Source organism: Rhizobium sp. Root274 (genome assembly GCF_001429245.1).
Taxonomy (GTDB): domain Bacteria; phylum Pseudomonadota; class Alphaproteobacteria; order Rhizobiales; family Rhizobiaceae; genus Allorhizobium.
The window spans coordinates 105128-162798 of record NZ_LMJE01000001.1 but is presented as its reverse complement, the minus strand read 5'-3'; the positions used below and the strand labels follow the sequence as shown (position 1 = coordinate 162798).

The window sequence follows — 57671 nt, the reverse complement described above, 5'->3', positions numbered from 1 at the left end:
GAGGCGCCGGAGACGGTGACCGTCTGGCTGCTCGTTCTGCTGACGCCGATCAATGCGGGTCTGGCTGCGGCCTCCGGCTTTGCCGTGCCGGAAGGCCTGGCACTCTGGCTGTTGCTTGCCGCCGGTCTGCTGACGGCCATTGGCCAGTACCTCCTGACGCTCGCCTACAACGCCGCCGATGCCGCCTATGTTCAGCCCTTCGATGATTTGAAGCTGCCGCTCAACGTCTTTGCCGGCTGGCTGGTCTTCGGTTACGCCCCGAGCGGTTATCTCTGGCTCGGCGCGTTGCTCATTCTCGGCGCTTCACTGTTTCTGATGCTTCGGGAAGCAAGGCGCGAGACAGCTCCGGGCTGAAGCGGATGATTGTCATGTGCCTGTAATCCGGGTGACGCAAAAGCCTCCTGTTCCATTCTTCGGCAACAGGAGGTTCCCCCATGACATCAGGTCTTACACGCGCGGCCGTAACTGCCGCACTTCTGGCATCGGTCGCCATGCCGGCCGTAGCCGAGCAGGTCTTCAACCGCATCGCGGCCTTCCCGGTCGCCAGCAATCTTCCGTCCGACAAGGACAAGCTGTCGACGACCTCCGCTGAAATCGTGACGGCGACGGAAGACGGCAACACACTCATCTATTCCGACAGCCCGCTGGGCGCGATCGGCTTCGTCGACATCACGGATGCCAAGGCCCCGAAGGCTGCCGGCGCGCTGATGATAGGTGGTGAGCCTACGTCAGTTGCCGTTGCTGGTGCCAAGGTCCTCGCCGGCGTCAACACCTCCGAAAACAAGGCCAATCCCTCGGGCAAGCTTGTTGTCGTCGATATCGCGACCAAGGCAATCGAGACGAGCTGCGATCTCGGCGGCCAGCCCGACTCGGTTGCCGTCTCCAATGACAAGAGCTTCGTGGCCGTTGCGATCGAAAACGAGCGCGACGAAGACGTCAATGACGGCGACCTGCCGCAGATGCCCGCCGGTGACCTGGTCATCGCATCGCTGAAGGACGGTGTTGTCGATTGCGCCACGATCAAGCACGTCGCCCTGACAGGCCTTTCCGAAATCGCCCCCGAAGATCCGGAGCCGGAATTCGTCGCGATCAACAGCCTCGGCGAGATCGCCGTGACGCTGCAGGAAAACAACCACATCGCCATCGTCGACGGCAAGACCGGCGAACTGAAGGCGCATTTCTCCGCCGGCAAGGTGGATCTGGCAGGCATCGACACGAAGTCCGATGGCGCCTTGAAGTTTACCGGCAGCAAGGAAGGCGTGGCTCGCGAGCCGGATGCGGTGAAGTGGTTGGACGACAACCGCATCGTCATCGCCAACGAAGGCGACTGGAAGGGCGGCTCGCGCAGCTTCACCATCTTCGACAAGACCGGCAAGGAAATTTACGAGTCCGGTCCGTCGCTCGAACTCGCCATTGCCCAGATCGGCCATTTCCCCGACAAACGCGCAAAATCCAAGGGCGTCGAACTCGAAGGTTTGGAAGCCGCAACCTTCGGCGACCAGAAATATTTCTTCGTGCTCTCCGAGCGTGGCTCGATCGCCGCCGTCTACAAGGACACGGGCGCCGATCCGGAACTCGTTCAGCTGCTGCCGTCGGGCATTTCGCCTGAGGGCGCCGTTGCCATCCCGGGCCGCAATCTGCTTGCCACCGCCAATGAGCTCGATCTCGGCGAAGACGGCGGCGTGCGTTCGCATGTGATGCTCTATCAACTGGCGGAAGGCATGCCCGCCTATCCAATGCTCCGCTCGGACATCGTCGACGGCGCGCCGATCGGCTGGGGTGCGCTCTCGGGTCTCGTCGGCGATGCCGAAAAGGTCGGCCAGCTTTACGCCGTCAACGACAGCTTCTATTCGGCCCAGCCGACGATCTTCACAGTCAACGCCAGCCAAAAGCCGGCGGTCATCACCAAGGCCCTACCGGTCACCCGTGGCGGTCAGGCTGCCCAGAAGCTCGACATCGAAGGCATCACGCTGGACGGCAAGGGCGGCTTCTGGCTCGCCTCCGAAGGCGATCCGGCCAAGCTCGTCGGCCATGGCATCTACAATGTCGACGACAAGGGTGAGATCAAGGCCGAGATCGGCTTCCCGGTCGAACTCTTGGCCGGCCAGACCCGCTTCGGCCTGGAAGGCATCACCAGCGTCGGCACCGGCGACGACATGACGCTTTGGATGGCGGTGCAGCGCGAATGGGGTGACGACGACAAAGGGCTTGTCAAGCTCCTGTCCTACAACCCGAAGTCCAAGGAATGGGGCGCCGTGCACTATCCGCTGGAAAAGGCTGGTGAAGGCTGGGTCGGCCTTTCCGAAATCTCTGCCCATGACGGCAAACTCTATATCGTCGAGCGCGACAACCAGGTTGGCGACAATGCCAAGCTGAAGAAGCTCTATTCGGTCGATATCGCCGACCTGAAGCCGGCCAAGATCGGCGAAGCGCTGCCTGTCATCACCAAGCACGAAGTGCATGATTTCCTGCCCGACCTGAAGGCTGCAACCAACGGCTATGTCGTCGACAAGCTCGAAGGCTTCACTTTCGACGCGAGCGGCAAGGCCTTTGCGGTCACCGACAATGACGGCGTGGATGACTCCTCCGGCGAAACCCTGTTCTGGGAAGTGAACCTGCAAGGCACCAACTGATCGTCAGATCATAGCAGTGAACGAGAGAGGCCGGGTGATCGCTCACCCGGCCTCTTTTCGTTTGAGACAGTTTCTCCGTGCCGCTTACCAGCGGTGATGCACATGCGGTGCAATCAGTCGGTCATAGGTATCCTTGGCTGCCGCCATCACATCCGCCGAGATCGCCGGAAGATCGGAGGCGGCGGCATTGGCCTTGGCCTGCTCGCCATTGCGGGCGCCGGGTATCACCACCGTAACGGCCTCGTGCATCAGGATCCAGCGCAGCGCGAACTGCGCCATGGAAGCCCCTTCCGGCACCAGCTTGCGGATCTCCTCGACGGCTGCGAGTCCTGTTTCGAACGGCACGCCCGCGAAGGTCTCGCCGACATCAAAAGCCTCGCCATTGCGGTTGAAGTTGCGATGGTCCTCGGCCGCAAACTGGGTCGCAGCCGTGATCTTGCCCGAGAGCAGACCGCTCGCGAGCGGTACACGAGCGATGACCGCCACGTTGCGGCGCTTGGCTTCCTGGAAGAACAGGCCTGCGGCGCGCTGGCGGAACATGTTGAAGATGATCTGCACCGACGTGACTCCCGGATATTCGATCGCCTTCAGGGCTTCCTCGACTTTTTCGACCGACACGCCGTAATGCTTGATTTTTCCGGCCTTGCGGATCTCTTCGAGCCCCTCGAACATCTCCGGGCGGTAATAGACTTCGGTCGGCGGGCAGTGCAGCTGCACGAGATCGAGCGTCTCGACGCCGAGGTTCTGCAGCGAGCGGTCGATGAAGCCCTCGACATTCGCCTTGGTATAGCCATCGGCAACATGCGGATTGAGCCGGCGCCCGGCCTTTGTCGCCACCATCGGACGTGCGCCGCCGCGTGCCTTCAAGACGTCGGCGATGATCTTCTCCGAGCGCCCGTCGCCATAGACGTCGGCGGTGTCGACGAAGGTCATGCCGGCGTCCAGTGCGGCATTGAGCGCGGCCCGGCCATCAGCCTCTGAAACCTCGCCCCAGGAACCACCGATCTGCCAGGCGCCGAAGCCGATATCGCTGACGGTGAATTCCGTGCGGCCGAAGGAATGCTGTCTCATGTAAAAGTCTCTCCCGTGATTGTGCCTGTGAGCTAGCAATTGGGGCAGGGGGTGGCAAGCTTCAACAGGGCTTTGTGATCCAAATCCGGATACTGCGCGAAGTGGTGAGGAGAAACCAGACAAATCTTCCATGCCCAAAATGATCCGCAAAAGCGAACTGCCCGCCAAGACCTGCCCCGCCTGCAACCGGCCATTTACCTGGCGCAAGAAATGGGAGCGGGATTGGGACCGGGTCGTCTATTGTTCCGAGCGGTGCCGGCGTGTGGGCAAGTCCCAGGTTTCTCCCGCCTCCTGACCATGGCGGGAAGAGACCAGAACGTTGAACAGGAGCACGCATGACCCATCATGACGAACCGGGAAACGGCCGTCTGGCGCTCTACGCTCTGCCGGCCCTGCCGCTCGCCGCGATCGCGCTGCCCTTCTATATCGTGGTGCCCAGTTTCTATGCCGACAATTTCGGCATTTCGCTCGCCGCAATCGGTGCCCTGTTGCTGGCAATCCGGATGGTCGACGCCGTCACCGACCCGCTCTTCGGTTGGCTCTCCGACCGCGTGCGCTCGCGCTATGGCCGCCGCCGCTTCTTCTTTGCGATGTCGATCCCGCTGACTGCCTTTTCGGCGTTCATGCTGTTTTGGCCACCCTCTGATGCGGGTATCCTGTACCTCGCTTTGTGGGGAACGGCGCTCTCACTCGGTGCCACCTGGTCTCTTTTGCCCTACACCGCCTGGGGAGCGGAGCTCGCCACCGGCTATCAGGCGCGGGTGCGCCTGTCGGGATGGCGTGAGAGCGCCACGCTGATCGGCTCGCTGCTGGCGATCACGCTGCCCTTTCTCGGTGGGTTGAACTCGGCAACCGGTTTCCACGGCCTTGCCTGGCTGGCCGTTTTCATCGCCATCGTGCTGCCGATTGCCGCGATAATTGCCGTGACCATGGTGCCGGAACCCTCAGACCTGTCGACGCGGCGCCTGTCCCTGAGAGAGGGAGCGGCCCATCTCCGCCGCAACGGACCCTTTCTGCGTCTGGTCTCCGCCTTCCTCCTCAACAGTTTTGCCAATGCCGTGCCGGCCTCGCTCTTCATCTACTTCGTTGGCAAGTGTCTGGGTGCACCGGAGCTGCAAGGTCCTTTGCTATTTACCTATTTTCTGTGCGCTGTGGCCGGCGTACCGATTGCCGTTGCGATGGCCCGCCGGTTTGGCAAGCACCGAGCATGGTGCCTTGCCATGCTCGCAGCCTGCGCCATCTTTTCCGTCGCCGGCTTCCTCGGGGAAGGTGATGTCATCCCCTTCACAGCGGTCTGCGTGGCGACCGGTCTGTTGCTGGGCTTCGATCTCACTCTGCCGCCGGCCATTCAGGCCGATGTGGTGGATAACGACACGGTTGCGTCCGGCGAGCAGCGGTCCGGCCTTTACTTCGCCGCCTGGAGTTTCGTCACGAAGTTTTCCGTCGCGCTCTCGGCCGGCATTGTCTTTCCGCTGCTCGATCTTGCAGGCTTCAGCGGTGATCAGGGCGTTATCCAGACGCCTCAGGCGATCGAGGCCCTGGGCATGCTCTACGCCTTCCTGCCGATCCTGCCAAAGCTCGCCGCTATCGCCATCATGTGGAATTTCTCGCTCGATGAAGCGGAGCACAAGAGACTGCGGGAAAACCTCTCCGCACCAGCCTGATTCCTGCGCGCATTTTCTTTGACTGTCGCCGCTGCCAAGGGTAGTTCCCTCTCTGCAGCAGCGGCAGGTTTTCCCTGCCTGTGCAAGTTTATCTCCGTGCCCGGCGAACCGGGCGCCCGCTCGGCGGTTCGTCATCTTCGTGTCGCATCCGATGTTCCATGTGGGAACCGGGAAGGGGCGGCTTGATGAGTGACGCTAGAACGATAGGTGTTGAATGCGCATTGTAATGATTGGTTCGGGCTATGTTGGCCTGGTCTCGGGAGCCTGCCTGGCGGATTTTGGCCATCAGGTGATCTGCGTGGACAAGTCCGCAGACAAGATCGAGGCACTGGAACGGGGCGAAGTCCCGATATTCGAGCCTGGCCTCGATGCCATCATTGCCCATAACCGGCAGGCCGGACGTCTGAGCTTCTCGCTGGATCTCGCACAGCCGGTCGCCGATGCCGATGTCGTCTTCATCGCGGTCGGCACGCCCTCGCGCCGTGGCGATGGCCATGCGGACCTCTCATATGTCTATGCCGCTGCCCGCGAGATCGCAGCTGCCGTCACTGGCTTCACCGTGGTCGTCACCAAGTCCACCGTGCCCGTCGGCACGGGCGACGAGATCGAGCGCATCTTCCGGGAAGAGTTTCCGGAAAAGGACATCAAAGTCGTTTCCAATCCGGAATTCCTGCGCGAAGGCGCTGCAATCTCCGACTTCAAGCGCCCTGATCGGATCGTCATCGGTTCGGAAGACGAACGCGCCATCGACATCATGCGCGAAGTGTATCGCCCCCTTTATCTGAACGAAGCGCCGCTCTATTTCTGCGAACGCCGCACGTCCGAACTGATCAAATACGCGGCCAACGCCTTCCTGGCGATGAAGATCACCTTCATCAACGAGATTGCCGACCTCTGCGAGCAGATCGGCGCCGACGTGCAGAAGGTTGCCAAGGGCATCGGCATGGACAAGCGCATCGGCGACAAGTTCCTCCATGCCGGCCCCGGCTATGGTGGCTCCTGCTTCCCGAAGGACACGCTGGCGCTGGTCAAGACCGCCCAAGATTTCGACAGCCCCTTGCGTTTGATCGAGACGACGGTTGCCATCAACGACAATCGCAAGCGCGCCATGGGCCGCAAGGTGATCGCCGCCTGTGGTGGTTCCGTCCGCGGCAAAAAGATCGCTGTGCTCGGGCTCACCTTCAAGCCGAACACCGACGACATGCGCGACGCGCCTTCGATCACGATCGTGCAGGCGCTCCTCGATGGCGGTGCCGACGTGCATGTGTTCGATCCCGAAGGCATGGAAGCAGCCCGGTCAATGCTGGGGCCCGTCGTCTATGGCAAGAACCCCTACGAGGTCGCAGCCGGTGCCGAGGCCGTGGTTGTCGTCACCGAATGGGACGAGTTCCGGGCGCTGGACTTCCGCCGCCTGAAAACGGAGATGAAGGTGCCGGTCATCGTCGACCTGCGCAATATCTACAAGTCGGAAGAAATGGCGAAATATGGCTTTGCCCATTTCCCCGTCGGCAAGCGGAAGGCGAAGGCCTGACATGCGCTATTTCATCACCGGCACGGCCGGCTTCATCGGCTTCCATCTGGCCCGTCGCCTTCTGGCGGAGGGCCACGAGGTTGTAGGCTTCGACGGCGTGACGCCCTACTACAACGTCAAGCTCAAGCACATGCGCCATGCAGCCCTTGCGCAATATCCGGCTTTCACGCCCGTGATCGCCATGCTCGAGGATCGGGCAGCCCTTGAAGGGGCGGTTGCCAAGGCCAATCCCGAGATCATCGTCCATCTCGCGGCCCAGGCCGGCGTTCGCTACAGCATCGAGAATCCGCAATCCTACCTGAGCTCCAATGTTCAGGGTTCGTGGAACATCATCGATCTGGCCGAGCGCCACAAGGTGAAGCACCTGATGCTGGCCTCGACCTCATCAATCTATGGCGCGAGCCCGACGGTGCCGTTCCACGAGACCGACCGCACCGATGAGCCGCTCACCATATATGCGGCGACCAAGAAGTCGATGGAACTGATCGCCCATAGCCACGCCCATCTCCACAAGACCCCGACGACCGCCTTCCGCTTCTTCACGGTCTACGGCCCCTGGGGCCGTCCGGACATGGCGCTGTTCAAGTTCGTCGACAGGATCCTCAACGATCAGCCGATCGAGATCTATGGCCAGGGCCAGATGAGCCGCGACTTCACTTATGTTGAAGATCTGGTGGAGGCGATCATCCGCCTGTCACATGTGGCCCCGGACGAATCCAATCGTGTGGCGGATGACCGCGTCGAAACCCTGTCGCGCCAGGCACCGTTCCGCGTCGTTAACATCGGCGGCGGTCAGCCGGAAAACCTGCTCGATTTCGTCGACATCGTCGAAAAGGCGATCGGCCGCCCGGCCAAACGCCAGATGTTGCCGATGCAGCAGGGCGATGTGCCGCGCACCTTTGCGAGCCCAGCGCTGATGCAGGCGCTGACAGGCTACACGCCGTCGACACGGCTTGAAGAAGGCGTCAGGGCTTTCGTCGAGTGGTATCTTGAGGCGCGCGCCGAGCTGGCGTGAATTCCGGTGATATCGCCAAGGGGCAGCTTCTCGGAGAGGCTGCCGCCTTGACTTGGCATCGGTTCAGGGCTGTCTTGCATGCAGATTGCGCACGAGCGGCGCCGATGAGCAAGCAGACGGGATGATGGCATGAGCGAAGAAAACGACGGCGGCCCGTCCACCGACAAAACGACGGGCGAGGGACCGCGCACCCGTGGCTCCGGCACGGAAAGTGTCTACCAGGCGCTACGCCACGAAATTCTGTCGATGGAGCGGGCGCCCGGCAGTCCGCTCGACGAGACCCGCCTTTCCGAGCGATTTGGCATGTCCCGCACCCCGATCCGCGAGGCCCTGCTGCGGCTGACCTCGGATGGCCTCGTCACCACGCTCCCGAATCGCAACACGATCGTCGCGACGATCGATTTTTCCAGCCTGCCGACCTATTTCGAGGCGCTCTGCCTGATGTACCGCGTCACGACGCGCGGGGCGGCGCTCCGGCAAGGGGACGCCTGGATGCAGGTCATCACGGAGCGCCAGCGGGACTTCGCGGCAGCAGTCGAGGCGCAGAACGCTTTCGCCATGATCGAGGCGAACCGCGACTTTCACGTCGCCATCGCCGAGCGTGCGGGCAATGCCTATTATACCGGCTTCTTCACCCGGCTGCTCGACGAGGGCCGGCGTATCCTGAGGCTTTACTACTCCACCTTCGACGACCGTCTGCCGAAGCGTTACGTGGAGGAACACGAGGCGATGATTGCGGCCATCCGCGCCGGCGATGCCGAGGAGGCCGATCGCCTGGCGATCGCCCATGGCGAACAGATCGTCCGGCAGATCCAGGACTATGTCGCCCGCGATTTTACCAAGGCGACCGCCATCACCGGCCTCTGAGCGCCTCTGGTCGCGCGCCGGCCAGTCCCCATCCTGAACCGGCCGAAGGCCCGGTTTCGTGCATGCCATCCAAGGACAAGACATGACCATCAGAACCCGCCCACCCGTAATCTCCGATGCCGAGCGCCAGCAGCGGCTTGCCGCTCTCCGCAAGGCCATGACCGAGGCGAACGTCTCGGCTGTGCTTCTCGGCTCCACGGAGAGCCTGCGCTATTTCACCGGCCTCGTCTGGCACCAGAGCGAGCGCCTGGTCGGCGCCGTCGTGCTGGCCGACCGGCTGGTCTACATCGTGCCTGGTTTCGAGCAGAGCCGGGTTGAAACGCTGCCGCGGCTGGAGGGGGAGATCGCCATCTGGCAGGAGGATGAAGATAGTGCTGCCGTGGTTTCAGCGCTGCTTCCGCAGGGTGGAAAGCTCGCCCTCGACGATGCCCTGCCGCTTTTCGTTTATCACGCGCTCACCCGCGTGATCGGGGCAGAGCGCCTTGTGCACGGCACGCGCCTTGTACGCGACCTCAGGCTCTGCAAATCGCCGGCAGAGATTGCGATCATCCAATACGCCATGGATCTCACCCTCGAAGTCCATCGCCGCGCCCATGCCTTCATCCGCCCGGGCATTGCCGCATCGGAGGTCGTGCGTTTTATCGATGCCGAGCATCGGGCGCTGGGAGCCCCGGCCGGATCGAGCTTTTGCATCGTTTCCTTCGGGGTTGCCACGTCGCTTCCGCATGGCGCCGAGGGCGAACAGCATTATACGCCGGGCGACGTGATCCTTGTTGATACCGGCTGCCGCATCGACGGCTATCATTCCGATCTCACCCGCACCTATGTGCTTGACGAGCCGACGCCGGATTTCGCTCGCCACTGGGCCATCGAACGTCAGGCCCAGCAGGCGGTCTTCGAGGCTGCCAAACTTGGTGCCACCTGCGGCAGCCTCGACGATGCCGCACGTGCCGAAATTGGCCGCCATGGTCTTGGGCCGGATTACCAGCTGCCCGGTTTGCCCCATCGCGCCGGCCACGGTCTCGGTCTCGAAATTCACGAGGAACCCTACATCGTCCGCGCCAACCAGACCTTGCTCAAGCCCGGCATGTGTTTTTCCAACGAGCCGATGATCGTCTTCCCCGATCGCTACGGCATCCGCCTGGAGGATCATATCCACATGACGGAGGAGGGGCCGCAGTGGTTTACCCAGCCGGCGCGGGGGCCAGCGGACCCCTTCGCCTGAGCCGGCACTATCTCTCAAAGACCAGCGCGGTTGCACCTGATTGGCGCTGGTGAAACACGGCTCTTGCGCCTTGTCGACAATTTGTATATTAAAAATGCACCCACTCAAGAGGAGCTTCCCATGACCACCGGCTGGCACGGCGTATTCCCCGCCGCAACGACTCAATTCCATGAAGACCTGTCCGTCGATATTGACGCGACGCAGCGCGTGCTCGATGCCCTCGTCAACGACGGCGTCAACGGCCTGATCGTCATGGGCACCTGCGGCGAAAACAACTCGCTCGACCCGGAAGAAAAGCGCACGATCCTGAAGGCTGCCGTGGAAGTCGTGAACGGCCGCGTACCGGTTGTGACGGGCGTCTCCGAATTCGACACCCGCCGCGCCGCAGCCTATGCCCGCGATGCGGAAAACATTGGCGCCGATGGTCTGATGGTCCTTCCGGCCATGGTCTATGTGCCCAAGCCCCATGAACTCGTCGCCCATTTCAAGACGGTTGCCGAAGCAACCGGCCTGCCGATCATGCTCTACAACAACCCGCCGGCCTACCGCGTCAACATCGGCTCGGAAGTGCTCCAGGCGCTCGACGGCGTGAAGAACATCAAGGCCGTCAAGGAAAGCGCGCCCGATCCGCGCCGCTTCACTGACCTGCTCAACGCCTTCGGTGATCGCTACGACATCTTTGCAGGTCTCGACGATGTGGCCCTCGAAGGCCTGATGCTCGGCGCCAAGGGCTGGGTCTCCGGCCTCACCAGCGCCTTCCCGGCCGAATCGGTGGCGCTCGTCGCTGCTGCCGACCGTGGCGATTGGATGGAAGCGCGCCGCATCTATCGCTGGTTCATGCCGCTCCTGCATCTCGATGCCGAACATGACCTCGTTCAGTCGATCAAGCTCTCCGAACAGATCATGGGCCGCGGCTCCGAACGCGTCCGCATGCCCCGCATGCCGCTCGAAGGTGCGCGCCGCGCCGAGGTGACCGCCATGGTCGAGAAGGCCGCAGCGACCCGTCCGATCGGCGGCAAGTAAGCCTTTCGTCGTCACGAATGAGATTTGGCCCGCGCCCCTCCGGTCGCGGGCCTTTTCGTGTGCGAACGAAGGGGGAGGGCGGACCATAATAACCACGTCCTAACCCATCCCCGCGTCTCTCGAACTTTTATAGGGGCAACCGTAATTGGTGGCTTGCTATTCCGTTGAATGTTAACCGAAGCCTTGCCATTGCGAGGCACTCTTTCCATTCCTGCGATTTTTCGGAAGCATCCTGATGAAGACCCGTTCCCCTTGGCGCGCGCGCCTGCGCTACGAGTTCGACAAGAGCATGGCTGGCGGTGCAATTGCGCTGATCGGCTGGCTGAGCCTTATTTCTCTCGTCGTCATTATCCTCGCTGCCCTGTTCCTCGCCATCACCGGCATTGCGCCCGAAGGTGGAGAACCCGTGGGTTTCATCGAGGGCGCCTGGGAATCGCTGATGCGCACGATGGATGCGGGCACCATGGGCGGCGACATGGGCTGGTCCTTCCGCACCGTTTCCCTTGTCGTCACGCTCGCCGGCATCTTCGTCTTCTCCGCCTTGATCGGTGTCATCAGCTCGGGCCTGGAAAACAAGCTCGACGAATTGCGCAAGGGCCGCTCCCGCGTGCTCGAAAGCGATCACACCATCATCCTCAACTGGTCGTCCTCGATCTTCGACGTCATTTCGGAACTGGTGATCGCCAATCAGAGCCGCAAGCGCCCGCGAATCGTCATCATGGCGAACAAGGACAAGGTCGAGATGGAAGACGAGATCGCGACCAAGGTGGGGGACTTGAAGAACACCAAGATCATCTGCCGCAGCGGCGATCCGACCGATCTCTACGACCTCGCCATCGTCAATCCCCATGCCTCGCGCTCGATCATCGTTCTTTCGCCGGAAGACGAGGACCCCGATTCGCAGGTGATCAAATCGGTTCTGGCCCTGGTCAACGACCCCGGCCGCCGATCTGAGCCTTACAAGATTGCAGCTGAAATCCGCGAGGCGCAGAACACCGAGGTCGCCCGCATCGTCGGTGGCAAGGAAATGCAGCTCGTCCTCGCCGACGACCTGATCTCGCGCATCGTCGTCCACACCAGCCGCCAGTCGGGCCTGTCCGCTGTCTACACGGAGCTGCTCGATTTTGACGGCTGCGAGATCTATACGCTTCCCCAGCCGCAGCTGGAGGGCAAGCCCTTCGGCACCGCCGTCATGTCCTACGAGACGAGCACGCTGATCGGCGTCTGTGACGTCGAGGGGCGGATCCACCTCAACCCTTCACCGAATCGCGTCATTGCGGCCGGTGAACGCCTCGTCATCATCGCCGAAGACGATGCCTCCATCCAGACTTCGTCAGGCGCCCCGCAATTCGCCCAGTCTGCCATCCGCCCGCCCGTCCGGCATGATCTTCAGCCGGAACGAACGCTGGTGCTGGGCTGGAACCGCCGGGGCCCCCTGATTGCGACCGAGCTTGGCCGCTACGTGGCGCCAGGATCGGTGCTGACGATCGCGGCCAATACACTGGAATTCGAGACGGACATCGCGGCGTTGACGCTGCCCAACGACAACATGACCGTCCAGCACCGGGTAATCGACACCAGCAGCAAGACCGCGCTGGAGGCACTGGATATCCCGTCCTACGACCACGTGCTGGTGTTGGGCTATAGCGATCACATGGCCACGCAGTCGGCCGACACGCGCACGCTGATCACGCTGCTGCACTTACGCAAGATCGCCGAAAGCGCCGGCCTGCATATCAACGTGGTGAGCGAGATGACCGATGTCCGCAATCGTGAGCTGGCCGAGGTGACGAGAGCCGATGATTTCGTCGTCAGCAACAAGCTGGTGAGCTTGATGCTCGCCCAGGCCTCGGAAAACGAGTTCATGGCGGCGATCTTCGATGAACTTCTCGATGTCGAAGGTTCGGAGATCTACATGCGCCCAATGAGTGACTATGTAGATATTTCGCAGCCGGTGAACTTCTACACAGTCGCGCTCGCCGCCCTCCGCCGCGGTGAAATCGCAATCGGTCACCGCCGCCAACGCGCCGGAGACGCGGATCACCGCAACCTCGGCGGGGTCACCGTCAATCCGAATCGCTCGGAGCTGATGGCATATACTGCGGATGATATGGTGATTGTGCTGGCGCAGGACTGACGCCAAACGCAGTATGACGTACTCGACGGGCGGAACCGAAAGGCTCTGCCCGTTTTTCGTTCTGAAGGCTCCCGGCCATCGAGCGTCGGATAGTCACGAGCACTGTGCCAACACACAGCGTGACCCGATCAAAGTGAGTGAAGGAAAATGGTGGGCGATGAGAGACTCGAACTCCCGACATCCTCGGTGTAAACGAGGCGCTCTACCAACTGAGCTAATCGCCCGTGCGCTGACCGGATCATGTCCGCCGCGTCGGTGGCCGTGATCTATGCGGATCGCAGAATTTCCGCAAGAGTTTTTCTCGGAATTTTTTGTTTTTTTGCGAAGGCCCGTGCATTGGCGTGTGGAAAACGTTTGAGAATCCCGCAAATGCGCCTGCGGCGTGGTGTCGCGAGAAGAGGGGAGGCGAGGAGGGGTCTTGAGGGGCCGGGGATAAATTTCGGCCGGTCATGGTTTTGTCTTGAAACCTGCTTGACACCTCCAGATGAACCCCGTAGAGAGCCGCTCAACGACAGGGCAAGCCCGGTCGCCGGGGTTCACTTGATCCCCTTTTTGGAAATGCGCGGGTGTAGCTCAGTTGGTTAGAGTGCCGGCCTGTCACGCCGGAGGTCGCGGGTTCGAGCCCCGTCACTCGCGCCATTCCAAGAATATCAAGTCAAGGCCGTGTCTTAACGGTCGCTGTGGGTGATGCCCACGACAATGCGCGGGTGTAGCTCAGTCGGTTAGAGTGCCGGCCTGTCACGCCGGAGGTCGCGGGTTCGAGCCCCGTCACTCGCGCCACTTTCTAACCGAAAAACTGTCGATACCCACTGTCTTTGTGCACCGCGATGCGGATTGCACGCGACAGGCTTTTTACCCGCTGGTAAGGTGCCCTTCGGTATCGAGTGAAAAGGCTTCCGCTGGACTTGCGCTGGCTGTCCGCCTGCGCTAACCACGGCTCGTTGCAACTCTCTTTCGGCTTGTCGGCTCCGCCCTAAATGCTTCGTGGCATTAGAGACAAGCAGGGTGATATGATGACTGAACTGCTCAGTTCCTACCTTCCGATCGCCATCTTTATCGGTATTTCCCTCGTCATCGGCATCGCGCTTCTCGTGGCGCCTTTCGCCGTGGCCTACAAGGCGCCCGATTCGGAGAAGCTGTCGGCCTATGAGTGCGGCTTCAACGCGTTTGACGATGCGCGCATGAAGTTCGACATCCGCTTCTACCTGGTGTCGATTCTCTTCATCATCTTCGACCTCGAAGTCGCCTTCCTGTTCCCCTGGGCAGTGTCCTTCAGTGCTGTTGGCTGGTTCGGCTTCTGGTCGATGATGGTTTTCCTTGGTGTTCTCACCATTGGCTTTATCTATGAATGGAAGAAGGGGGCGCTCGAATGGGAGTGATCCAGTCCGACGCCACGATGGTGGCTCCGCAGGCCAAGGGCATCATTGACCCCAATACGGGCAAGCCCATCGGCAGCGATGACCGTTTCTTCGGCGAGATCAACAATGAGCTCGCCGACAAGGGTTTTCTCGTCACCTCGACCGACGAGCTGATCAACTGGGCTCGCACCGGTTCGCTGATGTGGATGACCTTTGGTCTGGCCTGCTGCGCCGTTGAGATGATGCAGCTGTCCATGCCGCGTTACGACGCCGAGCGTTTTGGTTTTGCGCCGCGCGCAAGCCCGCGTCAGTCCGACGTGATGATCGTTGCCGGTACGCTGACCAACAAGATGGCCCCCGCGCTCCGTAAGGTCTACGACCAGATGCCCGAGCCGCGTTACGTCATCTCGATGGGCTCCTGTGCCAATGGCGGCGGCTACTATCACTATTCCTATTCCGTCGTGCGCGGTTGCGACCGCGTCGTGCCGGTCGACATCTATGTGCCGGGCTGTCCCCCCACGGCAGAAGCGCTGCTTTACGGCGTGCTCCTGCTGCAGAAGAAGATCCGGCGTACCGGAACGATCGAGCGGTAAGGCGAAGGGACTGATAACATGAGTGAAGCCCTGAACGAGCTGGCATCCTACCTCGCAGAGGTGCGTGGTGCCCTCATCGCTTCAAGCGAGATCCGCTTCGGCGAACTGACGCTGACGGCGAAGTCCGAGAACCTGATCCCGCTCCTGACCTTCCTGCGCGACGACGTCCAGTGCGGCTTCGTCAACCTGATCGACATCTGCGGGGCAGACTATCCGAAGCGCGAAGACCGCTTCGACGTGGTCTATCACCTGCTGTCGCCGCGTCAGAACCTGCGCATCCGCATCAAGGTCGCAACCGGCGAGTTCAAGCCGGTGCCGTCCGCCTGCCCGGTATTCCCGGGCGCCGACTGGTTCGAGCGCGAAACCTGGGACATGTACGGCATCCTGTTTACCGATCACCCGGACCTGCGCCGCATCCTGACGGACTACGGTTTCGAAGGGCATCCGCTGCGCAAGGATTTCCCGACAACCGGTTTCGTCGAGGTTCGCTACGACGACTCGGCCAAGCGCGTCGTCTACGAGCCTGTCGAACTTAAGCAGGAATTCCGCAGCTTCGACTTCCTCTCGCCTTGGGAAGGCACGGACTACGTGCTGCCCGGCGATGAAAAAGCGGCCAAGTGAGCGGAAGGGCAGGGACCATGAACGAACACAACGTCCGCAACTTCAACATCAACTTCGGCCCGCAGCATCCGGCGGCGCACGGCGTTCTTCGTCTCGTGCTCGAACTTGACGGTGAAATCGTCGAGCGCGTCGATCCGCATATCGGCCTGCTGCATCGTGGGACCGAGAAGCTGATCGAGACCAAGACCTATCTGCAGGCGCTGCCCTATTTCGATCGTCTCGACTATGTCGCGCCGATGAATCAGGAGCATGCCTATTCGCTGGCCGTCGAGAAGCTGCTCGACATCCAGGTCCCGATCCGAGGCCAGCTGATCCGCGTTCTCTACTCGGAAATCGGCCGTATCCTCTCGCATCTTCTGAACGTCACCACGCAGGCCATGGACGTCGGTGCGCTGACGCCGCCGCTCTGGGGCTTCGAAGAGCGTGAGAAGCTGATGGTGTTTTATGAGCGCGCCTCCGGTGCGCGCATGCACGCCGCCTATTTCCGTCCCGGTGGCGTTCACCAGGATCTGCCGCATGACCTCGTCGAGGATATCGGCAAGTGGTGCGACCAGTTCCCGGAAAAGCTCAATGACATCGACGACCTTCTGACCGGCAACCGCATCTTCAAGCAGCGTAACGTCGATATCGGCGTCGTGAGCCTCGAAGACTGCTGGGCTTGGGGCTTCTCGGGCGTCATGGTGCGTGGCTCGGGCGCTGCCTGGGACCTGCGCAAGTCGCAGCCTTACGAATGCTACGCCGATCTCGACTTCGACATCATGGTCGGCAAGAACGGCGACTGCTACGATCGTTACCTGATCCGCATGTTCGAAATGCGCGAGTCGGTGAAGATCATGAAGCAGTGCGTCAATCGTCTGCTGGGCGATGCCAAGACCGGTCCGGTTTCGTCGCTGGACGGCAAGGTCGTGCCGCCGAAGCGTGGCGAGATGAAGCGTTCGATGGAAGGCTTGATCCACCACTTCAAGCTCTACACCGAAGGTTACCACGTGCCGGCAGGCGAAGTGTATGCCGCCGTTGAAGCTCCCAAGGGCGAATTCGGCGTCTATCTCGTCTCCGATGGCACCAACAAGCCTTACCGCTGCAAGATCCGTGCGCCTGGTTATGCCCACCTGCAGGCCATGGACTTCATGTGCCGTGGCCATCAGCTGGCAGACGTATCCGCCATCCTCGGCTCCCTCGACATCGTGTTCGGAGAAGTAGACCGCTGATGTTGAGAGCTTTCGCCGCAACCGTGCTCTGTCTCACCGCCGCCACTTCCGTGGGGGCGCAGGACAATGACGCCGTTTCGACGAAGGCGACCGTGTCGATGGCCAAGCTGATCGAGCAGGGCTACGAAATCAAGAGTTCGTCCTGGACGGGATCGAAACTCTTCGTGTTTCTGCAGAAAGACAAGTCGGCCTATGCCTGCGAATTCGCCAATGTGACGAATACGCGGTGTGGTTCCATAAACTGAGACAAGGCGTGAGGAAGTATGTCCGTTCGTCGACTAGCCGAAGAGCAATTCCAGCCCGCAGCGTTTTCCTTCAATGCGGAAAACATCGCCTGGGCTGAGGCCACCATCCGCAAGTATCCGGCGGGCCGTCAGCAATCGGCGGTCATTCCGCTGTTGATGCGCGCGCAGGAGCAGGAGGGCTGGGTCACCAAGGCAGCGATCGAGTATGTCGGCGAAATGCTCGACATGCCCTTCATCCGCGTCCTTGAGGTCGCGACCTTCTACACCCAGTTCCAGCTGAAGCCGATCGGCACCCGCGCCCATATCCAGGTCTGCGGTACCACGCCCTGCATGCTGCGCGGCGCGGAAGATCTGATCCATGTCTGCAAGTCGAAGATCCATCCGGAACCGCTGCATCAGAATGCCGACGGTACGTTGTCCTGGGAAGAGGTCGAGTGTCAGGGCGCCTGCGTCAACGCACCGATGGTCATGATTTTCAAGGACGCCTATGAAGATCTGACGCCGACCCAGCTCGAGCACATCATCGATCGTTTCGCCGCAGGCAAGGGCTCCGACATCAAGCCGGGTCCGCAGGTTGATCGTATTTTCTCCGCCCCGGTCGGTGGTCCTGTCACGCTCACCGACGCCATCGAGCCGATCCGCTTTGCAGATGCGCCGGCTCCGGCTGCCGCCGCAGAGGCCTCGGTGCCGCCGGCCAATGCAGGTCGTCCGGTCACCGATACGCCGGTCACGGATCCGAAGCTGAAGACGCCTGCGACCGACAAGAAGGGTGCTGCTGAAAACCTCAAGGTGAAGGGCGATGCTGCCGATACGGCGCGCCCTGTAAAGGAAACGGCTGCCGCCCCGGTCGCATCTTCCGCCGTAACCCTGGATGAGAAGAACCGTCCGGCGGGTATTGAACGTCCGGCAACGCCCGACGACCTGAAAATGATCTCGGGCGTCGGTCCGAAGATCGAAGCCACGCTGAACGGCCTCGGCATCTACACCTTCGAGCAGATCGCCAAGTGGAAGAAGGCGGAGCGCGAATGGGTCGATAGCTACCTCAAGTTCTCCGGCCGCATCGAGCGGGACGACTGGGTCAAGCAGGCCAAGGCGCTCGCCAAGGGCGGCGAAGCGGAATACATCAAGGTCTTCGGCAAGAAGCCGCGTTAAGGGGTTAGGATATGTTGAAGGATCAGGATCGCATCTTTACCAATATCTATGGCCTCAAGGACAAGTCCCTGAAGGGGGCGATGTCGCGCGGTCATTGGGACGGTACCAAGCAGATCATCGAAAAGGGCCGGGACTGGATCATCAACGAGATGAAGGCGTCCGGCCTTCGTGGTCGTGGTGGTGCCGGCTTCCCGACCGGTCTCAAGTGGTCCTTCATGCCGAAGGAATCGGACGGTCGCCCGCACTACCTCGTCGTCAATGCCGACGAGTCGGAACCCGGCACCTGCAAGGACCGCGAGATCATGCGCCACGATCCGCACACGCTGATCGAAGGCTGCGTCATCGCCGGTTTCGCCATGGGCGCCAACACGGCCTATATCTATGTGCGCGGCGAATATATGCGCGAGCGCGAAGAACTGCAGCGCGCGATCGACGAATGCTATGACGCTGGCCTTCTCGGCACCAACAACAAGTGCGGCTGGGATTTCGACGTCTACGTCCATCACGGCGCCGGCGCTTACATCTGCGGCGAAGAGACGGCACTGCTCGAAAGCCTCGAGGGCAAGAAGGGCCAGCCGCGCCTGAAGCCCCCGTTCCCGGCGAACATGGGCCTCTACGGCTGCCCTACCACGGTCAACAACGTCGAATCGATCGCCGTTGCCCCGACCATCCTGCGTCGCGGCGGTGCCTGGTTCTCGTCGTTTGGCCGTCCGAACAATGTCGGCACAAAGCTGTTCATGGTCTCCGGCCACGTCAACAAGCCCTGCACATTTGAAGAAACTATGGGCCTGACCTTCCGCGAAATCATCGAAACCCATTGCGGCGGTATTCGTGGCGGCTGGGATAACCTCCTCGCGGTCATCCCGGGCGGCGCATCCTGCCCGGTCGTCAAGGGCGAAGACATGGCCGATGCGATCATGGACTTCGACGGCATGCGAGAAGTGAAGTCGTCCTTCGGCACCGGCGGCATGATCGTCATGGACAAGTCGACCGACATCATCAAGGCGATCTGGCGCATCGCGGCCTTCTTCAAGCATGAGAGCTGCGGCCAGTGCACGCCGTGCCGCGAAGGCACCGGCTGGATGATGCGCGTGGTCGAACGCATGGTGAAGGGCAATGCCCAGAAGCGCGAGATCGACATGCTGCTGCAGGTTTCGAAGCAGGTGGAAGGCCATACGATCTGTGCTCTGGGTGACGCAGCTGCCTGGCCGATCCAGGGCCTGATCCGCAACTTCCGTCCGGAAATCGAAGCGCGTATCGACCAGTACACCCGCAATGCAATCGCCCACGGCGTGGTCATGGAAGCGGCGGAATAAGGACCGATAGGAATGGCGAGCGGTTCGGACAATGACGGGAAGGGCCGGCCGGGCGATCCGGCTGACGTGCCTCCTGTGTCCGACGCGAGCGATCCTTTGATGAACCCTGCGGCCGCTCTGGCCGCTGCCACGGCCTTCGGCTTCGGCATGGCAGCCCAGATGAGCCGGTTTTTTCTCGGCTCCCTGCAGGGGGCCATGCAACTGACCGGAGATTTGGCGCGGCAGCTGGAAGACGAGCGCAAGGCGAAGGAAGCGAGTGCCGTGAAAGAGCCGGCCCCGCAGCCAGAGCCGGTCCTAACACCGGATGTGGTGACCGAACCAATGAAGGCCGCTCCGGCGGCGGCGAAGCCGAGGGTGGCAAAGGCTAACCCGGTGAAGGCGCAGCCGAAGCTCGGTGCGAAGGCGGAAGCAAAGGCCAAGCCCGAAGTGTCAAAGCCGGTGGCGAAGGCTGCTGCGAAGACAAAGACGGAGGAACGCCCGGCAGAAAAGATCGCAACAAAGGCGGTCAAGGTTGCCAAGGCAGAGACGCCGGAGAAGACGGTCAAGGCAGCGCCGGCCCGCAAGGCTGGCAAGGCCGACGACCTGAAGCGGATCGACGGCATCGGGCCGAAGTTGGAACAGATGCTGAAGGGCAGGGGGATCTCCGGCTTTCAGCAGATCGCAGAGCTGGAACCGGAAGCGCTCGCCGCACTCGACAGTGAGCTCGGGCTGGACGGACGGACGCTGCGGGATGATTGGACCGGTCAGGCGAAACGTCTGCTCGGTGGCAAGGTCCGCACCGGCAAGTGAATTTACGGTTCGGCGGCGCTGGGGCGCGTGCCGGACTTGAGGGAAATGAACGGGCGACGCGCCAAGAAGTGGCAGGTCGCCGGTGGGAGCCGAAAGGCATCCGGAGATGCGCGAAAGCGTGAGGCAGGAAGGCGAATATGGCAAAGCTGAAGGTCGACGGTAAAGAGATCGAGGTTCCGGATCATTTCACGCTGTTGCAGGCGTGCGAGGAAGCCGGCGCCGAAGTCCCGCGCTTTTGTTTCCATGAACGACTGTCGGTTGCCGGCAATTGCCGGATGTGCCTGGTCGAAGTGAAGGGTGGCCCGCCAAAGCCGGCAGCCTCCTGCGCCATGGGCGTGCGCGACGTGCGCGGCGGCCCGAACGGTGAACTTCCGGAAGTCTTCACCAACACGCCGATGGTCAAGAAGGCCCGCGAAGGCGTGATGGAATTCCTGCTGATCAACCATCCGCTGGATTGCCCGATCTGCGACCAGGGCGGCGAATGCGACCTTCAGGACCAGGCCATGGCCTTCGGGATCGACAGTTCGCGCTACACCGAGAACAAGCGCGCCGTCGAAGACAAGTATATCGGACCGCTGGTCAAGACCGTGATGAACCGCTGCATTCACTGCACGCGCTGCGTCCGCTTCACCACCGAAGTCGCAGGCATTGCCGAGCTCGGCCTGATCGGCCGTGGGGAAGACGCCGAGATCACGACCTATCTCGAGCAGGCGATGACCTCTGAGCTGCAGGGCAATGTTGTCGACCTCTGCCCGGTCGGTGCGCTGACCTCCAAGCCCTTTGCCTTCACCGCTCGTCCGTGGGAACTGGGGAAGACCGAATCGATCGACGTCATGGACGCGCTCGGTTCCGCCATCCGTGTCGACACGCGTGGCCGCGAAGTCATGCGCATCATGCCGCGCGTCAATGAACAGATCAACGAAGAGTGGATCTCCGACAAGACCCGCTTCATCTGGGATGGCCTGAAGACCCAGCGTCTCGACCGCCCCTATGTGAAGAAGGACGGACGTCTGCAGCCCGCGAGCTGGGCGGAAGCCTTTGCCGCGATCAAGTCAGCCGTTGCCTCTACCTCTGGCGACAAGATCGGTGCCGTCGCCGGCGATCTCGCTTCCGTCGAGGAAATCTTCGCGCTGAAGACGCTCGTCAACGCGCTCGGCTCTTCGAATACCGACTGTCGCCAGGATGGGACGGCACTTGATCCGTCGCTCGGCCGCTCGACCTATCTCTTCAATACCAGCATCGAAGGCATCGAAGCTGCCGATGCGATCCTGATCGTCGGCGCCAACCCGCGTTACGAGGCGGCCGTTCTCAATGCCCGCATTCGCAAGCGCTGGCGCCGTGGTGGCCTGCCGATCGCCCTGATTGGCGAAGGCGGCGATCTTCGTTATCCCTATGACTACCTGGGCGCAGGAACCGAGACGCTCTCGGATCTCGTCTCCGGCAAGAACAGCTTCGCCGAAACGCTGAAGGCTGCCAAGAACCCGCTGATCATCATCGGCCAGGGTGCGCTTTCCGGCGCTGACGGTGCGGCCGTCCTCGCCAATGCTGCCAAGCTTGCTCAGGATGTTGGCGCGCTGACCGACGAGTGGAACGGCTTCTCCGTTCTTCACACGGCTGCATCGCGCGTTGGCGCACTCGATCTCGGCTTTGTGCCGGGGCAGGGGGCTGTTGCTGCCGGCCAGATGCTGTCGTCGCTCGACGTCGTCTTCCTGCTCGGCGCCGACGAACTCGACTTCTCCGCCAAGACCGCCAAGTGCGTCGTCTATATCGGCAGCCATGGCGACAACGGCGCGCATTATGCCGACGTGATCCTGCCGGGCGCGACCTATACCGAGAAGTCGGGCACCTGGGTCAACACCGAAGGCCGCGTCCAGATGGGCAACCGTGCCGGCTTCGCGCCGGGCGAGGCCCGCGAAGACTGGGCGATTCTGCGCGCACTTTCGGACGTGCTCGGCAAGAAGCTGCCCTTTGATTCGCTCGCCCAGCTGCGCGTGAAGCTCTACGAAGCCTTCCCGCATTTCGGCGAAATCGATGAGGTTGCACCGGGTGCGGTTGCAGATATTGCTGCACTGGCGAAAAAACCGGGCAAGTTGGGCAAGTCTGTGTTTGCGTCGCCGGTCAAAGACTTCTATTTGACGAACCCGATCGCGCGTGCTTCGGCCGTCATGGCCGAATGCTCCGCATTGGCCCGCAACAATTTCAAGGCAGCGGCAGAGTAAGGGCAGGAGACCATGGATAATTTCGTTTCCACCTATGTTTGGCCTGCGGCCATCATCGTCGGTCAGTCGCTGCTTCTGCTCGTCTGCCTTCTGGTGTTCATTGCCTATATCCTTCTGGCCGACCGCAAGATCTGGGCGGCTGTCCAGCTGCGCCGTGGTCCGAACGTCGTCGGTCCCTGGGGTCTGTTCCAGTCCTTCGCCGACCTGTTGAAGTTCGTCTTCAAGGAGCCGATTATCCCGGCCGGCGCCAACAAGGGCGTCTTCCTACTGGCGCCTCTGGTTGCCGTAACTCTGGCGCTCGCCACCTGGGCCGTCATCCCGGTCAATGCCGGATGGGTGATCGCCAACATCAATGTCGGCATCCTCTTCGTCTTCGCCGTCTCGTCGCTCGAAGTCTACGGGATCATCATGGGTGGCTGGGCTTCGAACTCGAAGTATCCCTTCCTCGGTGCGCTGCGCTCTGCGGCCCAGATGGTGTCCTACGAAGTCTCGATGGGCTTCATCATCGTCACCGTCTTGCTCTGCGTCGGCTCGTTGAACCTGTCGGACATCGTCATGGCGCAGACCGATGGTCTGGGAACACGTCTCGGCCTGCCGGCCTCCTTCCTTGACTGGCATTGGCTGGCACTCTTCCCGATGTTCGTGGTCTTCTTCATCTCGGCATTGGCAGAAACCAACCGTCCGCCCTTCGATCTGCCGGAAGCGGAATCCGAACTCGTTGCCGGCTTCATGGTCGAGTATGGCTCCACGCCGTACATGATGTTCATGCTTGGCGAGTATGCAGCGATCGTTCTGATGTGCTCGCTCACCACCATCCTCTTCCTTGGAGGCTGGCTGCCGCCGGTGGATATCGCCATCCTGAACTGGGTGCCGGGCTTCATCTGGTTCGTTCTCAAGGCCGGCTTCGTCTTCTTCCTCTTCGCGATGGTGAAGGCGTTCGTCCCGCGCTACCGCTATGACCAGTTGATGCGTCTCGGCTGGAAGGTCTTCCTTCCGCTCTCGCTCGCCATGGTGGTCATTACCGCATTCGTGCTGAAGCTGATGGGTTGGGCGTGATGACGCCCGATCGCAACCTCAGCTGCATTGGAGAATAAGATGGCAATTGCACAGGCTATCAATTCGCTCTTCCTCAAGGAGTTCGTCGGCGCGTTTTTCCTGTCGATGCGCTACTTCTTCAAGCAGAAGGCGACGATCAACTACCCGTTCGAAAAGGGCCCGGTCTCGGCGCGCTTTCGCGGTGAACATGCGCTGCGCCGCTATCCCAACGGGGAAGAGCGCTGCATCGCCTGCAAGCTGTGCGAAGCGATCTGTCCTGCCCAGGCCATCACCATCGAGGCCGGCCCGCGCCGCAACGACGGCACCCGCCGCACGGTGCGTTACGATATCGACATGGTGAAGTGCATCTATTGCGGTTTCTGTCAGGAAGCCTGCCCGGTCGATGCGATCGTCGAGGGACCGAACTTCGAGTTCGCCACCGAGACACGCGAAGAGCTCTACTTCGACAAGGCGCGCCTCTTGGACAACGGCGACCGTTGGGAACGCGAAATCGCGCGCAACATCGCGATCGACGCACCGTATCGCTGATCCCTCCGGATCACGTCCTGGCGGGACATCCGCCTTCGCCAGGACAAATCAGATTTTGTAACGGGCATGCCGGTGGGGATACCGGCCATGCCTTATCGGGCGACGGGGCAGGGCCCACGTCCGGGGGAAGATGAAAAGGCACCACCATGGGTCTTCAGGCTCTCTTTTTCTATCTCTTCGCCTTCATCGCGGTGGCTTCGGCCTTCATGGTGATTTCGGCACGGAACCCGGTCCATTCGGTCCTGTTCCTCATTTTGACCTTCATCAACGCGGCGGCACTTCTGCTGCTCACGGGCGCTGAGTTCCTGGCGATGATCCTTCTCGTCGTCTATGTCGGCGCGGTTGCGGTCCTCTTCCTCTTCGTCGTGATGATGCTCGACATCGACTTCACCGAACTGCGTGCCGGCGCTGCAAAGCATGCGCCTGTCGCCGCGCTGATCGGTTTGATCGTCGCGGTCGAACTGATCGTCGTCATCGGCGGCAGCGTCATCAGCCCGGCAGCCCAGAACGCGATCACTCAGCCGATCCCGGCGATCACGGAGCGCCAGAACACCCAGGCTTTGGGCGACGTGCTCTACACCGACTATGTCTTCTTCTTCCAGATCGCAGGCCTGGTTCTGTTCGTCGCCATGATCGGCGCGATCGTGCTGACCCTGCGTCACCGCACCAACATCAAGCGCCAGGACATCTCGGCCCAGGTCGCCCGCACGCCCGAAACTGCCGTCAAGGTGGTCAAGGTCAAGTCGGGCCAGGGCATCTGAAGCGAGCACGAGGTCAAGGAACGTAAATTATGGAAATCGGTCTTTCCCACTACCTGACGGTCAGTGCACTGCTCTTCACCCTGGGCGTCTTCGGTATCTTCCTGAACCGCAAGAACGTCATCGTCATCCTGATGTCGGTCGAACTGATCCTGCTCGCGGTCAACATCAACATGATCGCCTTCTCGCACTTCCTCGGCGACCTTGTCGGCCAGGTCTTCGCGCTGTTCATCCTGACGGTGGCTGCAGCGGAAGCCGCGATCGGCCTCGCCATCCTGGTGGTCTTCTATCGTAATCGCGGCTCGATCGCCGTCGAAGACGTCAACATGATGAAGGGCTGACACGGCTATGCTCATCTACAAGGCTATTGTCTTTCTTCCTCTGCTTGGCGCGCTGATCGCCGGCCTCGCTGGACGCCAGATCGGCGCCAAGGCGTCGGAATACGTGACCACCGGTCTGATGATCATCGTGGCGCTTCTGTCCTGGGTCGCCTTCTTCCAGGTCGCGCTCAGCCACGAAGCCCATGAAGTGATCAAGGTCCCCGTTCTGCGCTGGATCCAGTCGGGCGGCATCGATGTCGAATGGGCGCTGCGCGTCGACACGCTGACCGCTGTCATGCTGATCGTCGTGAACTCGGTCTCCTGCCTCGTTCACCTCTATTCGATCGGCTACATGCACCACGACCCGCATCGGCCGCGCTTCTTCGCCTATCTCTCGCTCTTCACCTTCGCCATGCTGATGCTGGTGACCTCCGACAACCTGCTGCAGATGTTCTTCGGCTGGGAAGGCGTGGGTCTGGCCTCGTATCTGCTGATCGGCTTCTGGTTTAAGAAGCCGTCCGCATCGGCTGCCGCCATGAAGGCCTTCATCGTCAACCGCGTTGGCGACTTTGGCTTCATCCTCGGCATCGGCGCCGTCTTCGTGATGTTCGGCTCGATCAATTTCGAGACGATCTTCGCCTCGGCCCAGTCCTATCTGCCGGCTGAAGGTGCAGGTTCGCCGGAAGTGGTGCTCAACCTCTTCGGCATGCAGCTCGACCGGAGCCACGCACTGACCGGCGCCTGCCTGCTGCTCTTCATGGGCGCCATGGGTAAGTCGGCACAGTTCCTGCTGCACACCTGGCTGCCGGACGCCATGGAAGGCCCGACCCCGGTCTCGGCTCTGATCCATGCCGCAACCATGGTGACCGCCGGTGTCTTCCTCGTCGCCCGCATGTCGCCGCTGTTCGAACTGTCGCATGATGCTCTGACTGTGGTCACCGTCGTCGGTGCGATCACCGCCTTCTTCGCCGCGACCGTTGGTCTGGTGCAGAACGACATCAAGCGCGTCATCGCCTATTCGACCTGCTCGCAGCTCGGCTACATGTTCGTGGCACTCGGCGTCGGCGCTTATGGTGCGGCCATCTTCCACCTCTTCACGCATGCCTTCTTCAAGGCGCTCCTGTTCTTGTGCGCCGGTTCGGTCATCCATGCCGTCGACGGCGAGCAGGACATGCGCCACATGGGTGGGCTTCGTCCGCACATCAAGTGGACCTTCTACATGATGCTGCTCGGCACGCTCGCCATCACCGGCGTCGGTATCCCGTTCACGCCTTTCGGCTTTGCTGGCTTTTTCTCCAAAGACGTCATCATCGAAGCGACCTATGCCTCGCATTCGGCGGTATCCGGCTTCGCCTTTTCGATGCTGGTCATCGCCGCGCTGTTCACGAGCTTCTACTCGTGGCGCCTGATATTCCTCACCTTCTTCGGCAAGCCGCGCGCTTCCGCAGACGTGATGCATCACGTGCATGAATCGCCGATGGTGATGCTGCTGCCGCTCTTCCTGCTCGCCATCGGCGCCGTCTTTGCCGGTGTCGTCTTCGAAGGCTTCTTCTACGGCCACGAATACATGGAGTTCTGGAAGGGCGCGCTGTTCACCCTGCCGGAGAACGAACTGCTGGAAGAATTCCATCACGTTCCGGCCTGGGTGGCGCTCAGCCCCTTCGTCGCCATGGTCGTCGGCTTCGCCACCGCCTGGTACATGTACATCAAGAACCCGTCGATGCCGAAGAAGCTGGCAGAGAGCCAGTGGCTCCTCTACCAGTTCCTCCTCAACAAGTGGTATTTCGACGAGCTCTATGACTTCCTCTTCGTCCGCTCGGCCAAGGCGCTTGGTCGGTTCCTGTGGAAGAAGGGTGACGTTGCCACCATCGACGCCTATGGCCCGAACGGTGTTGCGTCTGCTGTCGGCGGCCTGACCCAGCGCGTTGTGCGCCTGCAGTCGGGTTACCTTTATCACTATGCCTTCGCGATGCTGATCGGCATTGCGGCCCTTGTTACCTGGATGATGCTCGGGAGCTCCTTCTGATGACCGATTGGCCCATTCTCTCGACGGTCACCTTCTTGCCCCTGGTTGGCGTGGCTCTGCTTCTGCTGACCCGTGGTGACACGGCTATCGGACGTCGCAATATCCTCAACGTGTCCTTGCTGACGACGGTCTTCACCTTCGTCGTGTCGCTCTTCGTCTGGATCAACTTCGACAATTCCAATGTCGGTTTCCAGATGGTCGAAGAGCATGGCTGGCTCGGGACCGGCATCTCCTACCGCGTCGGCGTCGACGGCATCTCGGTGCTCTTCGTCGTCCTGACGACGCTGCTCATGCCCTTCTGCATTCTCGCCAGCTGGACCTCGGTCGAGAAGCGCCTGAAGGAATACATGATTGCCTTCCTCGTCCTCGAGACCCTGATGCTCGGCGTCTTCGTCTCGCTCGACATCGTGCTCTTCTACGTCTTCTTCGAGGCCGGCCTCATCCCGATGTTCATCATCATCGGTGTCTGGGGTGGTAAGGACCGCGTCTACGCGTCCTACAAGTTCTTCCTCTACACGCTGCTCGGCTCGGTACTGATGCTGCTCGCCATCATGGCGATGTATTGGGAAGCCGGCACGACCGACATCTCGGCGCTGCTGCAGCATGACTTCCCGCCGCAGATGCAGATCTGGTTGTGGCTCGCCTTCTTCGCCTCCTTCGCGGTGAAAATGCCGATGTGGCCTGTTCACACCTGGCTGCCAGACGCGCACGTTCAGGCACCGACAGCTGGCTCGGTCATTCTGGCCGGTATCCTCCTGAAGCTTGGCGGCTACGGCTTCCTGCGCTTCTCGCTGCCGATGTTCCCGCTCGCTTCGGATTACTTCGCGCCCTTTGTCTTCGCCCTGTCGGTCATCGCCATCATCTACACCTCGCTAGTCGCGATGATGCAGGAAGACATCAAGAAGCTGATTGCCTATTCGTCGATCGCCCACATGGGTTACGTGACCATGGGGATCTTTGCCGCCAACCAGCAGGGCGTGCAGGGTGCGATCTTCCAGATGATCAGCCACGGCTTCGTCTCCGGCGCACTCTTCCTCTGCGTCGGCGTCATCTACGACCGTCTCCATACCCGCGAGATCGCGGCTTATGGCGGCCTGGTCAACAACATGCCGAAATACGCGCTGGCCTTCATGGTCTTCACCATGGCCAATGTCGGCCTTCCGGGCACGTCGGGCTTCATCGGTGAATTCCTCACCCTGATCGGCGTCTTCCGCGCCAACACCTGGGTGGCACTCTTCGCCGCGACCGGTGTCATCCTGTCCGCCGCTTATGCGCTCTGGCTTTATCGCCGGGTCATTTTCGGGGCACTGGAGAAGGAAAGCCTGAAGAGCCTGCTCGATCTTTCCGCCCGCGAAAAGCTCGTGCTCTACCCGCTGATTGCCCTCACCATCTTCTTCGGTGTCTATCCGGCACCAATCCTCGACGCGACTGCGGCTTCCGTCGATCATCTGGTGAACAACTATTCCGCAGCCTTGCAAGCAGCCCAGTCTCTGGCGCTGACTGCGAACTGACGACAGGATCCTTTGGACATGACCGTTGAAACTCTCATTGCAAGCCTGCATCTGGTCACGCCGGAACTGATCCTGGCCGTGGGTGCCATGGTGCTGCTCATGATCGGTGTGTTTTCCGGCGATCGGTCGACCAACGTCGTCACGGGCCTGGCTGTCGCACTGCTCGTCTTCTCGGGCGCCTGGCTGATCGTCTCGGATCCCTCGGGTCAGGCCTTCAACGGCGCCTATATCGCCGACGGCTATTCGCGCTTCATGAAGATCCTCGCGCTGATCGGTTCGATCACAGCGATGATCATGGCGGTCGGCCATGCCCGCTACGACCACCTCGACAAGTTCGAGTTCCCGGTTCTGCTGGTTCTGGCAACCCTCGGCGTCATGCTGATGATCTCGGCCAACAACCTGATCACCCTCTACATGGCGCTGGAACTTCAGTCGCTCGCCCTCTACGTCGTCGCCGCCATCAACCGTGACAGCCTGCGCTCCACCGAAGCCGGCCTCAAGTACTTCGTCCTTGGCGCCCTTTCGTCAGGCATGCTGCTCTACGGCATGTCGCTGGTCTACGGGTTCACCGGCAATACCGGTTTCGAGCAGATCGCCGCCGTTCTGTCGCAGGGTGAGCCGGGCCTGGGTCTGATCTTCGGCCTCGTCTTCGTTCTGGCCGGTCTCGCTTTCAAGATTTCCGCCGTTCCTTTCCACATGTGGACGCCGGATGTTTACGAAGGTGCCCCGACACCCGTCACCGCTTTCCTGGCGGCCGCCCCGAAGGTCGGCGCCATGGCGATTCTGGTCCGCATCGTCATCGACGCCTTCCTGCCGATCTTCGCGGAATGGCAGCAGATCGTCGTCTTCATCGCGATCGCCTCGATGGTGCTCGGTTCGGTCGCCGCGATCGGTCAAAAGAACATCAAGCGACTGATGGCCTATTCCTCAATCGGTCACATGGGCTATGCGCTCGTGGGTCTTGCTGCTGGCAATGACACCGGCGTCGCCGGCGTCCTGCTTTACATGCTGATCTATCTCGTCATGACGCTCGGCACCTTCGCCTGCATCATGGCCATGCGCCAGAAGGAAGGCGGCAATGTCGAGAACATCGACGATCTCGCTGGCCTTTCGACCACGCGGCCCTTCATGGCCTTCGTGCTGACCGCGCTGATGTTCTCGCTCGCCGGCATCCCGCCGCTTGCCGGCTTCTTCGCCAAGTACTTCGTCTTTGTCGCCGCCATCGAAGCCAAGCTCTATGCGCTTGCCATCATCGGTGTGGTCGCCTCTGTTATTGGTGCCTTCTACTACCTGCGCATCGTCAAGGTGATGTGGTTCGACGAAGCCAAGGGCGAGTTTGCCCGGACCGCCGTCGAACTGCGCCTGGTCTTTGGCCTGTCCGGTCTCTTCGTCGTCGGCTACGTCCTCTTCGGTGGACCGCTGGGCACGGCTGCGGAAGCGGCAGCAAAGACGCTGTTTAATTGAGCGGCGTCGGCAAGGCCCGCCGGATTTCGATCGACGATTTTCGGCATGTCCCATTGGACGAAGTATCGTCCACCAATACCGAAGCACTCGCCCGCGCTCGCGCGGGCGATTCCGGTTTTCTCTGGATCACCGCTCGACGCCAGACCGGTGGCCGCGGCCGTCGCGGACGCGAATGGGTATCGGAGCGCGGCAATCTCTACTCCTCGCTGCTGCTGGTTGATTTTGCGCCCACGGAAGAACTGGGCTCGCTGCCGCTTGCGGTCGCGCTCGCCGTTCACGATACGGTCGTGTCCGTCATGCCGCCGGGCGGCAAGACGGTCGATATCAAGTGGCCCAATGACGTGCTGATCGATCGCCGGAAAACATCCGGCATATTGCTGGAAGCGGAGAGACTGCCCGACGGTCGAATGGCTTTGGTCATCGGCATCGGCATCAACATCCTGGCACGGCCGGATCTGGCGCAATATCCGGTGACGTCTCTTGCCGATCAGGGTGTCTCGATCTCGCCCGAGGAACTTTTCGCCCGCCTCTTCGTCAATATGGCCGATGCCCTGTCGCTGTGGGACCAAGGCAGGGGGATTGGCGAGATCGTGGCTCATTGGCGCCGGGTCGCTTGCGGCATCGGCGAGAAAATAACGGTGAACCTGCCGGATCGTTCGATTTCAGGTATCTTTTCTGGAATTGATGATAAGGGACTTTTATTGCTCGACAGCGCGGCTGGAACTCTGTCCATCGCCGCAGGTGACGTGTTTTTCGGGTAAGACTGGATCGGAAAGAAAGAATGGCCAAGAACGACGAACTGGTTTTCCTGCCGCTGGGCGGCGTAGGGGAAATCGGAATGAACCTCGCATTGTACGGCTATGGTCCGCCGTCCAATCGCCAATGGATCATGGTCGATTGTGGCGTCACTTTTGCCGGCCCGGATCTGCCGGGCGTCGACCTCGTGCTGCCCGATCTGCGCTTCTTGAAGTCGCAGAAGAAGAACCTCAAGGGCATCATCATCACCCACGCGCACGAAGACCATTATGGCGCGCTGAACGACCTCTGGCCGGGCCTCAACGTGCCGGTCTATGCCTCCGGCTTCACCGCCGGTATGCTCGAAGCCAAGCGCGACTATGAAGGCTCGCGCGCCGAAATCCCGATCACGCCTTTCAAGCAGGGCGACCGGATCAATGTCGGTCCCTTCGATATTGAAGCTATCGGCGTCAACCACTCGATCCCTGAGCCGATGTCGCTGGTCATCCGCACGCCGCTCGGCAACCTCGTTCACACCGGCGACTGGAAGATCGACCACAACCCGTCGCTGGGGCCGCTCACCGACGAAGCGCGTTTCCGCGCAGTCGGCGACGAGGGCGTTCTTGCCCTGATGTGCGATTCCACCAATGCCATGCGCGAAGGTGTCTCCCCATCCGAAGAAGAGGTGTCCGAAGGCCTGCGCAAGATCATCGAGGCTGCCGAAGGCCGCGTTGCGATCACCACCTTCTCGTCGAATGTCGGCCGTATCCGCTCGATCGCCCAGGCAGCCGAAGCTGCCGGCCGCGAAGTGCTACTGCTCGGCAGTTCGCTGAAGCGTGTCACCGCAGTTGCCGAGGATATTGGCATCATGCAGGGCCTGCGTCCCTTCATCGCCGAGGATGAATATGGCTTCATTCCGCGCGACAAGGTCGTCGTGATCCTGACCGGTAGCCAGGGCGAGCCGCGCGCAGCGCTGGCCAAGCTTTCGCGCGACGAAATGCGCAGTGTAGCGCTGACCTCCGGCGATACCGTCGTCTTTTCCTCCCGCGCCATTCCCGGCAATGAAAAGGCGATCCAGGACATCAAGAACGGCCTTGTCGAACAGGGCGTCCATATCGTGACGGACGCCGAAGCCCTCGTTCACGTCTCTGGTCACCCGCGCCGGAACGAACTCCTGAAGATGTATGAATGGACGCGCCCGGAAATTCTGGTCCCCGTTCACGGTGAGGCAGCCCATCTGGTCGCGCAGAGGGAACTTGGTCTGCAGGCCGGCATCAAGACCGTTCCGCGCGTGCGCAATGGTGACATCCTGCGTCTGGCGCCCGGTCCTGCCGAAGTTATAGACCAGGCCCCGTTCGGCCGGGTTTACAAGGATGGCCGTCTGCTTGGTGACATGGAAGAAATGGGCATCGGCGACCGCAAGAAGCTGTCCTATGTCGGCCATGTCGCTGTGAATGTCGTACTCGACAGCCGCTTCGACTTCCTCGGTGATCCCGATGTCGTGCCGATCGGCCTGCCCGAATATGATTTCGAGGGCGAGGCGATGGAAGATACGCTCTATGACGCCGTGCTCGGCGCCGTCGAAAGCATTCCGCGCAGCCGCCGCAAGGATTTGGCGACAGTCCGTGAGGCGATCCGCCGCGCGGTGCGTTCGACCGCAAACGAGGTCTGGGGCAAGAAGCCCGTCGTCACCGTGTTCCTGACCAAAGTCTGACAGACGGCGCGTGGCCCCTCGCTTAAGCTGGTACCACGTTAGCTGAAGCCATGCCGGAGGTTGTTATGCTGGGCCGAGTCAATCATATCGCCATCGCCGTACCCGATCTCGCGGCCGCGACTGCAAGTTACAGGGATACGCTGGGCGCGCACGTATCGCAGGCTCAGGCGCTGCCCGAGCATGGCGTGACGGTGGTTTTCGTCGAACTTGAAAACACCAAGGTCGAACTGCTGGAGCCGCTCGGCGCAGATTCGCCGATCACGGCGTTCCTCGCCAAGAACCCCGCCGGCGGCATGCACCACATCTGTTACGAGGTAGAGGACATCATCGCGGCCCGCGATCAGTTGTCCGCAGCCGGCGCCCGCGTGCTTGGCTCCGGAGAGCCGAAGATCGGCGCCCATGGCAAGCCTGTCCTCTTTCTCCATCCGAAAGATTTCTTTGGTACGCTGATAGAGCTTGAACAGGTATAGAGGAGCCGGCTCACCGCGCATTTTGCCGTCATGCGACGCTTTGGCCTTTGTCTGTGAGAGCCACCGGCATTATAGGAAGCCATCCGCCCACTGAGACCATCGGGCGGCCTGAACGCGGAGAACGATCCATGCCATTCCTCTCGGGCCTCGCCGTCTATTTCGTCATCTGGTGGCTGACCCTGTTTGCCATCCTGCCGATCGGCCTGCGCACGCAGGATGAGGATCAGTCCGTGGTACCGGGAACTGTTGCCAGCGCTCCCACCCGCTTCCGTGCGGGCCGCGTAATGCTGCTGACCACGGTGGTCTCCGCTGCGATCTATGGCGCCTGGTTTGTGGCCGAAACCTATTTCGGATGGGGGTTCAAGGACTTGCCGGTATTCGTACCGGGCCTCGTGCAGCAATAATGAAGACCGCCGAGAAGGGGCGACCTTGCCAGCACGTCTATCTCATGGCTGGCGGCACAAGGGCTGACGTAAGGGCAAAAAAAAACAAGGTCGAAAGACCTTGTTCAAAAGTATCGCGTGATCCTTCACCAATTAAGGGGCTGCGACTGAGCGCGCCTAAGATCTGATCCTCCCAAGACTTGACCGCGAGTATGGCAAAGATTTGAACTCCCTGCCTCTTTTATGGGCTGAACCTAGCCCAAACTATGGACGTTGTCACCCCCAATTCTTGCAGAATTGTAACAGTCTCCCAAAAAATTTTTGGTATGCGGAATTGTCGCATCGGCGTCATGTGATGGCCTGGAACCATGCTTTCCATGCAAAGCGGGAGGCGGTTTGTGTCTGGCTGTGGGCGAGCGGGCTCTCGCCTGCTTGCGGGTTTTCTTCTGAAGTCCAACCGGCTATGAACGCATCCTGATATCCGTCTTCAATCGCTGATTCCGCGCGGGCGCGCGGCATCGTCAACCGTCTGGAATTCGTTATGCGTCTGTCGCGCTACTTCATGCCGATCCTCAAGGAAAACCCCAAGGAAGCGGAAATCGTCTCCCACCGCCTGATGTTGCGGACGGGCATGATCCGCCAGCAGAGCCAGGGCATCTATTCCTGGCTGCCGCTCGGCAAGCGCGTGCTCGACAAGGTGAACGCGATCATCCGCGAAGAGCAGAACCGCGCTGGCGCCATCGAGCTCTCCATGCCGACCCTGCAGTCGGCCGAGCTCTGGCAGGAAAGCGGTCGCTACGAGGACTACGGCAAGGAAATGCTGCGCATCAAGGACCGGCAGGACCGTCCGATGCTCTATGGTCCGACCAATGAGGAGATGGTCACGGACATCTTCCGCTCGTCGGTCAAGTCTTATAAGAGCCTGCCGCTCAACCTCTACCATATCCAGCTGAAGTTCCGCGACGAGATCCGCCCGCGCTTCGGCACCATGCGTTCGCGCGAATTCCTGATGAAGGACGCATACTCCTTCGACCTGACCCAGGCCGACGCGATCCATTCCTACAACAAGATGTTCGTCGCCTACCTGCGCACCTTCGATCGGCTCGGCCTGCGCGCCATTCCGATGCGCGCCGATACCGGCCCGATCGGCGGAAATCACAGCCACGAGTTCATCATTCTCGCCGACACCGGCGAATCGGAAGTGTTCTGCCACAAGAGCTTCGTCGACTTCGACATCCCCTCGGTTGATACCGATTTCGACGACGTGGCTGGCCTGCAGAAGATCTTCGACGAGTGGACCTCGGTCTATGCCGCGACCTCGGAAATGCATGACGAGGTCGCTTTCGGCGCCATTGGCGAGAATGATCGCCTGTCGGCACGCGGCATCGAGGTTGGCCACATCTTCTATTTCGGCACGAAATATTCGGAGCCGATGGGCGCCAAGGTTCAGGGTCCTGATGGCAAGGAGCACCTTGTCCACATGGGATCCTACGGCATTGGCCCGACACGCCTTGTTCCCGCCATCATCGAAGCCTCGCATGACGACAACGGAATCATCTGGCCGGCTTCGGTCGCGCCCTTTGATGCCGTGGTGATCAACATGAAGGCCGGCGACGAGGCCTGCGACAAGGCTTGCGAAACGCTCTATGCAGCGCTGCAGACCGCCGGCAAGGACGTGCTCTACGACGACACGGACGACCGGGCAGGCACCAAGTTCGCGACCGCCGATCTCATCGGCGTTCCCGTCCAGATCATCGCCGGGCCGCGCTCCGTGGCATCAGGCGAAATCGAACTCAAGGATCGCCAGACCGGCGCCCGTGAGACGATGACGATCGAGGCGGCGATCAACAAGCTGACCGCCTGAGCGCGATGGCTTTGACGCTGTCGAACTGACCTGAAGGCAAGGAGTGACCATGGCGAGCAAGGCTGCTGGCAACGAGACGGCAGGATCCGCGAAAGGCTCGCCTGCGCGCGCCTTTTCGGGATTCGAGCGCATGGTGGCCTGGCGCTACCTGCGCGCCCGGCGCAAGGAAGCCTTTATCTCGGTCATTGCCGGTTTCTCCTTCATCGGCATCATGCTGGGGGTCGCGACCCTCATCATCGTGATGGCCGTGATGAACGGCTTTCGCACCGAGCTCGTTTCCCGCATTCTCGGCATCAACGGCCACATGATCGTCCAGCCGGTTGACCAGCCGCTGAACGACTATGCCGATCTTGCGACCCGCTTCAGTGCCGTCCAGGGCATCAAGATGGCGCTGCCGCTCGTCGAGGGGCAGACGCTTGCCTCCGGCCGCGAAGGGGCTGGCACCGGCGCGCTGGTGCGCGGTATCCGGCCGGACGATCTGACCAAACTTTCGGTCGTCTCGTCCAACATTCGACAGGGCGACATGGTCGGCTTTGCCGCAGGGCAGGGCGTCCTGATCGGCTCCCGCATGGCGGCCCAACTGGGCTTGTCTGCAGGTGACACCATTACTCTGGTCTCTCCCGAGGGCGATATCACTCCCCTCGGCGTCAACCCCCGCGTCAAATCCTACCCCGTCTCCGGCATCTTCGAGATCGGCATGTCGGAATATGACGCCTCGATCATCTATATGCCGCTCGAAGAAGCACAGCTCTATTTCAACGTCGAAGGCATCGTGCAGTCGATCGAACTGTTCATCGAGAACCCCGATGACGTCGACCGGCTGCGTCCGCTGGTCGAACAGGCGGCTGGGCGGCAGATCTTCATCACCGACTGGCGCCAGCGCAACCAGACCTTCTTCTCGGCCCTGCAGGTCGAGCGCAACGTGATGTTCATGATCCTCACGCTGATCGTGCTCGTTGCAGCCCTCAACATCATCTCCGGCCTCATCATGCTGGTGAAGGACAAGGCGAGCGACATCGCCATCCTGCGCACCATGGGCGCGACATCCGGCGCCATCATGCGCATCTTCTTCATGACGGGGGCGGCGATTGGCACGGCGGGCACCTTCGCCGGAGTTTTGCTGGGTGTCATCGTCTGTCTGAACATCGAGAGCATCCGCCAGTTCTTCTCCTGGGTGTCGGGCACTGTTCTCTTCGATCCCGAACTCTATTTCCTCAGCCAGCTCCCTGCAGACATGAATGTCAGCGAGACGATCTCCGTGGTGGTCATGGCGCTCAGTCTGTCCTTCATGGCGACCATCTTCCCGGCCTGGCGGGCCTCGCGCCTGGATCCCGTCCAGGCCCTGCGATACGAATAAGGATGCCGATCCCGATGGCCAACGACATCGTTCTGTCTCTCGCCGGCATCGACCGCCATTATGGCCAGGGCGAAACCGTGCTTTCGATCCTGAAAGGCGCGGACTTTACCCTGCGCACCGGTGAGACTGTGGCGCTTGTTGCGCCCTCGGGCACCGGGAAGTCTACGCTTTTGCATGTGGCCGGCCTGCTGGAACATCCCGACGCTGGTGAAGTCACGCTGGGTGGCGTCGCCTGCCAGGAGCTGCCGGACGAACAGCGCACCGCGATCCGCCGCAACTCCGTCGGCTTTGTCTATCAGTTTCACCATCTGCTGCCGGAATTCTCGGCGCTCGAAAACGTGATGATGCCGCAGCTGATTGCCGGATTGACCCGCAAGGAAGCTGCCGAACGCGCCAAGCAGTTGCTCGATTACATGCGTGTCGGCCACCGCGCCGATCATCGCCCGGCGGAACTGTCGGGGGGCGAGCAGCAACGCGTGGCGATCGCACGCGCCGTTGCCAATGCACCGCTGGTGCTGCTTGCCGACGAGCCGACCGGCAACCTGGATCCGGAAACGGCGTCCTACGTGTTTTCCGCGCTGGAGGCGCTGGTGCGCCAGTCCGGTTTGTCGGCGATGATTGCCACCCACAATCACGAGATTGCCCGGCGGATGGATCGCTGCGTCACACTCATCGACGGGAAGGTCGTCGAAATCCAGGCCTGATCATTTTCCAATTTTGCTGCACCGCAACGCGTCCGGGACTTTTGTTCCGCGCGGCGTTCGGGCTTTTTTGGGGTTGACGAAAGAACGAAAAGTGAACATGATGGAAACATAGAGGAACTAGGAGACAGACATGACCGAAATCATTCGTGACGTTGCTGCATTCACCTCCATGGCCGTATTCGTTGCCAGCATGACCCTGCTGATGCTGGCGCTCTGAGCGCCACCGTTGAAACCTGTATACATGTGTCCGTCGCGGCAAACGTGACTGGACTTCGCCGTCCCGAACATCGAAAATCCCGCTGATTCAGTGCAGTGCAAGGATGATCGATATGGGCGAAGGCAACAGCGGAGTGGACGCTCCATCGGGTCCCATGGTCGGACCGGGTTATGTTCATCTGCGGGTGCATTCGGCCTATTCGCTCCTCGAAGGCGCGCTGCCGCTCAAGAAGATTCTCGGCAAGGCCGTGGCCGACGACCAGCCGGCGATTGCCATTACCGATACCAACAACCTCTTCGTCGCGCTCGAATTTTCTCAAAAGGCGATTGGTGACGGCGTCCAACCCATCATCGGCTGCCAGCTGTCGATCGACATGGAAGATTCGACGGGTGAAAAACGAGGCGGCAATGGCCATATGCCGGATCTGCCGTCGATCGTCGTGCTCGCATCGGATGCTGCGGGTTATGAGCGGTTGGTGGATATCGTCAGCCGCGCCTATCTGGGAGGCGATGCCGGCCAACCGGTCCATGTCAAACTCTCCTGGCTGCAAGAGAGCGGCACGGAGGGGTTGATCGCTCTGACCGGTGCATCCGGCGGTCCTGTCGATCGAATGCTCCGCGACGGACATGGCGCGTCGGCCGAGGCAAGACTGCTTGCGCTGAAGCGCCTCTTCGGCGATCGGCTCTATGTCGAAGTGCAACGGCATGGCAATTACGATCGGGTCCATGAGCGGCGCGTGGTGCAACTGGCCTATGACCACGACCTGCCGCTGGTCGCGACCAATGAAGCCTTTTTTCCGACGCGCGACGACTACGACGCCCATGATGCCCTGATGGCCGTCGCGCACAACGCCATTGTCTCCAACGACGACCGCTTCCGCCTCACACCCGATCATTACCTGAAGAGCCGCGCGGAGATGCAGGCGCTCTTCTCCGATTTGCCGGAAGCCTTGGACAACACGGTCGAGATCGCCCGCCGCTGCTCCTTCGTTCTGTCGACCCGCAAACCGATCCTGCCCCGTTTCACTGGCGGCAGCGACGATCCGGAGGAGGCGGAACGCGAGGAAGCACTGGAACTGCGCCGCCAGGCGATGGAAGGCCTCGACAACCGTCTCGCAGCCCTTGGTATGGCACCGGGTTACGAGGAGAAGGATTATCGCGACCGGCTCGAATTCGAGCTCTCGGTCATCGAGCGCATGAAGTTCCCGGGCTACTTCCTGATCGTTTCGGACTTCATCAAATGGGCCAAGCAGCATGACATTCCCGTCGGTCCGGGCCGTGGTTCGGGTGCTGGCTCACTGGTCGCCTATGCGCTGACCATCACCGACGTCGATCCCTTGCGCTTTTCGCTGCTCTTCGAACGCTTCCTCAATCCGGAACGCGTCTCGATGCCCGACTTCGATATCGACTTCTGCCAGGAACGCCGCGAAGAGGTCATCCGCTACGTTCAGCGAAAATATGGCCGCGAGCAGGTGGGACAGATCATCACTTTCGGATCGCTCCAGGCGCGTGCGGCCCTGCGCGACGTCGGGCGTGTGCTCGAAATGTCCTATGGCCAGGTCGACAAGATCTGCAAGCTCGTACCGAACAATCCGGCGAATCCGACGCCACTCTCCAAGGCGATCGAGGAGGAGCCGAAGCTCCAGGAGGCCGCAGCCGAGGAACCTGTCGTCGCGCGTCTCTTGGAAATCGCCCAGAAGATCGAAGGCCTCTACCGCCACGCCTCGACCCACGCCGCCGGTATCGTCATCGGCGATCGTCCGCTGTCGAAGCTGGTGCCGATGTATCGCGATCCGCGATCCGACATGCCGGTTACCCAGTTCAACATGAAATGGGTGGAACAGGCCGGCCTCGTCAAGTTTGACTTCCTCGGTCTGAAGACGTTGACGGTCTTGAAGACCGCCGTCGATTTCGTTGTGGAGCAGCGCGGCCACAAGGTCGATCTGGCGGCGATCCCGCTCGATGACAAGCTCACCTATGAGATGCTGTCGCGCGGTGAAACCGTCGGCGTGTTCCAGGTGGAAAGTGCCGGCATGCGCAAGGCCCTGATCGGCATGCGTCCCGACTGCATCGAGGACATCATCGCGCTTGTGGCGCTGTATCGTCCAGGCCCGATGGAAAACATCCCGGTCTACAATGCCCGCAAACATGGCGAGGAAGAACTCGCCTCCGTTCATCCTAAAATCGACTATCTCCTGAAGGAAACGCAGGGCGTTATCGTCTACCAGGAGCAGGTCATGCAGATCGCTCAGGTGCTTTCGGGCTATTCGCTCGGCGAAGCCGACCTTCTGCGCCGCGCCATGGGTAAGAAGATCAAGGCGGAGATGGACCAGCAGTCGGCTCGTTTCGTCGAAGGCGCGATGAAGAACGGCGTCTCCAAGCCCCAGGCCAACAATATCTTCGAACTCTTGGCCAAGTTCGCCAATTACGGCTTCAACAAGTCGCACGCTGCAGCCTACGCCATCGTCTCCTACCAGACCGCCTATATGAAGGCGCATTACCCGGTCGAGTTCCTGGCTGCGTCTATGACCCTCGATATGGCGAACACGGAAAAGCTCGTCGACTTCCGCCAGGATGCCGGGCGTCTTGGCATCGAAGTGGTGCCGCCTTCGGTGCAGACGTCGTTCCGCCATTTCCAGACCGGCCCCAACCGCATCTATTATGCGCTCGCCGCCATCAAGGGTGTCGGCGAAAATGCCGTCGAGCACATCGTCGAGGTGCGCGGCGACACGCCCTTCGAAAGCCTGGAGGACTTCTGCCTCCGGATCGATCCCAAGCAGATCAACCGCCGCGTCTTCGAAAGCCTGATTGCCGCCGGCGCTTTCGACTGCTTCGGCCGTGACCGTGCCGAACTGATCGGCAGCCTTGACCGCATCATGGGCTATGCCCAGCGTGCCCAGGAAAACGCCGTCAGCGGCCAGTCCGACATGTTCGGTTCAGGCGGTGCGAGCGGGCCGGAAAAGATCGCCTTCGCGCCTTACACGCCGTGGCTCTCCTCTGAAAAGTTGATGCGCGAGTTCCAGGTGCTCGGCTTCTACCTCTCGGCCCATCCGCTCGATGCCTATCGCCAACTGCTCGATAAGCTGCGCGTCCAGAATTTCGCCGATTTCTCCGTCGCAGTGAAACAGGGCGCCACGGCCGGTCGACTGGCCGGAACCGTTATCTCGAAGCAGGAGCGCAAGACCCGAACCGGCAACAAGATGGGTATCGTCACCTTCTCAGACGCGTCAGGCCAGTATGAAGCGGTGCTCTTCTCCGAAGGCCTGAACCAGTATCGCGACCTGCTCGAGTCAGGCAAATCACTGGTCATCACGGTTGCTGCCGAAGAGCGGCCGGAAGGGGTGGGGCTCCGCATCCAGACGGCGCAGTCGCTGGAGGAGCAGTCGATCCGCATGCAGAAGGCCATGCGCGTTTATGTCCGCGATTCCGGCCCCTTGCGCGCAGTCGCTGCCCACCTCAACGCCCGCGGCGATGGTCTGGTGTCGTTCATCGTGATCAAAGATGAAGGCAAGCGCGAGATCGAGGTCGAACTCACCGAACGCTTCCGCATCTCACCCGAAATCGCCGCCGCCATGCGCTCGACGCCGGGCGTACTGGATGTCGAACTGGTGTGAGGAGCTTCACCCCTTCGTCCGCGTCACGGTGATGAAATCCGTGCCGTCGCCGGTCTCAGGCCCGATCCCGCTGTCGGAAATGGTGATCGACGAGCCTTCGCTCAGCATGGTCTCGATCTTGGCGCGCACCTCGTCTGGAATATCCAGGCGGGCGAGGGCGGCCTCGGCGGTATAGACAGCCGCATCATCAGCCGGTTTGATAATGCCCAACCGCTTCAGCGTCGGCGCCGGCAGGTGGTTGGCGATGCTGACGCTGCGCCAGGCGACCTTGCCCTTGAACCGGTCGACATGGCTTGCTTCGAGGAAATGCGTGCCCAGGCCCTTTTCCGGTTCGCGAATACCAATCGCTGCCTCGAAGACCGGCTTGAACTTCTGCCGCACCATGATCTGTCCGGCGAGCGGCTTTTCTCGCCCGGCGGAGGCGGAGAGCGCGGTGATGAAGCGGGGCGAGAGGAGTTCGCCGTCCTTCTCGATCGACTTCCAGCGCTTGTAGCCACGGATGGCAGCCAGCGTCTGGCTTCCCAGCACGCCGTCGGTCGCACCGGCATCGAAGCCGAGTTCGGTCAGCATTTCCTGAACGTCGCGGACCTCCTCGCGCTGGCTGCGCCGGGTAATGAGGATCCGAAGCGGCGGCTCGTCTTCAAGCACCAGTTGGGCTGCGGCACCTGCCTTCGGCAAGACTTCGTTCATCGCCACCTCGACAGGCTTTAGCGACGCCTCGATCTTGGTCGGCCGCAGTTCGGCATCCGACAATAGGCCGCCTGCGGGGATCGGCTGGCGGGGCGTAAAAAGGTTGGCCTGCGAGATCGTCCGCGGCGTCACCGGGTCGTCGGTGATGATCACATGCGCACCCCGCTCGGTCATCGAGAACAGTGTCTTGGCAAAGCCATTCGGCAGGCGCACGCAACCATGTGAGGCCGGATAGTTCGGCACCTTGCCCTCGTGCAGCGCGATACCAGACCAGGTCAGCCGCTGCATGAACGGCATGGGCGCATTCGAATAGATGTTGGATTCGTGGTACTTGCGCTTTTCAAGAATGGAAAAGATGCCGGATGGCGTCGAGTGCCCGGGCTTGCCCGTCGACACCTTCGAGGTCGCCAGAACCTCGTCGCCGTCATAGACGGTGAGCGTCTGCGTCGACTTGGAGACATAGATCTGCAAGGGGCCGCGATCGCTGGCTAAGAGGGAGCTGCTGAGAGCGCTGCTGGCCATGAGGCCGAGGCTGAAGGCGAGGGCGAAACGCTGGAACATGATACGACCGGGGAATACGCGATACAGGATGACGCGATGCTACCCGGCGAAGTTTAAGAAAAGTTTCGCGATCGCTTGTGGACGAGGGTCATACACGGATGTTTGATCGGCTTTCCACAGGCTTCACTTCGTCAGACGGGCTTTACGTGCCCCTTGCGCTGTCCCTGCAATTGCGGCGAGGCGACGGCCAGCAGAAGGGCGGCAATCGGCAATGCAAAGGCGTGGCCGAGATGCTTGAAGCCGAGAGCGCCGACCAGCCCGCCGAAGAAGAACATCGACACGATCGGCAACAGGATGGAAAGTTTGCGACCGTCGACCGGGATCGGTGGGTGGGAGAGAAGTCGCGCGATCCAGAGATAGGCAAACTTGCCGAGTTCGATCCCCATATCCGTCACCATGCCCGTCAGATGGGTGGTACGGATACGGGCGCCGGAGATCTTGGTGATCGTGGCATTCTGCAAGCCCATGACGAAGCAGAGAAGCAGGGCCGTTGCTGGCGCCACGGCGGTCTGCTGCAGCGTACCGAGACCGGCAAAGACGATCAGCAGCCCGGACTCGAGCGCCAGCGGATAAGCATATTGCTGGCGCCGCGCATGTCGCCGTGCCCAATTGATCAGGACGGCGGAGGAAGCCGCGCCGCAGAGAAAGGCAAAAAGCAGCGCAAGGCCCGCGCCGACCAGACCGAACAAGCCGAGGGCCAGATCATCGGCGATCGAAGAGACGACGCCGGTCATATGCGAGGTATAGCGCCCGACAGCCAGAAAGCCCCCGGCATTCATGGCGCCTGCAACGAAGGCGAGGATCACGCCCAGCAACAGATCGTTGCCACGGCGACGGTGATAGGAGGCCGCCACCCGGAGATGACGCCACCGCCTGTCTGACCGCTGCGGGCGCACGGGCCGTCGCATCGTGGGATCGGGAGTGTCGGGAAGGGTCATGGCGGACTCAAGGTCGCTTGCTCGGGAAGGTGTATCCGGTCTGCACCGTACCCTTGCCGAACTTGTCGCGCAATTTGTCCATGGCCGCTTCCGCCGCCGCCCGCCGTCTTGCCTGTGCATCCACCAGATCCGGTGGATCGGCGGTGGCCGCATCCCGAAGGTCGCTCACGCCGATGCCGATCAGCCTAAAGCGCGTGCCGTCGGTTTCCTTCTCGAGCAGGGCCATGCCGGTGCGAAAGATCCGGTCGGCAAGCTGCGTCGGATCGTCGAGACGCCGGTTTCGGGTGCGCGACTTGAAATCGGCGGTTTTGAGTTTGAGGACCACCGTATGCCCGGCGATCCCCTGCCGTTTCAGCCGCCAGGCGACCTTTTCCGACAATTCCCGCAGATGGACGATGAGGTCCTCCGGCTTGCTGATATCCTCGAAGAAGGTCGTTTCGGCAGAGACGCTCTTGGCCGGGTCGTTGGGATGCACGGTTCGGTCATCGATACCGCGCGACAGCCGCGCCAAACGCTGCCCCATGACGCCGTAACGCCGCATCAGATCTGCCTCGTCCATCACCTGCAACTGTCCGATGGTGCGGATCCCATCCGCCTGGAGTGTCGTCGCCAGGGCCTTGCCGACGCCCCAGATCAGTGACACCGGCTTGTCGGCGAGAAATGCGACCGCCTCGGCCGCCCCAATCACCGAGAAACCGCGCGGCTTCTGCAGGTCGGAGGCAACCTTGGCGAGGAACTTGCAATAGGAGAGGCCAACGGAGATCGTGATGCCGATTTCCTGCTCCACACGCCTTGCAAAACGCGCCAGCACCCGTGCCGGCGGCTCGTGATGCAAAAGCTCCGTGCCCCGCAGTTCGAGAAAGGCCTCGTCGATCGAGATCGGCTGCACCAGCGGGGTCAGTTCTTCCATGATCGCCCGCACCTCGCGCCCGACGCGGACATATTTCTCCATGTCCGGCTTGATCACGACGGCCTGGGGGCAGGCCTCCAGTGCCTTGAACATCGGCATGGCCGAGCGCACACCGTGGATGCGCGCCACATAGCAGGCGGTCGACACCACGCCGCGCTTGCCGCCGCCGATGATGACAGGCTTGTCGACGAGCTCCGGATTGTCGCGCTTCTCGACCGCCGCATAAAAGGCGTCGCAGTCGACATGTGCCAGTGTCAGGTCAGAGAGTTCCGGATGATAGACCAGCCGGGGGCTGCCGCAGGCACGGCAGCGCCGCAGCCCTTCGGGCTGCCCCTTCAGGCAGTCGCGGCAGAAGCCCGGAGAAGAGTGATCGCTGGCTGGCATCTTTGGAACAAAGGTTGAACATTGCCACACTATGCCGCCACCGGTGATGAGACAAGAGCCTCTGTCGCGACCAACCCAAAGTTCGCATGGTCTCAATCGCGACTACGGCTTCAGTCGCGAAAATGCGCCTCGATCAACTGCCTTGCCTCTAGCCAGTCCCGAGCCCGCAGCACAGGGGCCTGCGGCTCGGGAGCAAAGCGGAAGATTGCGACGTCGGGCGGGAGATAGACGAGTGCCGATTCGGGCACATGCTCGCCGACGGAACTCAGATTGCCCAGCATGTCATCGACAAAGGCGACAGGCAGGGGGCGCTCACCATGCAAGCGGGCGACGATCGGCCCCTTCGGATCCTCGCTGGAGATCATCGGATAGGACAGCGTCAGCCGGTCGAGCAGCCGGCGCCGAATCTCGGCATGGCGCGGCGGCATGGCGGTCAGAAACACAAGATCGGCTTCGGCGGCGAGCGCATGCAGGCTGTCCACGGCTTCCGCAAACGGCGTCTGCCAGCGCTCCTGTTCGACGAAGAAGTCATGGATCAGGTTCCTGACGGCGAGCGCGTCGAGAACGGCATCCGCCGCGTCAACGATGTTGCCGGTCAGCTTGAACGACCGGGGCAGCAGGCGCAGATCCCGTTCAGTGAGAAAGGCCTCGAAGGGTGTCGCAAATTGCAACACCACGTCATCGACGTCGCAGACGACCAGCGGCCGATCGGCAAGCTTGATGTGCTCCAGATCAGTGAGCATCAGAACTCACCCGAATCGAGACCGGGTCGCACATAGTGGTGATAGGCGGCGACGACCACTTCGGGCTTGGTCTCCGTCGCTTCGCAAAAAGCCATCAGCGTCGGCTCGTGCTGCATCAGGAAATCCAGCATTCCCGCGAGAAACCCGGGGTCTTGCACGGCGCCACGCAACTGCCCTGGCTGTATTCCGGAGAGCGCCAGGAAGCGCGAAAGCATGTCCGGTTCGTTTGCCAGCCACCCCAGAACCGCCACCGCCGTATCTTCGGCGCTCGCAGGTATATCTCTGTTTTTCATAAAGTCTTTTCCTGTTTCCCTGGCAAATTACCGATTTCGAAACCAAATAGCACTAGCATGCAGGCCGACGGAAGATGCGAACTCGCGCGTGGGCCGAGCATCAGGCCCCTGAAGACGCGGGACAAAGGACCGGGTGAATGCCGAAAAAGGTAATGATTGTCGAAGACAATGAGCTCAATATGAAGCTCTTCCGCGATCTTATCGAAGCCTCCGGCTATGAGACGGTCCAGACCCGCAATGGCATGGAAGCGATGGATCTTGCGCGTCGCCACAAGCCGGATCTGATTCTCATGGACATCCAGTTGCCCGAGGTCTCCGGTCTGGAAGTGACCAAGTGGCTGAAGGATGACCCGGATCTGCACGTCATCCCGGTCATCGCAGTCACTGCCTTTGCCATGAAGGGCGACGAAGAGCGCATCCGCCAGGGGGGCTGCGAGGCCTATGTCTCCAAGCCGATTTCCGTTCCGAAATTCATCGAGACCATCAAAACCTATCTCGGGGATGCGTGAGGAGCCGATGTCATGACAGCGCGCATTCTGGTCGTCGACGATATTCCTGCCAATGTGAAGCTGCTCGAAGCGCGGCTGATGGCGGAGTATTTCGAGGTCTTGACGGCGAGCAATGGCTTTGACGCTCTCGACATCTGCGACCGCACCCAGGTTGATGTGATCCTGCTCGACATCATGATGCCGGAAATCGACGGCTTCGAGGTGTGCGAGCGGCTGAAGTCCAACCCGCGCACGGCCCATATCCCGGTGGTCATGGTGACGGCGCTCGATCAGCCCTCGGACCGCGTGCGTGGCTTGAAGGCCGGCGCCGATGATTTTCTCACCAAGCCGGTCAACGACCTCCAACTGATCTCCCGCGTGAAAAGCCTTGTGCGCCTGAAGACGCTGAGCGACGAACTCCGCATCCGCCATGACGGCACGCGCCAGGCTGGTGTCGAAGACAGCCTGCGGCTTACGGACGGCCGTCTGGAAGAGCAGGCGCAGGTTCTGCTCGTCGATAGCCGCGGCGCCTCCCAGGAGCGCATCATCAAGGCCCTGAAGCCGATTGCCGAAGTCAGCGCACTCTCGGATCCGCAGGCGGCCGTCTTTGAGGCCGCCGAAAACGGCTACGATCTCGTCATCGTCAACAGCAACCTGACCGATTACGACCCGCTGCGGCTTTGCTCGCAGCTGCGCTCGCTTGAGCGTACCCGCTTCATTCCGATCCTGCTGATCACCGAGCAGGGCGACGAGCAGATGATCATCCGGGCGCTCGATCTCGGCGTGAACGACTATATCGTCCGTCCGCTCGACCCGAATGAGCTCTTGGCCCGTGTGCTGACCCAGGTCCGCCGCAAGCGCTACAACGACCGCCTGCGCAACAGCGTGCGCCAGACGATCGAACTGGCGGTCACGGACGGCCTCACCGGTCTGCACAACCGTCGTTACCTCGATACGCAGCTTCGCACGCTCTTTGCCCGTGCCAAGGTGCGTGGCAAGCCGCTCACCATCTGCATCACCGACATCGACCGCTTCAAGCTGGTCAACGATGCCTTTGGGCATGATGCTGGTGACGAAGTTCTCAAGGAATTCTCCGGCCGCATCCGCTCGACAGTGCGCGGCGCCGATCTCGCCTGCCGCTATGGCGGCGAGGAGTTCGTGGTGGTGATGCCGGATACCACGGCCGAGGTGGCAGCCAGCGTTGCCGAGCGCCTGCGCTTGATGATCGAGGCGCGGCCTTTCCAGCTTCGCTCGGGAGAGACGCCGCTCACGCTCACCGCTTCCATGGGGATTGCAACGCTTTCGCCTGGCATCGACACGCCTGAGCAATTGCTGAAGCAAGCCGATCGCGCCCTTTACGAAGCGAAGAATTCCGGCCGTAACCGCGTTGTCGCCGCTGCGGCCTGAACTGTTCATTCACAGCTTTTTGTAGTGCTTCGAAAAACGGCGACAATTGTCATCTTGCCGTGTTTTTGGGCAGTTACAGTTGTATGATTTTCCTGCCTTGACTATTAGTTGACGTGCCCGCGGGTTTTTCCCTGCAAAAGCAATGAATTCAGCTGTGGAATTCATCTGTCTATTTTTATATTAGCTTTTCCAATTGGAATTGATCTCAGTTGAGGTGAGATTCGTCGGATCGGCAATGGGGCTAAGCTTGCCATCTGGAAAATCGACTATCCGTCTTCTCTTTCAGCAATCAGCGTAGCACTGAAGTCCAACACGGTCCGGCAACACTTAATGTACCGAATTTAACCATATCAAGAGCATGCAACGCCCGGCGGTTAATAAACTGTTGATTTTTTACTCTACTTGGGAGACTTTGACCCCATCGAAAAAGACCTCTTCAAGAGGTTTCGAATACCCCATGATGCTCAGGTCCGCCGCATCTCCTGGGTCGTGGGGTCGGTCGGTTGGTGTGCAACGTAAAAGCGGTTCCTCGTGCCGTGTTTGCATGCTGACCGACCCCCTTTCTGAAAGAACACCGGTTCCTGCGAGGGAGCCGGTGTTTTTGTTTGTCCATGATGCAGAGGGGAGGCGAAAGGCTGCTCAATCACGCGGCAAAGAAAAAGGCGCGTCACCGGAGTGACACGCCTTTTTACGGAACCGGTCCGATCAAGACTTACTTGATCTTGGTTTCCTTGAACTCGACATGCTTCTTGGCAATCGGGTCATACTTGGTCTTCGTCATCTTGTCCGTCATCGTACGGCTGTTCTTCGTGGTCACGTAGAAGAAACCCGTGTCGGCCGTCGACAGAAGCTTGATCTTGATGGTTGTAGCCTTGGCCATGGTCGTCCTGCCTCTAATAAACGAAGCCGTGGACGACCGAACGTGGCCCACGGCAAATCTGGCGCGAAACTACAAATCGCGCCCGAAAAGTCAAGTGTGTTTCCGGCTAAAAAGCAGGCGCCCTATGGAAAGCACGACATAGAGGGCGAAGAAGCCCGCGATTGCCCAGGCAAAACCGTCGTTTCCAGTAAGATCGATCGCTGCCCCAATCGCCTGTGGACCGGCGACCGTGCCGACCGCATAGCAGAAGATGAAGGCGGCATTGGCAGCCGCGAGATCCGCCCCGGTGAGTCGCGAACCGAGATGGCTGAGCCCGATCGTATAGAGGCCCGACACACAGCCGCCCCAGAAGAGCAGCACAACCGCCATCAATTGCCAGTGGTCGGTGAGCAGAGGCAGCGCCAGAGAGCCGCACAGCCCGATGAAGGCGAGAACCGACAAGAGAAGCCTCCGATCCTTCATCCGGTCGGACAGCAGCCCCAGCGGGATCTGGAACACCATGTTGCCGATGCCCATGACGGTCAGCAGCAGGGCGGCTTGGGTCTCGGTGAAGCCGGTGCGCGTCGCATAGATCGGAAAGAGCGAAAGCCCGCCCGCCTCGACCGCCCCGAAGACGAAAACGGCGACAGTCGCGGTCGGAACGAGAAAGATATAGCGGAAGAAATGCATCTCCGGCTTTTCATCGAGAGCCGGGCTTTCGAAGCGGGCGATGTAGATCGGGATCGCCGCCGCGAGGATGGCGATCGCCCCAACCGCGAAGGGCAACAGGCCATCGCTGCCGATCGCCGAGAAGATCAGCGGACCGGACGCGAAGCCGACAGCCAGCATGGTCGCATAGATCCCCATGACCAGCCCGCGCTTACGCGATGGCGCCGCCGCATTGATCCAGAATTCGGAGAGGATGAAGAGCGTGGTCGTTGCCCCATGGAAGACGATCCTGAGCGGAAACCACATCCAGAACTGCGTCGCATAATAGAATCCGACTGCACTGATGGCGGAGAGCAGAACCGCCCACAGCATGGTCGGCACCACGCCGAGCTTATGAGCGATCTTCGTGGTCACGGGGGCTGCCGCCATCGCGGCGATACCGGCCATGGCCGAGTTGAGACCGATGAGGGTGGACGAGATGCCGCGCTTCTCCAGGATGATGCTGAGCAGCGGCAGGCCGAGCCCGATGGCAATCCCGACGGCCGAGATGGCGGAAATGGCTGCCACAAGCGAGGGCCAGTGGATCTCTTCGCGGTCGCCGTTCAACAGCTCGCTGCCGTCAGACATTCGGCACCACGGGAGTTGTGGCGCTGATCCTGCGATCTCTCGGCCGCAGCAGACTGGGGTTCGGCATCTTGAAGGGCATGGAAATGTACGAGCTCCCGACCGTATTTTGAGGGCGCGGCATGTTCACACCGGAAATCGCCCTGCTGTCAACCTGTCCGACGGGGTTCACCGCGAATCGAAAATAACAGGAAGAGTGATAGTTAAGCGTAAAGAGCCACGTCTGAGTGACAGGACCTGACCTGCAAAAACCCGCAGTCAACTATCCTGGGCGTCTTCATGTTCTCCGCCGAAGCCATGCATGCGCAGTGCCCATTGAAGTCCGACCACGCCGCCCTTGATCGGCTGCAGGCTGAGCAGCGAGGCAACCACCCCGATCGGCGCCCAGATGGCAAAATGCACCCAGCCGGGCAGCACGAAGACGAGGTCGGTCGCCATGAAGCCGCCGACCAGGACGTGCCCGAGAATGAGGATGACGAGATAGGCGGGGAGATCGTCGGCGCGGTGGTGATGGAAGTCTTCGCCGCAGGCAGCACAGTTGTCGACCACCTTGAGATAGCTGCGAAACAGCTTGCCCTGGCCGCAGTTCGGGCAGCGGTTCAGCATGCCGCGCTTGATTGAACGCCCAAGGGGCCGCTCCACATCGCCCGCGCCGCCGAATTGCATCGTCACGTCCGTCTGATTTGCCGTCATCATGTCTCTCCGGGGCGTCGTGATCTTACCGTCTCGAACGCGGCGGCCGTGTGCCGGGCTGTTTCCTGCCCCGGCCGCCGGCCTTGTGGAAGGAACGCGCGCCTGCCGGCATCTTGCGTCCTTCACTCAGCATCTCGAAGCGCAGCGCACCGGCAAGCGGCACGGCTTCGACGAGCCGCACCTCGACCGTGTCGCCGAGCTGATAACCCAATCCAGACTTCTCGCCCGTCAAGGCCTGGTGAGCTTCGTCGTAGATATAGTAGTCGCGCCCCAATGTTGAAACCGGGATAAAGCCATCTGCGCCAAATTGCGGCAGGCTGATGAAAAGACCCGACTTGGTGACGCCGCCGATCTGGCCCTCGAACTCTTCGCCGATGCGCCCAGCGAGGTGGTGCGCCACCAACCGGTTGACGGTATCGCGCTCGGCCGCCATCGCCCGCCGCTCAAAGGTCGAGATTTCGGCGGCGATATCCTCGAGGCTTGCCTCTTCCTCCTGCGTGATCCCGCCTTCGCCGAGACCCAGAGCCCCGACCAGCGCGCGGTGAACGATCAAGTCGGCATAACGCCGGATGGGTGAGGTGAAGTGGGCGTATTTCATCAGGTTCAGGCCAAAGTGGCCGATATTGTCGGGGCTGTAGATCGCCTGGCTCTGGCTGCGCAGCACCATCTCGTTCACGATGATCTGGTGCGGCGTACCGTCAGCCTTGGCAAGGATGCCATTGAATGAGTTGGACCGCAGATTGCCGCCCTTCACCAGTGAGTAGCCGATCGTCGCCAGGAACTCGCGCAGCACTTCCTGCTTGGCGAGCGTCGGCGCATCATGGATACGGTAGACCAGCTTCTGGCGCTTGGCCTCCAGCGTTTCCGCTGCCGCCACGTTGGCCTGGATCATCATCTCCTCGATCAACTTATGCGCGTCGAGGCGTTCCGGCACATGCACGCGGTCCACGGTGCCGTCTTCCTTGAGAATGATCTTGCGCTCGGGCATGTCGAGCTCCAGCGGCTGGCGACGGTCGCGCCCGCGCTTCAAGGTCGCATAGGCAGCCCACAGCGGCTTCAGGATCGGCTCGAGCAGCGGTCCTGCCTTGTCGTCCGGCTGGCCATCGATCGCGGCCTGCGCCTGCTGGTAAGACAGCTTCGCCGCACTCTTCATCATGATGCGGTGGAAAGTGTGCCGCACCTTGCGACCCTCGGCGGAAAACACCATGCGTACGGCAAGTGCCGGCCGGTCGACGCCTTCGCGCAGCGAGCAGAGATCATTGGAGATCCGCTCGGGCAGCATCGGCACGACGCGGTCGGGGAAATAGACCGAATTGCCGCGCTTCAGCGCTTCGCGATCCAAAGCCGATTTCGGCCGCACATAATAGGAGACGTCGGCAATGGCGACGGTGACGACCACACCACCCGCATTGTCTTCCGATGTATCCGGTTCGGCATAGACGGCGTCGTCATGGTCCTTGGCATCATGCGGATCGATGGTGATCAGCGGCACCTGACGCCAGTCCTCGCGATGCGACATGCTGGCCGGTTCGGCAGCCTCGGCCTCTGCGATAACCGACTGCGGGAAGATATAGGGAATGCCATGCGCATGGATGGCAATCATCGAGATTGCCTTCTCCGAGGCAACCGAACCGACAATGTTGAGGACCCGTGCGCGGGTCAGGCCGAGACGCGTCGCGCGTGCCACTTCCACTTCGACGAGATCGCCATCCTTGGCCTCGCCGATATCGGCTGCATCGATCTGCATTTCTTCGCCACGGCGCTCGATCGGCATCAGGCGTGCGCCTTCGCCCATCATCCTGACGACGCCGAGCACGGCGCCGCGCTGGCGGTCGATGACCTTGATGACGCGGGCGGTATAGGCGGGGCCTGCGCGATCCTTGTTTGCGAAGATCTTGGCGAGCACCCGGTCGCCGATGCCGCCGATGGCGGTCTTGCCCTTGGTGCGGTCGGCACTCGATTGCCGGATCAGAACGGCGGGTGCCGCACCGGCATCCTCAGGCCATTCTGCCGGGCGGCCGATCAGCTCGCCGTCTTTGTCACGCGTCGTGATGTCGAGAACGGTGACCGGGGGCAGGGCACCAGGCCGCGCCAGCGACTTGCGGGTCTTGTTGACCAGCCCGTCATTCTCCAGATCGCGCAGCGCCTGCTTCAACTCAACCCGCGTGTCGCCCTTGAGCCCGAAGGCCTTGGCGATCTCACGCTTGGAGGCGCGGTCGGGATTGTCGGTGATGAACTGCAGCAGCACCTCGCGCGACGGCACCTCGCCATGGATGATGGCGCTTGCGTTTTCGGCCTTCGCCTTGGCCGCGCCTTCCGCGCGCCGGCTCTTGCGGTTGCCGGAGCCGGGGATCTCGGAGGGGTCGCGGAATTTTCTGCTCAAGTCGCACTCTTCTTCGTTGTTGTCTTGGCTTTCGCCGGGGCCTTAGCAGCCGTTTTCGCCTTCGGCTTGGCCGCAGCCTTCTTCGGCTTCGCCTCGGTCGCGTCGCCAGTCTTTGCCTTGGCGGCCTTGGCCGGAGCCTTCTTGGCCTTGACCTTGCCGCCGTCCTTGGCTGCACGCTCGGCGATCAGCACCAGGGCTTCCTCGACGCTGACCGACTGTGGATCCTTGCCCTTCGGCAGGGTGGCATTCACCTTGCCCCAGTTGACATAAGGCCCGAAACGCCCGTCACGAACGGTAATCGCGCCGCCGTCGGGATGTTCCCCGAGCTCCTTCAGAGCAACCGCAGCTGTGCGGCCACGCCCACCGGGATTGGCCTTCTTTTCGGCAAGGACGGTGACTGCGCGGTTGATACCGATGGACAGAACATCCTCAATGCCTTCGAGATTGGCATAGGTCCCGTCATGCAGCACGAAGGGTCCGTAGCGTCCAAGGCCCGCCGAAATCATCTTGCCGGTTTCCGGATGTGGACCGACATCGCGCGGCAGCGACAGAAGCGACAGCGCCTTCTCGAAATCGATATCGGCAGGTGCCCAGCCCTTCGGCAGCGAAGAACGCTTGGCTTCCTTGCCGTCGCCGCGCTGGACATAAGGTCCGAAGCGACCGGAGCGCAGGGTGATTTCTTCTTCCGTTACCGGATCCTTGCCCAGCGCTTTCGGTTCGTTGCCGGCGGCTTCGGCCTCGGCATTGCCGTCATTGGTAAGCTGGCGCGTGTAATTGCATTCCGGATAGTTTGAGCAGCCGACAAAGGCGCCGTATTTGCCGAGTTTGAGCGACAGATTGCCGGTGCCGCAGACCTGGCAGATGCGCGGATCGGACCCGTCTTCGCGCTTCGGGAAGACCAGCGGTGCCAAGGCCTCATTCAGAGCATCCAGCACGTTGGTGACGCGCAGCTCCTTGGTGTCTTCGATCTGCGAGAAGAAGTCGTTCCAGAAGTCGCGCAAAACGTCCTTCCAGTTGAGTTCACCGGCCGAGATCTTGTCGAGTTTTTCTTCGAGATCGGCGGTGAAGTCGTATTCGACATACTTCGTGAAGAAGTTTTCGAGGAAGGCCGTAACCAGCCGCCCCTTGGAATGAGGGATCAGCTTGCGCTTGTCCATGATGACATATTCGCGGTCGCTGAGGGTCTTCAGCGTCGCGGCATAGGTCGAGGGACGGCCGATGCCGAGCTCTTCCATTTTCTTGATCAGCGAGGCTTCCGAATAGCGCGGCGGCGGCTCGGTGAAATGCTGGCTGGAATTGATCTTGCTCTTGGCCAATGCTTCGCGCGCATTGATCTCCGGCAGGCGGCCATCCTCGTCGTCGCCATCCTCCGCCGGTTCGCCATCCTCGCGCTGGTCAGTATAGGCGGCAATGAAGCCGTCGAAGCGGATGACGGAGCCGACGGCGCGTAAGCCCGCCTTATCGCCCTTATTGTCGGCTAGGATCTCGACCGTCGTGCGCTCGATCTCGGCCGATGCCATCTGGCTGGCAATGCCGCGCTTCCAGATCAGGTCATAAAGCCGCAGCTGGTCGGCGTCGAGGAAGCGGCGCACCTTGTCCGGCGAGCGGTTGAAGTCTGTCGGACGAATGGCTTCGTGGGCTTCCTGGGCGTTCTTCGCCTTGGTAGAATAGAAACGGGGTTTCTCCGGCACGTAGCGCGGGCCAAACTGGTCGGCGACAGCGCCGCGGGCAGCCTCGATCGCTTCCGGCGCCATCTGCACGCCGTCGGTACGCATATAGGTAATGAGACCGACGGTCTCGCCGCCGATATCGATACCCTCATAGAGCTTCTGTGCCACCTGCATGGTGCGCGAGGCCGAAAAGCCGAGCTTGGAAGATGCTGCCTGCTGCAGGGTGGACGTGGTGAACGGAGGGCCAGGATTGCGCTTTACAGGCTTTGCCTCGACACTGTCGACGGCAAACGCCGCCCCTTCGAGCAGCGCCTTGATGCCGGCTGCCTGCTCGCCATTGGTCACCGAGTTGCGCTGCATGCGCTTGCCCTGGTGCGATACAAGCTTGGCCTCGAACTCGTCTCCGCGCGGCGTCTTCAAAAGCGCGGAGATATTCCAGTATTCTTCCGCAACGAAACGCTCGATCTCGGTTTCGCGGTCGCAGACGAGGCGAAGCGCCACCGACTGCACGCGGCCGGCGGAACGCGCGCCGGGAAGCTTGCGCCACAGAACCGGCGAGAGATTGAAACCGACGAGGTAGTCGAGCGCCCGGCGCGCAAGATAGGCATCGACCAGCGGCGTATCGATGTCGCGCGGATTGGCCATGGCATCGAGCACGGCCTTCTTGGTGATGGCGTTGAAGACGACGCGCTTCACCGGCTTGTCGCCGATCACGCGCTTCTTCTTCAGGAGATCCAGCACGTGCCAGGAAATGGCTTCCCCTTCGCGATCAGGGTCAGTTGCGAGGAACAGGCCGTCGGAGGATTTCACCGCGTCGGCAATATCCTTCATCCGCTTCTGCGATGCGGGATCGACCTCCCACAGCATCTCGAAATCCTGGTCGGGAAGTACGGAGCCGTCCTTGGCCGGAAGATCGCGCACATGGCCGAACGAGGCGAGCACCTTGTATCCCGATCCGAGATACTTGTTGATCGTCTTGGCCTTTGCCGGAGATTCTACGACGACGACATTCATACTTCACTGCACCTTCATCAGTCTTCACAACCGATGGCACCGCGCCACCGCCTTGGAAAACCGACGTTTCGACATGGAGGGCGAAACGTCTGCGGTCAAGAGGTATGGCCGATTTTCCGAAATTGCAACGCTCCACAACCAAAAGGAGATTAACTGCAGATTGCAATCTAGAATAAATTAGCTATTGTATTTGGGGGATAAATGGTGAGGGCGCGAATTGTCGTCCTCCACAGCGACGAGCAGCGGTCATGGCAAGACAAATAGGCGAGACGAACGGTCGCGGCACCCGCACGATGGAGAACATCGCCTATATACGCCAAATGCTCGGCGAACTTCGCGCTGTCGCCGAGAATGAAGGCGCCGAAATGCTCTGCTATCTGATCGAGATGGCCTTTGTCGAAGCCGGGGATGTGCAGTCCGGGCGACGTTCTTTGACCATCTTAAACGGCGAGCGAAACAAATCCCCCCGCATGCCGGTCTAGCCGCCCGGCGAGATCGAGTTCCAGCAGCACCAGATACACCGTCGACGCCGCAAAGCCGGTGTGGCGAATGATGTCGTCGATCTCGACCGGTGTCGGCCCAAGCGCCTGCACGATGGTCAAACGCTCGTCGTCATTGGGCGGCGGCGCCAGCATGCGCTCGGCCCCGTCATCATCCGGTTCGTCCGCTTCCGGCTGGCTGAACAGGTCCATTTGCGAGATCGGTGCCAGGGCCTGCAACACGTCGAGCGCCCGCGTCGTCACCGTCGCCCCATCCTTCAGCAACCCGTTGGTGCCCTCGCAGCGCGGATCGAGCGGTGAGCCGGGCACGGCAAAGACCAGGCGACCGAATTCGCCGGCGAGCCGCGCCGTAATCAGAGAGCCCGACCGGGCCGCAGCCTCGATCACCACCACGCCGAGCGCGATGCCGGCGATCAGCCGATTGCGTCTTGGAAAATCTCGTGCCCGAGGCTCCCATCCAAACGGCATTTCGGAAACGGCAAGCCCCCGTCCATCACAGATCGCACGCAGCAAGTCGATATTCTCAGGCGGATAAGGCTGGTCGAGCCCGCCGGCCATGGCCGCGACCGTGCCGGTCTCGAGGCTCGCCCGATGCGCGGCCGCGTCGATGCCGCGTGCGAGACCGGAGACGATGCCATAGCCGGCATTGCCGATTTCGCGCGCCATCATCGCTGCGAATTTGGCGCCGCTGATCGAAGCGTTGCGCGAGCCGACGATACCAACGGCAGGCAGGGTGGCAACGGAAAGATCACCCTTGGCGGCGAGGAGGGGAGGGGCGCCATCGATCTGGCGCAGCGCCGGTGGATAGTCCGGCTCTCCGATGCCGATGAACTGCGCCCCGAAGCGCCGGGCAATCTCGATCTCGCGCTCGGCCTCGGCAATGCTCGCGATGCGGATGGAGCGGGCCGATCCGCCCCGCCTGGAGAGTTCCGGCAAGGCATCGAGCGCGGCTTCTGCCGTGCCGAAATGATTGATCAGATCGCGAAATGTGGCAGGGCCGACATTGTCACTGCGGATCAGCCGCAGCCAGGCGATCCTCTGTCGGTCCGTCAGCGCAATCCCTTTTCGTCCTGCGCCGACTGACCCCATGGCTCCCCTTTAGCCCTTTTGGCCGATCTTGCCCTCTGTCCCGGCGATGAGACGCTCGATATTGGCCTTGTGGCGCCAATAGGTAATGACGGTCATGGCAGCGGTGACGAGGGCAGCCTCTTCAACCCCAAGTATCCACAATACAACCGGAATGACAAGTGTGGCGACAAGGGCCGACAAAGACGAGTAGCGGGTGAAGAAGGCGACCGCGAGCCATGCCGCCGCAAAGACCAGAACCATCAACGGCGCGACACCCAGAAGCGTACCGATATAGGTTGCAACGCCTTTGCCGCCCTTGAAGCCGAGCCAGACGGGAAAGAGATGGCCGATGAAGGCGGCAAAGCCGGCAAGCAGGCCAGCATTGTGGCC

At 61.3% G+C, this 57671-nt stretch carries 50 protein-coding genes and 3 tRNA genes (2 of these 53 running past the window's edge); 39 read left to right on the top strand and 14 right to left on the bottom strand.

What is annotated here, in order from left to right:
- Positions 1-354 carry the final stretch of a DMT family transporter gene (locus ASE36_RS00920; RefSeq protein WP_062274653.1) on the top strand. It extends 546 nt beyond the left edge of the window, so 354 of the gene's 900 nt are visible here — the last part of the coding sequence; its start codon lies off the left edge, out of view; its stop codon occupies positions 352-354.
- Positions 355-434: 80 nt separating this feature from the next.
- Positions 435-2633 carry an esterase-like activity of phytase family protein gene (locus ASE36_RS00915; RefSeq protein WP_062274650.1) on the top strand — a complete coding sequence of 733 codons (2199 nt, stop codon included), beginning with the start codon at positions 435-437 and terminating at the stop codon, positions 2631-2633.
- 84 nt (positions 2634-2717) lie between these two features.
- Here the strand turns inward: ASE36_RS00915 and ASE36_RS00910 are convergent, their stop codons facing one another.
- On the bottom strand, positions 2718-3704 hold the full coding sequence (locus tag ASE36_RS00910; RefSeq protein WP_062274647.1) for an aldo/keto reductase: 987 nt from the start codon (positions 3702-3704) through the stop codon (positions 2718-2720).
- Positions 3705-3834: 130 nt separating this feature from the next.
- Between ASE36_RS00910 and ASE36_RS22085 the strand changes: the two genes are divergently transcribed.
- The 8 genes from ASE36_RS22085 to ASE36_RS00875 all read left to right on the top strand — a co-directional run bounded on the left by ASE36_RS22085 (position 3835) and on the right by ASE36_RS00875 (position 13166).
- On the top strand, positions 3835-3999 hold the full coding sequence (locus ASE36_RS22085; RefSeq protein WP_082510727.1) for a DUF2256 domain-containing protein: 165 nt from the start codon (positions 3835-3837) through the stop codon (positions 3997-3999).
- Positions 4000-4039: 40 nt separating this feature from the next.
- Positions 4040-5368, top strand: a complete 1329-nt coding sequence (locus ASE36_RS00905) for an MFS transporter (RefSeq protein ID WP_062274644.1) — start codon at positions 4040-4042, stop codon at positions 5366-5368.
- A 214-nt stretch (positions 5369-5582) separates the two neighbouring features.
- Entirely contained in the window at positions 5583-6899 is a 1317-nt protein-coding gene (locus ASE36_RS00900) for a UDP-glucose dehydrogenase family protein (protein WP_062274642.1), read from the top strand.
- Position 6900: 1 nt separating this feature from the next.
- Positions 6901-7914 (top strand): NAD-dependent epimerase/dehydratase family protein, encoded by a 1014-nt coding sequence (locus ASE36_RS00895; RefSeq protein ID WP_062274639.1) that lies wholly within the window; start codon positions 6901-6903, stop codon positions 7912-7914.
- A 129-nt stretch (positions 7915-8043) separates the two neighbouring features.
- Complete coding sequence (locus ASE36_RS00890; RefSeq protein ID WP_062274636.1) at positions 8044-8781, top strand: GntR family transcriptional regulator; 738 nt, start codon at positions 8044-8046, stop codon at positions 8779-8781.
- Between the two features lie 82 nt (positions 8782-8863).
- On the top strand, positions 8864-10006 hold the full coding sequence (locus ASE36_RS00885) for a M24 family metallopeptidase (protein ID WP_062274633.1): 1143 nt from the start codon (positions 8864-8866) through the stop codon (positions 10004-10006).
- A 120-nt stretch (positions 10007-10126) separates the two neighbouring features.
- Positions 10127-11029: a dihydrodipicolinate synthase family protein gene (locus tag ASE36_RS00880; protein WP_062274630.1), complete on the top strand. Its 903-nt coding sequence runs from the start codon at positions 10127-10129 to the stop codon at positions 11027-11029.
- Positions 11030-11264: 235 nt separating this feature from the next.
- Positions 11265-13166: a CASTOR/POLLUX-related putative ion channel gene (locus ASE36_RS00875; RefSeq protein WP_062274627.1), complete on the top strand. Its 1902-nt coding sequence runs from the start codon at positions 11265-11267 to the stop codon at positions 13164-13166.
- Positions 13167-13314: 148 nt separating this feature from the next.
- Here the strand turns inward: ASE36_RS00875 and ASE36_RS00870 are convergent.
- A tRNA-Val gene (locus ASE36_RS00870) sits at positions 13315-13390 on the bottom strand.
- 338 nt (positions 13391-13728) lie between these two features.
- On the opposite strand from ASE36_RS00870, the gene ASE36_RS00865 reads away from it, so the two are divergent.
- The 26 genes from ASE36_RS00865 (at position 13729) to dnaE (ending at position 41387) form a co-directional block, all read left to right on the top strand.
- Positions 13729-13805: transfer RNA gene (locus ASE36_RS00865), tRNA-Asp, on the top strand.
- Positions 13806-13869: 64 nt separating this feature from the next.
- Positions 13870-13946, top strand: a tRNA-Asp gene (locus ASE36_RS00860).
- Between the two features lie 233 nt (positions 13947-14179).
- Positions 14180-14545 carry an NADH-quinone oxidoreductase subunit A gene (locus ASE36_RS00855; RefSeq protein ID WP_062277786.1) on the top strand — a complete coding sequence of 122 codons (366 nt, stop codon included), beginning with the start codon at positions 14180-14182 and terminating at the stop codon, positions 14543-14545.
- Positions 14536-15117, top strand: a complete 582-nt coding sequence (locus ASE36_RS00850) for a NuoB/complex I 20 kDa subunit family protein (protein WP_062274623.1) — start codon at positions 14536-14538, stop codon at positions 15115-15117. The genes ASE36_RS00855 and ASE36_RS00850 overlap by 10 nt, the downstream gene beginning before the upstream one ends.
- A gap of 18 nt (positions 15118-15135) precedes the next feature.
- On the top strand, positions 15136-15738 hold the full coding sequence (locus tag ASE36_RS00845; RefSeq protein ID WP_062274620.1) for an NADH-quinone oxidoreductase subunit C: 603 nt from the start codon (positions 15136-15138) through the stop codon (positions 15736-15738).
- 17 nt (positions 15739-15755) lie between these two features.
- Complete coding sequence (locus ASE36_RS00840; RefSeq protein ID WP_062274618.1) at positions 15756-16946, top strand: NADH-quinone oxidoreductase subunit D; 1191 nt, start codon at positions 15756-15758, stop codon at positions 16944-16946.
- Positions 16946-17191, top strand: coding sequence for a hypothetical protein (locus ASE36_RS00835; RefSeq protein ID WP_062274616.1), 246 nt, complete (start codon positions 16946-16948; stop codon positions 17189-17191). The genes ASE36_RS00840 and ASE36_RS00835 overlap by 1 nt, the downstream gene beginning before the upstream one ends.
- Positions 17192-17209: 18 nt before the next feature.
- Complete coding sequence (locus tag ASE36_RS00830; RefSeq protein WP_062274613.1) at positions 17210-18343, top strand: NADH-quinone oxidoreductase subunit E; 1134 nt, start codon at positions 17210-17212, stop codon at positions 18341-18343.
- Between the two features lie 11 nt (positions 18344-18354).
- A complete protein-coding gene (gene nuoF / locus ASE36_RS00825) occupies positions 18355-19659 on the top strand; it encodes an NADH-quinone oxidoreductase subunit NuoF (RefSeq protein ID WP_062274611.1) in 1305 nt (434 codons plus the stop codon).
- Positions 19660-19671: 12 nt separating this feature from the next.
- Entirely contained in the window at positions 19672-20448 is a 777-nt protein-coding gene (locus ASE36_RS00820) for a hypothetical protein (protein WP_062274608.1), read from the top strand.
- Positions 20449-20585: 137 nt separating this feature from the next.
- Positions 20586-22667: an NADH-quinone oxidoreductase subunit NuoG gene (nuoG, locus tag ASE36_RS00815; RefSeq protein ID WP_062274605.1), complete on the top strand. Its 2082-nt coding sequence runs from the start codon at positions 20586-20588 to the stop codon at positions 22665-22667.
- 12 nt (positions 22668-22679) lie between these two features.
- Positions 22680-23723, top strand: coding sequence for an NADH-quinone oxidoreductase subunit NuoH (gene nuoH, locus ASE36_RS00810; RefSeq protein ID WP_062274602.1), 1044 nt, complete (start codon positions 22680-22682; stop codon positions 23721-23723).
- A gap of 39 nt (positions 23724-23762) precedes the next feature.
- Positions 23763-24251, top strand: coding sequence for an NADH-quinone oxidoreductase subunit NuoI (gene nuoI, locus ASE36_RS00805; protein ID WP_062274599.1), 489 nt, complete (start codon positions 23763-23765; stop codon positions 24249-24251).
- Positions 24252-24397: 146 nt separating this feature from the next.
- Positions 24398-25012, top strand: coding sequence for an NADH-quinone oxidoreductase subunit J (locus ASE36_RS00800; protein ID WP_062274597.1), 615 nt, complete (start codon positions 24398-24400; stop codon positions 25010-25012).
- A gap of 29 nt (positions 25013-25041) precedes the next feature.
- A complete protein-coding gene (gene nuoK / locus ASE36_RS00795; RefSeq protein WP_062274594.1) occupies positions 25042-25350 on the top strand; it encodes an NADH-quinone oxidoreductase subunit NuoK in 309 nt (102 codons plus the stop codon).
- A gap of 7 nt (positions 25351-25357) precedes the next feature.
- A complete protein-coding gene (gene nuoL, locus ASE36_RS00790; RefSeq protein ID WP_062274591.1) occupies positions 25358-27355 on the top strand; it encodes an NADH-quinone oxidoreductase subunit L in 1998 nt (665 codons plus the stop codon).
- On the top strand, positions 27355-28866 hold the full coding sequence (locus tag ASE36_RS00785; RefSeq protein WP_062274588.1) for an NADH-quinone oxidoreductase subunit M: 1512 nt from the start codon (positions 27355-27357) through the stop codon (positions 28864-28866). Before nuoL ends, ASE36_RS00785 begins: the two co-directional genes overlap by 1 nt.
- Before the next feature lie 18 nt (positions 28867-28884).
- Positions 28885-30330 (top strand): NADH-quinone oxidoreductase subunit NuoN, encoded by a 1446-nt coding sequence (gene nuoN / locus ASE36_RS00780; protein ID WP_062274585.1) that lies wholly within the window; start codon positions 28885-28887, stop codon positions 30328-30330.
- Positions 30327-31091 carry a biotin--[acetyl-CoA-carboxylase] ligase gene (locus ASE36_RS00775; protein ID WP_062274582.1) on the top strand — a complete coding sequence of 255 codons (765 nt, stop codon included), beginning with the start codon at positions 30327-30329 and terminating at the stop codon, positions 31089-31091. The genes nuoN and ASE36_RS00775 overlap by 4 nt, the downstream gene beginning before the upstream one ends.
- Before the next feature lie 20 nt (positions 31092-31111).
- Positions 31112-32779, top strand: a complete 1668-nt coding sequence (locus tag ASE36_RS00770) for a ribonuclease J (protein WP_062274579.1) — start codon at positions 31112-31114, stop codon at positions 32777-32779.
- 65 nt (positions 32780-32844) lie between these two features.
- Positions 32845-33249 carry a methylmalonyl-CoA epimerase gene (gene mce / locus ASE36_RS00765; RefSeq protein WP_062274576.1) on the top strand — a complete coding sequence of 135 codons (405 nt, stop codon included), beginning with the start codon at positions 32845-32847 and terminating at the stop codon, positions 33247-33249.
- A gap of 128 nt (positions 33250-33377) precedes the next feature.
- On the top strand, positions 33378-33653 hold the full coding sequence (locus ASE36_RS00760; RefSeq protein ID WP_062274574.1) for a DUF1467 family protein: 276 nt from the start codon (positions 33378-33380) through the stop codon (positions 33651-33653).
- A 520-nt stretch (positions 33654-34173) separates the two neighbouring features.
- Positions 34174-35496: a proline--tRNA ligase gene (gene proS, locus ASE36_RS00755; protein WP_062274571.1), complete on the top strand. Its 1323-nt coding sequence runs from the start codon at positions 34174-34176 to the stop codon at positions 35494-35496.
- A 49-nt stretch (positions 35497-35545) separates the two neighbouring features.
- Positions 35546-36853: a lipoprotein-releasing ABC transporter permease subunit gene (locus tag ASE36_RS00750; protein ID WP_062274568.1), complete on the top strand. Its 1308-nt coding sequence runs from the start codon at positions 35546-35548 to the stop codon at positions 36851-36853.
- Positions 36854-36867: 14 nt separating this feature from the next.
- Positions 36868-37557 carry an ABC transporter ATP-binding protein gene (locus ASE36_RS00745; RefSeq protein WP_062277784.1) on the top strand — a complete coding sequence of 230 codons (690 nt, stop codon included), beginning with the start codon at positions 36868-36870 and terminating at the stop codon, positions 37555-37557.
- A gap of 320 nt (positions 37558-37877) precedes the next feature.
- Positions 37878-41387 carry a DNA polymerase III subunit alpha gene (dnaE, locus tag ASE36_RS00740; RefSeq protein ID WP_062274565.1) on the top strand — a complete coding sequence of 1170 codons (3510 nt, stop codon included), beginning with the start codon at positions 37878-37880 and terminating at the stop codon, positions 41385-41387.
- Positions 41388-41393: 6 nt separating this feature from the next.
- Here the strand turns inward: dnaE and ASE36_RS00735 are convergent, their stop codons facing one another.
- The 5 genes from ASE36_RS00735 to ASE36_RS00715 form a co-directional block, all read right to left on the bottom strand.
- Positions 41394-42638: a L,D-transpeptidase family protein gene (locus tag ASE36_RS00735; RefSeq protein ID WP_062274561.1), complete on the bottom strand. Its 1245-nt coding sequence runs from the start codon at positions 42636-42638 to the stop codon at positions 41394-41396.
- Positions 42639-42769: 131 nt separating this feature from the next.
- Entirely contained in the window at positions 42770-43576 is an 807-nt protein-coding gene (locus ASE36_RS00730; protein WP_244474624.1) for a YoaK family protein, read from the bottom strand.
- Between the two features lie 7 nt (positions 43577-43583).
- Positions 43584-44870: a DNA polymerase IV gene (locus tag ASE36_RS00725; protein ID WP_062274558.1), complete on the bottom strand. Its 1287-nt coding sequence runs from the start codon at positions 44868-44870 to the stop codon at positions 43584-43586.
- A gap of 110 nt (positions 44871-44980) precedes the next feature.
- A complete protein-coding gene (locus tag ASE36_RS00720; RefSeq protein ID WP_062274555.1) occupies positions 44981-45613 on the bottom strand; it encodes a hypothetical protein in 633 nt (210 codons plus the stop codon).
- The gene (locus ASE36_RS00715; RefSeq protein ID WP_062274552.1) at positions 45613-45906 is read right to left on the bottom strand and encodes a DUF3572 domain-containing protein; all 294 of its coding nucleotides are present in this window, start codon (positions 45904-45906) and stop codon (positions 45613-45615) included. The genes ASE36_RS00720 and ASE36_RS00715 overlap by 1 nt, the downstream gene beginning before the upstream one ends.
- 137 nt (positions 45907-46043) lie before the next feature.
- On the opposite strand from ASE36_RS00715, the gene ASE36_RS00710 reads away from it, so the two are divergent.
- On the top strand, positions 46044-46415 hold the full coding sequence (locus ASE36_RS00710) for a response regulator (RefSeq protein WP_062274548.1): 372 nt from the start codon (positions 46044-46046) through the stop codon (positions 46413-46415).
- 12 nt (positions 46416-46427) lie between these two features.
- Positions 46428-47801, top strand: coding sequence for a PleD family two-component system response regulator (locus ASE36_RS00705; RefSeq protein WP_062274545.1), 1374 nt, complete (start codon positions 46428-46430; stop codon positions 47799-47801).
- Between the two features lie 712 nt (positions 47802-48513).
- On the opposite strand, the gene rpmG is transcribed toward ASE36_RS00705, so the two are convergent.
- The 5 genes from rpmG to topA all read right to left on the bottom strand — a co-directional run bounded on the left by rpmG (position 48514) and on the right by topA (position 55713).
- Positions 48514-48681, bottom strand: coding sequence for a 50S ribosomal protein L33 (gene rpmG, locus ASE36_RS00700; protein WP_003587245.1), 168 nt, complete (start codon positions 48679-48681; stop codon positions 48514-48516).
- Between the two features lie 90 nt (positions 48682-48771).
- The gene (locus ASE36_RS00695; protein WP_062274543.1) at positions 48772-49956 is read right to left on the bottom strand and encodes an MFS transporter; all 1185 of its coding nucleotides are present in this window, start codon (positions 49954-49956) and stop codon (positions 48772-48774) included.
- A 255-nt stretch (positions 49957-50211) separates the two neighbouring features.
- On the bottom strand, positions 50212-50646 hold the full coding sequence (locus ASE36_RS00690; protein ID WP_062277779.1) for a DUF983 domain-containing protein: 435 nt from the start codon (positions 50644-50646) through the stop codon (positions 50212-50214).
- A gap of 25 nt (positions 50647-50671) precedes the next feature.
- A complete protein-coding gene (gene rnr, locus ASE36_RS00685; protein ID WP_244474689.1) occupies positions 50672-52924 on the bottom strand; it encodes a ribonuclease R in 2253 nt (750 codons plus the stop codon).
- 101 nt (positions 52925-53025) lie between these two features.
- Positions 53026-55713 (bottom strand): type I DNA topoisomerase, encoded by a 2688-nt coding sequence (topA, locus tag ASE36_RS00680; protein ID WP_062274540.1) that lies wholly within the window; start codon positions 55711-55713, stop codon positions 53026-53028.
- Between the two features lie 248 nt (positions 55714-55961).
- On the opposite strand from topA, the gene ASE36_RS00675 reads away from it, so the two are divergent.
- Positions 55962-56195: a hypothetical protein gene (locus ASE36_RS00675; RefSeq protein ID WP_062274537.1), complete on the top strand. Its 234-nt coding sequence runs from the start codon at positions 55962-55964 to the stop codon at positions 56193-56195.
- On the opposite strand, the gene dprA is transcribed toward ASE36_RS00675, so the two are convergent.
- Positions 56154-57302, bottom strand: coding sequence for a DNA-processing protein DprA (gene dprA / locus ASE36_RS00670; RefSeq protein WP_062274534.1), 1149 nt, complete (start codon positions 57300-57302; stop codon positions 56154-56156). The genes ASE36_RS00675 and dprA overlap by 42 nt on opposite strands.
- A 9-nt stretch (positions 57303-57311) precedes the next feature.
- On the bottom strand, positions 57312-57671 hold the 3' portion of the coding sequence (gene plsY / locus ASE36_RS00665) for a glycerol-3-phosphate 1-O-acyltransferase PlsY (protein ID WP_062274531.1). The gene runs 258 nt beyond the window's last position; only the last 360 of its 618 coding nucleotides appear in the window; its start codon lies beyond the right edge, outside the window; it ends in the stop codon at positions 57312-57314.

What these genes read in the sequence shown, in the direction of transcription:
- ASE36_RS00725 (WP_062274558.1), bottom strand. Translation starts at nt 44,870, where the DNA reads ATGCCAGCCAGCGATCACTCTTCTCCGGGCTTCTGCCGCGACTGCCTG.
- ASE36_RS00890 (WP_062274636.1), top strand. Translation starts at nt 8,044, where the DNA reads ATGAGCGAAGAAAACGACGGCGGCCCGTCCACCGACAAAACGACGGGC.
- ASE36_RS00915 (WP_062274650.1), top strand. Translation starts at nt 435, where the DNA reads ATGACATCAGGTCTTACACGCGCGGCCGTAACTGCCGCACTTCTGGCA.
- ASE36_RS00715 (WP_062274552.1), bottom strand. Translation starts at nt 45,906, where the DNA reads ATGAAAAACAGAGATATACCTGCGAGCGCCGAAGATACGGCGGTGGCG.
- ASE36_RS00850 (WP_062274623.1), top strand. Translation starts at nt 14,536, where the DNA reads ATGGGAGTGATCCAGTCCGACGCCACGATGGTGGCTCCGCAGGCCAAG.
- ASE36_RS00820 (WP_062274608.1), top strand. Translation starts at nt 19,672, where the DNA reads ATGGCGAGCGGTTCGGACAATGACGGGAAGGGCCGGCCGGGCGATCCG.
- dnaE (WP_062274565.1), top strand. Translation starts at nt 37,878, where the DNA reads ATGATCGATATGGGCGAAGGCAACAGCGGAGTGGACGCTCCATCGGGT.
- ASE36_RS00885 (WP_062274633.1), top strand. Translation starts at nt 8,864, where the DNA reads ATGACCATCAGAACCCGCCCACCCGTAATCTCCGATGCCGAGCGCCAG.
- ASE36_RS00900 (WP_062274642.1), top strand. Translation starts at nt 5,583, where the DNA reads ATGCGCATTGTAATGATTGGTTCGGGCTATGTTGGCCTGGTCTCGGGA.
- ASE36_RS00760 (WP_062274574.1), top strand. Translation starts at nt 33,378, where the DNA reads ATGCCATTCCTCTCGGGCCTCGCCGTCTATTTCGTCATCTGGTGGCTG.
- nuoN (WP_062274585.1), top strand. Translation starts at nt 28,885, where the DNA reads ATGACCGTTGAAACTCTCATTGCAAGCCTGCATCTGGTCACGCCGGAA.
- ASE36_RS00730 (WP_244474624.1), bottom strand. Translation starts at nt 43,576, where the DNA reads ATGACCCTTCCCGACACTCCCGATCCCACGATGCGACGGCCCGTGCGC.
- nuoG (WP_062274605.1), top strand. Translation starts at nt 20,586, where the DNA reads ATGGCAAAGCTGAAGGTCGACGGTAAAGAGATCGAGGTTCCGGATCAT.
- rpmG (WP_003587245.1), bottom strand. Translation starts at nt 48,681, where the DNA reads ATGGCCAAGGCTACAACCATCAAGATCAAGCTTCTGTCGACGGCCGAC.
- ASE36_RS00750 (WP_062274568.1), top strand. Translation starts at nt 35,546, where the DNA reads ATGGCGAGCAAGGCTGCTGGCAACGAGACGGCAGGATCCGCGAAAGGC.
- nuoH (WP_062274602.1), top strand. Translation starts at nt 22,680, where the DNA reads ATGGATAATTTCGTTTCCACCTATGTTTGGCCTGCGGCCATCATCGTC.
- ASE36_RS00910 (WP_062274647.1), bottom strand. Translation starts at nt 3,704, where the DNA reads ATGAGACAGCATTCCTTCGGCCGCACGGAATTCACCGTCAGCGATATC.
- ASE36_RS00905 (WP_062274644.1), top strand. Translation starts at nt 4,040, where the DNA reads ATGACCCATCATGACGAACCGGGAAACGGCCGTCTGGCGCTCTACGCT.
- ASE36_RS00895 (WP_062274639.1), top strand. Translation starts at nt 6,901, where the DNA reads ATGCGCTATTTCATCACCGGCACGGCCGGCTTCATCGGCTTCCATCTG.
- ASE36_RS22085 (WP_082510727.1), top strand. Translation starts at nt 3,835, where the DNA reads ATGCCCAAAATGATCCGCAAAAGCGAACTGCCCGCCAAGACCTGCCCC.
- topA (WP_062274540.1), bottom strand. Translation starts at nt 55,713, where the DNA reads ATGAATGTCGTCGTCGTAGAATCTCCGGCAAAGGCCAAGACGATCAAC.
- proS (WP_062274571.1), top strand. Translation starts at nt 34,174, where the DNA reads ATGCGTCTGTCGCGCTACTTCATGCCGATCCTCAAGGAAAACCCCAAG.
- mce (WP_062274576.1), top strand. Translation starts at nt 32,845, where the DNA reads ATGCTGGGCCGAGTCAATCATATCGCCATCGCCGTACCCGATCTCGCG.
- ASE36_RS00830 (WP_062274613.1), top strand. Translation starts at nt 17,210, where the DNA reads ATGTCCGTTCGTCGACTAGCCGAAGAGCAATTCCAGCCCGCAGCGTTT.
- nuoF (WP_062274611.1), top strand. Translation starts at nt 18,355, where the DNA reads ATGTTGAAGGATCAGGATCGCATCTTTACCAATATCTATGGCCTCAAG.
- nuoL (WP_062274591.1), top strand. Translation starts at nt 25,358, where the DNA reads ATGCTCATCTACAAGGCTATTGTCTTTCTTCCTCTGCTTGGCGCGCTG.
- ASE36_RS00695 (WP_062274543.1), bottom strand. Translation starts at nt 49,956, where the DNA reads ATGTCTGACGGCAGCGAGCTGTTGAACGGCGACCGCGAAGAGATCCAC.
- ASE36_RS00675 (WP_062274537.1), top strand. Translation starts at nt 55,962, where the DNA reads ATGGCAAGACAAATAGGCGAGACGAACGGTCGCGGCACCCGCACGATG.
- ASE36_RS00875 (WP_062274627.1), top strand. Translation starts at nt 11,265, where the DNA reads ATGAAGACCCGTTCCCCTTGGCGCGCGCGCCTGCGCTACGAGTTCGAC.
- nuoK (WP_062274594.1), top strand. Translation starts at nt 25,042, where the DNA reads ATGGAAATCGGTCTTTCCCACTACCTGACGGTCAGTGCACTGCTCTTC.
- ASE36_RS00840 (WP_062274618.1), top strand. Translation starts at nt 15,756, where the DNA reads ATGAACGAACACAACGTCCGCAACTTCAACATCAACTTCGGCCCGCAG.
- ASE36_RS00745 (WP_062277784.1), top strand. Translation starts at nt 36,868, where the DNA reads ATGGCCAACGACATCGTTCTGTCTCTCGCCGGCATCGACCGCCATTAT.
- ASE36_RS00785 (WP_062274588.1), top strand. Translation starts at nt 27,355, where the DNA reads ATGACCGATTGGCCCATTCTCTCGACGGTCACCTTCTTGCCCCTGGTT.
- ASE36_RS00735 (WP_062274561.1), bottom strand. Translation starts at nt 42,638, where the DNA reads ATGTTCCAGCGTTTCGCCCTCGCCTTCAGCCTCGGCCTCATGGCCAGC.
- ASE36_RS00800 (WP_062274597.1), top strand. Translation starts at nt 24,398, where the DNA reads ATGGGTCTTCAGGCTCTCTTTTTCTATCTCTTCGCCTTCATCGCGGTG.
- nuoI (WP_062274599.1), top strand. Translation starts at nt 23,763, where the DNA reads ATGGCAATTGCACAGGCTATCAATTCGCTCTTCCTCAAGGAGTTCGTC.
- ASE36_RS00720 (WP_062274555.1), bottom strand. Translation starts at nt 45,613, where the DNA reads ATGCTCACTGATCTGGAGCACATCAAGCTTGCCGATCGGCCGCTGGTC.
- ASE36_RS00855 (WP_062277786.1), top strand. Translation starts at nt 14,180, where the DNA reads ATGACTGAACTGCTCAGTTCCTACCTTCCGATCGCCATCTTTATCGGT.
- ASE36_RS00880 (WP_062274630.1), top strand. Translation starts at nt 10,127, where the DNA reads ATGACCACCGGCTGGCACGGCGTATTCCCCGCCGCAACGACTCAATTC.
- ASE36_RS00770 (WP_062274579.1), top strand. Translation starts at nt 31,112, where the DNA reads ATGGCCAAGAACGACGAACTGGTTTTCCTGCCGCTGGGCGGCGTAGGG.
- ASE36_RS00835 (WP_062274616.1), top strand. Translation starts at nt 16,946, where the DNA reads ATGTTGAGAGCTTTCGCCGCAACCGTGCTCTGTCTCACCGCCGCCACT.
- ASE36_RS00705 (WP_062274545.1), top strand. Translation starts at nt 46,428, where the DNA reads ATGACAGCGCGCATTCTGGTCGTCGACGATATTCCTGCCAATGTGAAG.
- ASE36_RS00845 (WP_062274620.1), top strand. Translation starts at nt 15,136, where the DNA reads ATGAGTGAAGCCCTGAACGAGCTGGCATCCTACCTCGCAGAGGTGCGT.
- dprA (WP_062274534.1), bottom strand. Translation starts at nt 57,302, where the DNA reads ATGGGGTCAGTCGGCGCAGGACGAAAAGGGATTGCGCTGACGGACCGA.
- ASE36_RS00710 (WP_062274548.1), top strand. Translation starts at nt 46,044, where the DNA reads ATGCCGAAAAAGGTAATGATTGTCGAAGACAATGAGCTCAATATGAAG.
- ASE36_RS00690 (WP_062277779.1), bottom strand. Translation starts at nt 50,646, where the DNA reads ATGACGGCAAATCAGACGGACGTGACGATGCAATTCGGCGGCGCGGGC.